Origin of the sequence: Paracoccus methylarcula, from assembly GCF_003007735.2 — a bacterium.
Classification (GTDB): Bacteria; Pseudomonadota; Alphaproteobacteria; order Rhodobacterales; family Rhodobacteraceae; genus Paracoccus; species Paracoccus methylarcula.
The window spans coordinates 223,354-281,024 of sequence record NZ_PXNQ02000004.1 but is presented as its reverse complement, the minus strand read 5'-3'; the positions used below and the strand labels follow the sequence as shown (position 1 = coordinate 281,024).

The following is a 57,671-nucleotide window of genomic DNA, read 5'->3' as shown; positions in this document are numbered from 1 at the left end:
GACTGGTCGGGCTGTCGCTGCTGCTGGGGGCGCTGCGCCATGGCGAGCAGAGTTATAATTTCGCCGGTGCCTCGGCCTTTCTGACCGTGCTGGTGCCACTGGCCGTGTTCGGGCTGGCGCTGCCCGCCTATACCATCTCCAACCCCGGTGACAGTTTCAGTACCGGGCAGGCGCTGTTCTTTTCGGTGGTGACGCTGGCGCTTTACGGCGTTTTCCTGTCGATCCAGACCGTTCGCCATCGCGGCTTTTTCACCGAGGCCGAAGAACCGCCCCTGCCCACCCCGCCCAGCCAAGCCCATTATGCCACCTGGGCGCATGCTTTCCTGCTTCTGGCGACGCTGTTGCCTATCGTGTTGCTGTCCAAGAAGATGGCGGGCTTCGTCGATCACGGCATCAACGCGATGAGCCTGCCCGGTGCCCTGGGCGGTGTCGTCATCGCGACCATCGTGCTGGCCTCGGAAGGGATGAGCGCGGTGCGCGCGGCCCTGGCCAATCGCCTGCAAAGGGCGGTCAACCTGTGCCTTGGCGCGGCCCTGTCCACGATCGGGCTGACCGTGCCCGCCGTTCTGCTGATCGCGGTGACCACCGGGCAGAATGTCGTGCTGGGGCTTGGGGCGCAAATGCAGGTGATGCTGGCGCTGACCCTGATCGTCTGCGTTCAGACATTCGGCACGAGGCGCACCAATGTGCTGCATGGCGCGGTGCATCTGGTGTTGTTCCTGGCCTATCTCATGCTGGTGCTGGAGCCATGACCGCGCGCGAACCCGTCAAGGTCCCGCTGACCATGCGCCCGATGGGTATTCTGGGCACGGTGGCGACCGCCCGCCGCAATGTGCTGGAACTGATCCCCGGCATCGCCTTGCGGCAGCCCATCGTCTCGGGCCGGACCGGGTTGCGCTGGCATATGGTGATGGATCCCGAATGCCTGCGCCATATCCTCAAGGACCGGGTCGAGGATTACCCGAAATCCGTCACCACCAAGCTGATCCTGAAACCTGCCATCGGCGACAGCCTGTTCGTGGCCGAGGGCGCGCATTGGCGCTGGCAACGCCGCGCCGCCGCCCCGGCCTTCGCCGCCCGGCATATTTCCGCGTTGGGTCCGGTGATGACCGCCGCAGCCGAGGCGTCATGCAGGCGGCTTGCAACGGCAACGGGACCGGCGGACATGTTCGCCGAGACCGTCGCCGCAACATTCGAGGTGATCTCGGACGTCACCTTCTCGGGCAGTGGTGGTTTCGACCGCGACGCGGTGCATCACGCCGTCGACGGCTATATCGCCCAGACCGCCAAGCTGTCGATCATGGACGTGCTGGGACTGCCCGCATGGATCCCGCGCCCGGGTCGACTGATGTCGGGCCAGGGGTTGAAGCGGATGAAACAGGTGGCCGATCGGGCCATCGCCGAGCGGGCGCAGGCCGCGGCCAAGGACGGCCCACCCGATCTTCTGGACCTGCTGCTGGACGCCGCCGATCCCGAGACCGGACGCAGCATGACCCGCGAGGAATTGCGCGACAACCTGTTGACCTTCATCGTCGCGGGGCACGAGACGACCGCACTGACACTGGCTTGGGCGCTTTATCTCTGCGCCTTCGACCCTTTGGTGCAGGAGCGCGCCGCCGACGAGGCCCGCTCGGTCCTGGGTGGTCGCGCCGCAACCGCCGATGATGTCGAGGCCCTGCCCTATATCGAGCGGGTGGTGAACGAGACCCTGCGCCTTTATCCCCCCGCCGCGTTCCTGTCGCGCACCGCGCAGGCGCCGGACCTGCTCTGCGGGCGGCAGGTGCGGCGCGGCGATACCATCGTGTTGCCGATCTATGCGCTGCACCGGCATCACCTGTTGTGGGAGCACCCCGACGCCTTCGATCCCGATCGGTTCGAGACCACGCCCGACCGCTTTGCCTTCCTGCCCTTCGGCGCTGGCCCACGGATCTGCATCGGCGCCAATTTCGCCATACAGGAAGCCGTGATCATCCTTGCCACATTGCTGAACAGGTTCCGCTTCGATCCTGTTCCCGGCCGGGAACCGCAGCCCCGGATGATCCTGACATTGCGCCCGCATGGAGGCGTCTGGCTACAGGTTTCAGCGCGGAGCGGGTCGGCGCGTGAATAAGCCAGCGCCGGTCACCTTTCCCCGGCGACCAAGGCTTTCCCATTGCCGCGACAAGTGCTAACCCAAGCCCCGACATGACGCCGAGGCTTTCCGATGGATGATCTGACCCCGCTTCGCCAGCAATGGCTTGACCGTATCAAAACCGCGGCCGATCCCGCCGCCATCGAGGAGGTGCGCCTTGCCGCCCTTGGCAAGAAGGGCGAGATCAGCCTCAAGATGCGCGAACTGGGCAGGATGACGCCGGAAGAGCGCCAGACCACGGGCCGCGCCCTGAACGAGTTGCGGGACGAGATCGACGCCGCCCTGCGCGCACGCAAACTGTCGCTGGAGGACGCGGCGCTGGAAAAACGGCTGGCCGGGGAATGGCTGGACGTGACCTTGCCGGGTCGGCCCCGTCCGCGCGGCACGATCCATCCGATCAGCCAGGTCACCGATGAGGTCACGGCGATCTTCGCCGATATGGGATTCGCCGTGGCCGAAGGGCCACAGGTCGAAACCGACTGGTACAATTTCGACGCGCTGAACATCGCGCCTGAACATCCCTCGCGACAAGAGATGGACACCTTCTACATGCACCGCGCCGAGGGCGACAACCGCCCGCCGCATGTGCTGCGCACCCATACCAGCCCGGTGCAGATCCGCTCCTTGCAGGAACAGGGCGCGCCCATCCGCGTAATCGCTCCGGGCCGGGTCTATCGCATGGACATGGACCAGACCCATACGCCGATGTTCCACCAGATCGAGGGATTGGCAATCGACCGCGATATTTCCATGGCGCAGTTGAAATGGGTTCTCGAGGAGTTCTTCTCGGCCTATTTCGGCACACGTGTCAAAACCCGTTTCCGCGCCAGCCACTTCCCCTTTACCGAGCCTTCGGCAGAGGTCGATATCCAATGCTCGTGGGAAGGCGGCACGCTGAAGGTCGGCGAAGGAGATGGCTGGCTCGAAGTGCTTGGCTCGGGCATGGTGCATCCGCATGTGCTGCGCTCTGCCGGAGTGGATCCAGACGAGTGGCAGGGCTTTGCTTTCGGCATGGGGATCGACCGCATCGCGATGTTGAAATACGGCATTCCCGACCTGCGCGCCTTCTTCGAATCCGATCTGCGCTGGCTGCGCCATTACGGCTTTGCCGCCGGCGACATGCCAAGCGTGAGCGGCGGGCTTTCGCGCTGACCGGCCGAGAGGGCGGCTGCCCGTCGCCTCGCGGCCCCTATTCCGCCTGTAACGCGGTGATCGCGCTCGCGGCGACGATATCGTCGACGGTGCAACCCCGTGACAGGTCATTGGCAGGCTTGTCGAGCCCCTGCAGGATCGGGCCGATGGCAATCAGCCCGCCAAGGCGCTGCGCGATCTTGTAGCCGATATTGCCAGAGGCAAGGTCTGGAAAGATGAAGATATTCGGCCTGCCCGAGAGGCTGCTACCGGGGGCTTTCGTCGCACGGATGGCATCGTCAAGCGCCGCATCGAATTGCAATTCGCCGTCGATTTCAAGATCGGGTTCCTCCGCGCGGATCCGGGCCAGTGCCTCGCGGATACGGCCAAGGCTCGGATGATCCGCCGAACCGGCGGTCGAAAAGCTCAGCATCGCCACGCGCGGGGTCTCGGTCAGCAGACGGCGACACGAGGCAGCAGCGGCGCGCGCTATGGCCGCGAGTTCCTCGGCGTCGGGTTCGATGACAAGACCGCAATCGGCAAAGATCATGCCGCCTTTCACCGGCGCCTCGGGACCGCAAGAGAGCATCAGAAAGAAGCTCGACACCACCCCGGCATCGGGGGCCCGCCCGATGATCTGCAGCGCGGCGCGGACCGTATCGGCCGTGGTCGCGACCGCACCGCCGACCGTTCCATCGGCCTGCCCAAGCCGCACCCGCATGGCCGCCTGCCGGATCGGGTCGCGCATCTCTTCCAGCGCCCGTTCCGGGGTCATGCCGCGCGAGGCACGCATCTGGTGCCAGTGATCGGCAAGTTCCGCAAGATCCGGCGCCTCGGCAGGGATCAGGCGAGTGACGCCGGACAGTTCCGGACCATCCATCAGGGTCACGCGCGCCAATCCCTGTTCGGTCAGCCGCATGGCTGCCTCGGCCACGCGCGGATCGCCCCCTTCCGACAGGATGATATGTCGCGGCCGGGCGCGGGCGGCTTCGAAGATGCGTTCGAGTGGTTTCATGATTTATCCCAGGAAATGCAGGCCGATGACGATGAAGGCGCCTAGGAAGACGGTTTCCGCCACCATCAGCCCGATCGCGCCCGCCCCGACCTCGACCATGCGGCCAAGCGAGGTCTTGATGCCCACCGCGGCGATGGCGATCAGCAATGCCCACCGGCTGAGGGCTCCGGCCCAATCCGCGATCATCGCCGGGATGAGACCGATCGAGTTCAGGATCGCCAGGACGAGGAAGCCAAGCACGAAACCCGGCAGGAGCGGCGGTTTCTCTCCGCCCTCGGTATCGGCCAACCCCCTCTGCCGGATGACCAGAGAAAAGCACAGCACCACCGGCGCCAGCATCGAGACCCGGATCAGCTTGACCAATGTGGCGGTCTCGCCGGTCTCCGGCCCGATCGAGAAACCGGCACCGACAACCTGCGCGACATCGTGGATGGTGCCGCCAAGGAAGACGCCGGAATCGCGCGCGTCGAACTGGAACAGCTGCGCCAGCATCGGGTAGAGCACCATGGCCACGGTCGACAGCACCGTGACCGAAAGCACTGTAAAGACCAGATCGCGCTCGGATTTCTCATGCCGCGGCAGGACGGCGGCGATGGCCATGGCGGCCGAGGCCCCGCAGATCGCGACCGAACCCCCGGTCAGCAAGGCAAAGCGCCAGCGGCGACCGACGAAGCGGGCCACCAGCAGCGCGAACAGGATGGTCAGGATCACCCCCGCGACGACCAGCGCAATGGCCGCCGCACCCAGTTCCGCCAGCATCTCGACGCTGATCCGCGCACCGAGAAGCGCGACCCCAAGACGCAACACCGTCCGGGCGGTGAACTCGATTCCCGGGGCGGTGCGGGTTCCCTCTTCGGCCAGGAAGTTCAGCGCCAGTCCCAGAAGCAGCGCCAGCAGCATGGCGGGTGCGCCGTAATGCTCCGACAGGAATTGCGCGGTGATCGCCACGAGAACGGCGACGGCGAAGCCCGGAAACATCGGCTTCAGCGCCGGAACACTGGACAGGCGCATGACAAGGCTGGGGGTCATTCGGAAACTCCTGCGGGACGGAAAGACCCGGCGGGGCAGTTGCCGCCGGGCCGGATTGCATGGATCGTTTTACGCGGCACCGCGCTGCGGGCGCATGTCGGCTGAATCGATACCCGCCACCTCGACCGGCTTCTTCATCGCATCGCGGCGGAACGGCTCGCCCAATTCCTGGTTCAGCAGCACCTCGATGAAAGTGGTCTCACCCTGTTTCATCTGACGTTCGACCGCCTCATGCAGCGCATGGGTAAGCCCCTCCTGCGAGTTGACCTGTATTCCGCGGACACCGCAAGCCTCGGCGATCTTCGCATAGGAGGTGCCGCGATCAAGCTCGGTGCCGACGAAATTGTTGTCATACCACAGCGTGGTGTTGCGCTTTTCCGCGCCCCATTGATAGTTGCGGAAGATCACCATGTGATCGCCGGCCAATCGTCACGCCCGCAAGCGGTCATCTCGTTCATCGATATGCCGAAGGCCCCATCACCGGCAAAGCCGATCACCGGGGTGTCCGGGTTGCCGATCTTGGCGCCAAGGATCGCCGGGAAGCCGTAACCGCAGGGGCCGAACAGGCCGGGTGCCAGGTATTTGCGGCCTGCCTCAAAGCTGGGATAGGCGTTACCGATGGCGCAGTTGTTGCCGATATCCGAGCTGACGATGGCGTCCCCGGGCACCGCCTGCATGATCGCCCGCCAAGCCTGACGGGGGCTCATCAGATCGGCATCGCGCTCGCGTGCGCCGGCGTTCCATTCGGTGCCGGGATCGTCGTCCTCATGATCGAGGCTCGACAGTTCCTGCGCCCAACGCGATTTCGTCTGCGCCACCAGATCGCGGCGCTCGGCCCGGCCCGCATCCCCGGCATTGGCTGACAATTGCGCCATGATGCCGCGCGCGACCTTGGCCGCATCGCCCTGGATGCCAACGGTGACCTTCTTGGTCAGCCCGATCCGGTCGGCATTGATATCGACCTGGATGATCCTTGCATCCTTCGGCCAGTAATCGATGCCATAGCCCGGAAGGGTCGAGAACGGGTTGAGCCGCGTCCCGAGCGCCAGCACCACGTCGGCCTTGGCGATAATCTCCATCCCCGCTTTCGATCCATTATAGCCCAGGGGACCCATGGCCAGCGGGTGCGAACCGGGGAAACTGTCATTATGCTGGTAGTTCGAGCAAACCGGGGCATCCAGCCGCTCGGCCAGCTTGACCAGATCGGGGATCGCGCCAGACAGCACCACGCCCGCGCCGGACAGGATCACCGGGAACTTGGCCTCGGAAAGCAGCTTCGCCGCCTCGGTCACGGCCTGTTCGCCACCCGCCGGGCGCTCGAAGGCGACGACCTGCGGCAGATCGACATCGATCACCTGTGTCCACATGTCGCGCGGGATGTTCATCTGCGCGGGGGCAGAGTTGCGCCATGCCTGCATGATCACCCGGTTCAGAACCTCGGGGATGCGGCTCGGGTCGCGGACCTCTTCCTGGTAGCAGACGCAATCGGCGAACAGCCGCATCTGCTCCATCTCCTGGAACCCACCCTGGCCGATGGTCTTGTTCGCCGCCTGCGGCGTGACCAGCAAAAGCGGGGTGTGGTTCCAATAGGCGGTCTTGACCGGGGTGACAAAGCCGGTCACGCCGGGGCCGTTTTGCGCGATCGCCATCGACATCTTGCCGGTCGAACGGGTGAACCCGTCCGCCATCAGCCCGGCATTGGTCTCATGCGCGCAGTCCCAGAATTTGATCCCCGCCTTGGGAAACAGGTCGCTGACCGGCATCATCGCTGAACCGATAATCCCGAACGCGTGCTCGATCCCATGCAGTTGCAAGACTTTGACGAAAGCTTCTTCGGTGGTCATTTTCATCGGCGTCGCTCCTTAATTACGCTCATCGCGGAAGTGATAGAGGTGATAGAGACCCCACTGGCCAAGCCGCCGGAACGGCGTCTTCCAGCCCTCGTGAGGCAATTCGCTGTTGAAGATCGGCAGGTTCGGGAGTTTCTCCCCCGCGACCAGTTGCGCCATCCGGCGGCCGGCCATGGCGGAATACATCACCCCGTTGCCGCCATAGCCAAGCGCGTAGTAAGCGCCCGGCAAGTCGGGAATGCCGGTGATCCGGGGCATCATGTCATGGCTGACATCGACCCAGCCCCACCAGCTGTAATCCAGCTCGATCCCGCGCAGGGCCGGGAATTTCCGTGCCAGCCCCTCGCACAAGGCGTTGAGATGTGCGGGGTTGGCCGCGTCCTTCCCGGTGATGGCTGCGCGCGAACCGATCTGCAGCCGGTTGTCGGGCAGCAGGCGATAGTAATGCCGCAACGTGCGGGTATCGGTCAGCGGCGACAGGCGGCGGATGCCCACCGCTTCCAGTTCGTCCCCGGTCAGTTCGCGGGTCACGACGCTGTTGGACATGATCGGCATCAGCCGGTCCTTCAGCCTCGGATGCAGGTTCCGGGGCGCATAGGCGGCCGTCGCCACCGCCACGCGCCGGGCGCGAACCGTGCCGCCGGGCGTGCGCAGATGATGCACGCCATCCCTGAATTCCCAGCCCTGCACCGGGCTGTCCGTATGCACCTTTGCGCCCAGTTCCCGCGCTACCCGCAGATAATCGAAAGCCAGCTTGGCCGCGTGGATGCCGACGCCGTCGGGTTCCCACATCGCGCCATGCGCCTCCATGTCGCGCGCGACGGTCTCGTGCAACTCGTCGCGGGTGAGCATCCGGGCGCCATAGCCGAAACTGTCGCGCAAGAGCGTGGCCTCGGCCTCCAGCGTGGGCATCACCGACGCCTTGTGAGCGATGTAGTAATGCCCGCCATCCTGCGGCTCGCAGGCAATGTCGTGATCGCGGATCAGGCCGCGAAACAGATCGAAGGCCTCGACGATCTCGGCATGCAGGCCCCGGGCGACATCCAGCCCCCAACGCTTGATCCACTGGCTTCGCTTGAGCCGGCCAGAGCTGATTTGCGCCTGCCCGCCATTGCGGGTCGAACAGCCATAGGCCACGCCATTGGCTTCCAGCACGACGGCCTTGATGCCGTGCATCTTGGCCAGGTGGATGGCGGTCGAAAGCCCGGTATAGCCCGAACCGATCACCGCGACATCCACATCCATGTCTGCCTTCACCGGCCCGTCATCCTCGGGCGCGGCACCGGCGGTCCCGATCCAGTAGGTCGGCGCGTAGTCGCTGCCCGGACCAAGCGCGCGCGCGGTCATCGGGTCGTAAAACGGATCGAAGGGCTTTGATCCCGGACGGTTATCGATCATCTGCATGACCGTCTCACTTCGCCGGAACTGCTGGGCGTTGCTTGCGGATCGCCTGTTTCTCGACGATCCGGCCGTCGCGGATGCGGAACAGGTCCGCTCCCTGCACCTCGGTCCGCGTGCCGTCGGGATTGGTCGCGCGGAAGGTCCATTGCGAAACGCCCCGCGTGCCGTCTTCGGACATGAAGTGGCTGTGTTCGGCCCATTGCACGTCCGGCATCGCGGTCCAGACACCCTCGAAGGCCTTGGCGATGGCCTCGCGCCCCTCGATCTTGTTGCCATATTCGTGGTCGCCCGCGACGGTGTAGAACACGCAATCATCGGCGAAATGGGTCATCACCCCGTCAATATCGTGGCGGTTGAAGGCGTCGAAAGTGGCCTTCAGATCCTCGGCGGTCAGTTTGGGGGACATGGCGATACTCCTTGCTTAATAGCCCAGCATCCGCGGCAGCCACAGGGCCAATGCCGGGAAGCTGGCGATGATGAAGATTGCGGTAACCGAAGCGATCGCGAAGGGGATCGCGCGCAGGCTGATCCTCTCTATCGAGACGCCCGAGATGCCCGAGGCGATGAACAGGTTCTCGCCAAGTGGCGGGGTCTGGAAGCCGACCGACAGGGTGCAGATCATCACGATCCCGAAATGGATCGGATCGATGCCGACCATATAGGCCACCGGCAGCATCACCGGCACCAGGATCATGATCGCGGCCAGCGTCTCCATGAACATGCCGATGATCAGCAGCATGCCTATGACCATCGCCCAGATCGCGTAGATATTGGTGGTCAAGCTCAGCACGCCGCCCGCAATGGTGCCGGGCACGTCGTTCTCGACCAGGATGCGGCCGAAGATCGTGGCGGTGAACAGCACCAGCAGCACGCGCCCCGACAACCAGGTGGTGGTGTCCAGCGCCTTGACCACCTCGCGCAGGTCCAGTTCGCGATAGATCGCCGCACCAACGAAGAGGGTGTAGAAGATGGCCACGATGGCGGCCTCGGTCGGGGTGAAGAAGCCGCTATAGATGCCGCCGAGGATCACCACCGGCGCCATCAACGCCCAGAAGCCTTTGTAGCATGCACAGGCGACCTTGTGCAGCGACAGCGGTTCGTCCGAGCCGTGGAAGCCGCGAATCCGGCAGCGGATATAGTTCATCACCAGCAGCCGCCCGCCATCACCACGCCGGGCAGGAATCCGGCGATGAAGAGCTTCGAGATCGAGACGGACTGAAAGGTGCCATGCGCCTCGATCGCCGCCGGGTCGGGCTGCATGCCCATCGCCGAGATGCCGTAGATGACCATCGGAATCGAGGGCGGGATGATGATGCCCAGCCCTCCGGCCGCAGCAGTGACGGAGGCGGCATAGCCGGGTCCGTAACCCTGACGCGACATGGCGGGGATCATCAGCATTCCCACGGCGGCGGTTGTGGCGGGACCGGATCCCGAGATGGCGCCGAAGAACAGGCAGGCGACGATGGTGGCCGCCGACAATCCACCGGTGAACGGTCCGGCAAGACTTTCGGCCACGGCGATCAGGCGGCGTGACAGGCCGGCGGCCTCCATCAGCGCACCGGCGAGGATGAAGGCGGGCAATGCCATCAGCGGGAACGATCCCACCGAGGACCATGCCATCTGAACCATCTTGATCGGGTTGTCGCCCAGGTAGATCATCGCGATCAGCGACGACACGCCAAGGGCCACGGTGATCGGGGCACCAAGGACCAGCAGCCCGAAGAACGCACCGAAAATGATTTCGATCAGCAGGTTATCCATCAGCGCTTCTCCCGGTCGAAGGCGCGCTGTTCGTCCTGCGACAGCTCGATCATGTCCTCGACCTCGACACGGTCGGGGTCGCGCGGATCGGTGCCGCGTATCAGCTTGAGGTAGTTCACCTGCAGGATGCGAAGCGTCATCAGCACGAAGGCGATGGGCAGCGCCAGGTAGACATAGCGCATCTCCCATCCCAGGGTCTGGGCCTTCACGAAGGGCTTCAGGCGGCTGATGAACTCGATCGAATACCAGATGAACACCGCGTTGAAGGCGATCCAGAACAGGTCTCCGACCGCCTCGACGATCCGCGCCTTGTGGCGCGACATCGCGTTCAGGTGGAAGGTAACCCGGTTATGGGCCGCGATGCGCGCGGCATAGGACGCACCGAAATAGGCGAACCAGACGAACAGGATGACCGAGAGCTCCTCGATCCAGGTAATCGAAAAGCCGAATAGCTGGCGGGCGACAATCTGCACGAAAAGCAGGCTCACGAAGACGGCCAGCAGGATACGGCAGACATGGCTTTCGAACTTGTCGAGAAACGACCAGAGCGCAGGCATGGCGGGCCTCCTGAAGGGGGCTGCGATTAAGGGTGGATTCCGGGGAAAGGGTGTTGGCGGCGACGTGCCGCCAGAGCCCTTTTATTCGACGGTCGGACGATCGAGCGCGGTCAGCACCTCGTTCAGGACTTCCTTGCCGCCGATCTGGTCATAGAATTTCGGCCAGACATTCGTGGTGGCCAGTTCCATGAATTCCTTTTCGTCATCCGCCGGATCGGTGATCTCCATCCCGCGCGAGACCAGTTCCTCGCGGATCTTGGCTTCTTCGCTCCGCAGAAACTCTGCAGAAGCCTGCGTCGCGGCCTCGCCGGCGGCCAGCACGTGCTGCTGTTCCTCTTCGCTCAGGCTTTCGAAAAGGGCCTCGCTGACGATGATCGGCTCGATCGAGAAAAGATAACGCAGATTGGTGATATATTTCTGCACCTCGTCGAACTTCATCGCGTAAACAGTCATGTAGGGGTTGTCCTGACCATCCACGACCTTCTGCTGAAGCGCGGCGAAGGTTTCCCCCCAGGCCATCGGCGTCGGGTTGATGCCCCAGCTTTTATAGGTTTCGATCATGATCTCGTTCTTGGGAACCCGTACCACCAGCCCCTGCAAATCCTCCACGGTCGAAACCGGCTTCTTGGAATTGGTCAGCACCCGGAAACCGGAATAGGCCCAACCGATGATGCGCACGCCCGCATCTTCGATGGTCTGGTCGATCATCTGCTGGCCGATCTCTCCCTGCGTGATCTTTTCGGCGTCATCCTGGCTGAGGATCACGTAAGGCAGTGTCAGCGTGCCGACCGAGGGCGAGAACGGGGTGATATTGTTGATGGCGAGGATCGAGAAATCCAGCGTGCCCGTCGCAGCGGCGGTCACGGTGTCCTGCTCATCGCCAAGCTGGCCGTTCAGAAACAGCTTGCCGGTCATCTCGCCGCCGGATTCCTCTTCCAGCGCCGCGATGAAGGCTTTGCCGAGCGCCTCTTGCGTGCCGCCCGCGCCATCGCCCACGGCGATACGGTATTCGGCCGCCGCGGCGGGCAAGGCCAGCGCGAGGCTTACTGCGGTTCCTGTCAGCAGGCGGGTCAGGTAGGTCATCGGAATTCTCCCTGTGCATGGATGCGCCACATTGGCTGTGGTCGGTTGACCCGGCGGAATGTTGCAGCAGATGCGATTCAAGGATATGTCCAGATTGAACAGAACATAGGTCCAGATGAGCAGCCGGATTCCCGTCGACATCATCTTTCTGCGCGAAGATGAAGCACCGACATTGCAGGGGCGCCTCATGGCGGCCATCGTGCGGGCGGTTCTGGAAAGCCGTGCCCGTCCGGGGACGCGCCTGCCCTCCAGCAGGATGCTGGCCGGATCGCTTGGCATATCGCGGATGACAGTGACGCTGGTCTATCAGGAACTGGTCAGCCAGGGCTACCTGGAAACCCTCCCACGCTCCGGTGTCGCGGTCGCCGCCACGGTCCCGCATCGTCGCCTTCGCGTGCCCGGCATCCGTCAGGTTGGAAAGCCGCCGGACTGGCAGGACTGGCTTTCCGATCACCGCCTGCCGCGCCGGGTTATCCGAAAGCCCGCAAACTGGCGCGATTTCCGCTATCGCTTCATCTATGGCCAGGCCGATCCGGACCTGTTCGATCACAGTGCCTGGCGCGACTGTGCCCGGCGTGCGCTTGGCACCCGCGATTTTGCCGCGCTGGCCGCGGATCAATACGGCGCCGATGATCCGCTGCTGGTGGATTACATCTGCTCGAACACCTTGCCCCGGCGCGGCATCCATGCCGAGCCCAAAGAGGTGCTGGTCACGATGGGTGCACAGAATGCGCTGTTCCTGGCGGTCGAGTTACTGGGCCGCGCCGACCGGCTGGCCGTGACCGAGGAACCCGGCTATCCCGATTTCGCGGAAACCCTGCGCCGCGCGCAAAGCCCGACGATCTTCCTGCCGGTCGACGAGATGGGGCTGAATCCCGCCGATCTGCCGGAAAACACCCGGCTGGTCATCGCGACACCCAGCCATCACATCCCGACCGGCGCAACCATGCCACTGGCCCGCCGCAAGGACCTGATCGCGCGGGCGGGCGAGCAGAACTTCGTCGTCATCGAGGATGATTACGATTTCGAGATGTCCTATCTCGCCCCTCCCGCCCCGGCGCTCAAATCGCTCGACGATACCGGGCGGGTGATCTATCTGGGCAGTTTCTCAAAATCGCTGTTTCCGGGGCTGCGCATCGGCTACATGGTCGCCCCGGCGGCGCTGATCACGCAGGCCCGCGCACTTCGCTCGATCATGTTGCGCCATCCTCCCAGCCATTTGCAGCGCATCACCGCCTATTTCCTCGCATTGGGCCATTACGACGCCCATATCGTCCGCCTGCGCCAGGCGCTGAAAAACCGGCGCGCGGTGCTGGAACAGGCGCTGCATCGAACCTCGCTGACGATTGCCGGTGCGCCCATTTCAGGCGGATCGAGCGTTTGGATCAAGGGACCGGACGGGGTGGACAGCGCCGTCCTGGCAGAGCGTTTGCGACCGGACGGAGTCCTGATCGAACCCGGCGCGGTGTTCTTCGAGTCTCCTCCGCCGGTCTGCCCCTATTTCCGCTTGGGTTATTCCTCGATTTCCGAAAAGGACATACCCGCAGGCATCGAACTGATCGCCCGGCGGGCAACCGAGCTCGCGGCTTGAAACACCCGGTTGCTAGCCCCTGCGACAATGGGAATGCCGGGCGTCAGACGGCGCGTGACTGGTTAACGCGCCTTGACAGCGCCTCGTGGCTTTCGACCCGTTCCGAATACCTGTCCACCAGATATTCGCGGATATCGCGGGTCAGCAGGGTGAAGCGGGTCAGTTCCTCCATCACATCCACGATCCGGTCGTAATAGGGCGATGGTTTCATGCGGCCGGAATCGTCGAACTCACCCCATGCCTTTGCGACCGAGGACTGGTTCGGGATGGTCAGCAACCGCATCCAGCGCCCGAGGATCCGCAACTGGTTGACGGTGTTGAAGCTCTGGCTGCCGCCGCAGACCTGCATGACCGCGAGCGTCTTGCCCTGCGTAGGCCGCACGCCGCCAAGCGACAGGGGGATCCAGTCGATCTGGGTCTTCATCACACCAGACATCGCGCCATGCCGCTCGGGCGAGGACCAGACCATGCCCTCGCACCAGCCGACCAGATCGCGCAGTTCGGCCACCTTGGGATGATCCGCCTCGACCGCATCGGCCAGGGGAAGATCATGGGGATCGAAGATCCGGGTCTCTGCGCCCAATCGTTCCAGTATACGCCCGGCCTCTTCCGCCACGAAGCGCGAGAAGCTGCGCTCTCTCAGCGAACCGTAAAGCAGCAGGATCCGCGGTGGATGGCTGCTGCGCTGCCGTGGAAACAGCGCATCGGGATCCACGGGATGAAAGCAGTCGGTCTTGATATTGGGCAGGCCGGTCAAGCTGTGAGTCCTCTACATCGGGATAACGATCAGGGATGCGTCGCCGGAAAGCGGCTACGGGTGCGATTGGCGAAAGCGACCAGCGACAACATGACCGGCACCTCGACCAGCACCCCCACCACGGTCGCCAGCGCCGCGCCAGAATTCAGGCCGAACAGACTGATGGCGACCGCGACGGCCAGTTCGAAGAAATTCGAGGTGCCGATCATCGCGCAGGGCGCGGCAATGCGATGCGGCACCTTCAGGGCGAACGCGGCCCCATAGGCAATGGCGAAGATCGCATAGCTCTGGATCAGGATCGGCACGGCGATCAGCAGGATGACAAAGGGCCGGTTCAGGATCACCTCGCCCTGAAGGCCGAACAGGATCGCGACCGTGGCAATCAGCCCGATGATGGACCACGGCTTGATCCGTGCCGAGAACGCCTCGATGGCCTCGGGGGAACCAAGCAGGCGCCGGGTCATCAGCCCCGCGATCAACGGCAGCACCACATAAAGCAGCGTTGCCAGCAAGAGCGTCTGCCAGGGCACGGCGATATCGGTGACGCCCAGCAGGAAGGCAACGATAGGGGCAAAGGCCGCGACCATGATCAGGTCATTCACCGAGACTTGCACCAGCGTATAGGTCGCGTCCCCCCGCGCAAGCTGGGACCAGACAAAGACCATCGCCGTGCAGGGCGCCGCGCCCAAAAGGATCAGCCCGGCAATATATTCCACGGCATCTTCCGGTGCGATCCATGGGGCGAAGACATGGTCGAAGAACAGCACCGCCAGCGCCGCCATAGTAAAGGGCTTGATCAGCCAGTTCACCGTCAGAGTGATCAGCAATCCGCGCGGCTGGCGTGCGACATCGGCGACGGCCCCGAAATCGACATTGACCATCATCGGATAGACCATCGCCCAGATCAGCACGGCCACGACCAGGTTGATCGAGGCGATCTCGGCCCCGGCCACGGCCTCGACCAGTCCCGGCGCGATGACACCGATGACCAGGCCCGCGATCATCGCCAGCGCAACCCAAACCGTCAGGTAACGTTCGAAGGCTCCAAGGCCGTTATCGTCGGAAGCGGTGATATCTGTCATCCTTGCCTCAGGTTTCCGCGGTGCAGCAAGGCAGGGAATCGCAGGCGATCAGTTCCAGCACAGGCTGGCAGAGTTCGGGCCGCCCGCCGCAGCAATCCTCCAGCAGAAAGCCCAGCAGGCTGCGCATGCCGTCCATCGCGGCGAAATAGCGGATCGAGCGCCCCTCCCGCAATCCACGGATCAGGCCGGCCTGCGTCAGGATCGTCAGGTTGTTGGACAATGTGCTGGCACGCAGGTCCAGCGCCTCCGCGATCTCGCCCGCTGCCAGACCATCCGGCCCGGCCCGGACAAGCAGGCGGAAGATATCGATGCGCATGTCATGCGCCAGGGCCGACAGGGATGCGATGGCATGATTCTTTTCCATATTTCATGTAATATCAAATTATAGAAAACATGCAAGCCCTGGCACCATTGTTGCCGCATCTATCCTCGGACACCGGAAAGGATTAAGCCCCCCGGCAATCGGCCAGCCTTGATTGTCCGTGCGCCTGTTCAAGGAACGAACGCGATGGCCGGCAAGCCGGTGACAGGCATCACGGCTGCCTGCAAATCCCCGACTTGACGCGCCGGATCGGGATCGAACTTTCGATGCTGGAAACGCAGGCCAGCCTTGTCAGGCGGCGGGTCAGGAAATCCTCGAAGCCCGCAAGCCCATCCGTGGCGACCCGCAACAGGTAATCGCGATTGCCGGTCATCAGCCAGCAATCCACCACCTCGGGAAAGGCCCGGATCGCCGTCTCGAACTGCGCCAGCGCCCGATCCACCTGCCGGTCCAGCTTGACCGAGACGAAGACCGAGACCGGGTAACCCAGTGCCGCCTCGTCGATCAGCGCGGCATAGCCGGTAATTACTCCCGCCGCTTCGAGATTACGGACCCGCCGCGCCACCGGTGTCGGGCTGAGACCGATACGCTCGCTGAGATCCTGCAGGGGCATCCGCCCGTGACCCCGCAGAATGCGCAGGATTCGGAGATCGAAATCATCAATCTTGGCGGATTCCACCATGATACCTCCCATACGGCATGAAATATCTCGTCATCACGGCATATCGGAGCCGAGAACGCAAGGACACCCCACCTCATTTTGCGGCATGATATGCTGGAGACAGCAAGGAGACCGCGCCATGCCCCAATCCGCTCACCTGAAAACCGTCGAGCAGCGCCTGCTGTGGCTGTCGCATTGGATGATCCATAATGCCAATCACCTGCGCCCCAGGCAGGACGGCATCAAGATCGGCGGGCACCAGGCCTCTTGCGCCTCGATGGTGTCGATCATGACGGCGCTGTATTTCACCGCGCTGCGGCCCGAGGACCGGGTGGCGGTGAAACCACATGCCGGGCCGCTGTTCCACGCGATGCAATACCTGATGGGCAATCTTGACCGCCAGAAGATGCTGGATTTTCGCGGCTATGGCGGGGTGCAAAGCTATCCGAGCCGGACCAAGGATGCCGATGACGTGGATTTCTCGACCGGTTCGGTGGGGCTGGGCGTCGCGGTGACCTCGTTCGCCTCGATCATCCAGGATTATATCGCCGGCAAGCCCTGGGGCGCGGATATGCGGATAGGCCGGATGATCGCGCTGATGGGCGATGCCGAGATGGACGAGGGCAATATCCACGAATGCCTGCAAGAGGGCTGGAAGCACGATCTGCGCAATGTCTGGTGGGTGATCGACTATAACCGGCAATCGCTGGATGGCGTCGTGCGCGAGGGGTTGTGGAACCGGATCGAGAAGCTGTTCGAGGCGTTCGGTTGGGATGTCGTGCGGATCAAGTATGGCGTGTTGCAGCGTGCCGCCTTTGCCGAGCCGGGGGGAGGGCATCTGCGCGAATGGATCGATGCCTGCCCGAACCAGCTTTATTCGGCGCTGACCTTCAGCGGCGGAGCCGAATGGCGCAAGCGGCTGATGGACGATCTGGGCGATCAGGGCGAGGTCTCTGCGCTGATCGAGCGGCGCAGCGATGCCGAACTGGCCGCGCTGATGGAGAACCTGGGCGGCAATTGCGTCGAGACGATGGCCGAACATTTTGCCGCCATCGAGCATGACCGGCCAGTCTGCTTTCTGGCCTATACGGTCAAGGGTTGGGGCACGCCCATCGCCGGGCATAAGGACAATCACGGCGGGCTGATGACCAAGGCGCAGATGCGGGACTGGCAGGCGCATATGGGCGTGCCAGAGGGCGAGGAATGGGAACCCTTCGCCGCTGTCCGCGATCCCGACGGCTTGCGCGATTTCCTGCGGCAGGTGCCGTTCTTCGCCGCCGGGCCGCGCCGTCATATCGCCGAACGGATCGCGCTGCCTGCCATGCCTACCCCCGGCGGGGCCGAGGGCTCGACACAGGCCGCCTTCGGCAAGCTGCTGGACGATCTGGCGCGCGGCGACAGCGAACTGGCCGAAAGGATCGTCACCGTCTCGCCCGATGTGACCGGCACGACCGGGCTGGGGCCATGGGTGAACCGCCGCAAGCTCTGGGCGCGGCATGCCCGCCCCGACCTGTTCCGCAGCCAGAAAATCCCTTCGACCGCCAAATGGGATTTCGCCCCCGAGGGCCAGCATATCGAGCTGGGCATCGCCGAGATGAACCTGTTCCTGCAACTGGCGGCGGCGGGGCTGTCGGGTCCGCTGTTTGGCAAGCGGCTGTTGCCGGTCGGCACGGTCTATGACCCCTTTGTCTGTCGTGGTCTCGATGCGCTGAACTATGCCTGCTACCAGGATGCCCGCTTCATGATCGCGGGGACGCCCTCGGGCGTGACGCTGGCACCCGAGGGTGGCGCGCATCAGTCGATCTCCACCCCGCTGATCGGCATGGCGCAGGACGGGCTGGCCAGTTTCGAGCCCGCCTTCGCCGCGGAACTGGCCGCGATCATGGAATGGTCCTTCGATTACATGCAGCGTGACGGCGGGGGTGCGCCCGATCCGCGCAGCTCGCTGGCCGATGACAGGGGCGGCGCGGTCTATCTGCGGCTGACCACCCGGCCGATCGAACAGGCCGCCCTGCCCGAAGATTTCCAGCAAGGCGCCATCGATGGCGGTTACTGGCTGCGCCCGCCGGGACCGAATTGCGAGGTGGTCATCGCCTATCAGGCGCGGTGGCCCCCGAGGCCATCGCCGCCGCCGGCTTCATCGCCGAAAACCGCCGCGACGTGGCGGTGCTGGCGGTGACATCGGCCGACCGGCTGCATGCAGGCTGGACCGCCGCGCAACGCGCCCGGCGCAGCGGAGCAGCCGCGAATTGCCATGCCGAAACCCTGCTGTCGCCCCTGCCCCGGCATTGCCATCTGGTCACGGTGATCGACGGTCATCCGGCGACGCTGTCATGGCTGGGCGGGGTTGCCGGGCACCGAACCATCGCGCTTGGCGTCGAGCAGTTTGGCCAGACCGGCACCATCGGCGATCTCTACCGCCATTACGGCATCGACACCGCCGGGATCGTCGGCGCCGTCTCGGCCATGACCGAAGGCGCAAGGCTGGCGCCGGTTACGGGCTGAGCAGGCAAGGGGGCTCTTTCGCCCCCTTACCCCTTCCGTGAATGCACCTATCGCCCGGAATTCCGGGCAAGGGGCCGGACTTCGAATCATTGCAATGTTCTTGTTTTGTTCATATCCTGACGATATGCAATACAGCCTGTCCCTTACGTCATTCAACCGGCTTGCAGCGGTTCATCAATGCCTGATCGAGGCATTCGGAACACCGCCGGAACATCTGCGGCTTGATCCGGTCAGCCAGATGGTGCTGGCGATCATCAGCGCTCTGACGCGCGACGAGGCCTCCGGACCTGCATTCTTGCGATTGGCGCAGCATTGCGGCCGGTGGGAGATGCTGGCCCGAATGTCTCCGGATGAGATCGAGCCCGTGCTTCATGGCGTCACCCATCCGGAGGACAAGGCGGACACCCTTCCCCGCGCAATCCGGGAAATCATCGCCCGGCGCGGCAGGCTGACACTTGATTTCCTGGCCGATTGGCCTGTCGGGGCCGCGATTGACTGGCTGGAAAAACTCTATGGTGTCGGACCCAAGACCAGTGCGGCCACGCTCAATCTCAGCACGCTGCAAAGGCGCGCGCTTGTCGTAGACAGGGCCCATTGCCGTGCCGCGCGCTGCCTGGGGCTGGTCCCTGGAAAGGCGGATCTGGGGCAAACCGTGCGGCGGCTCGATCATCTGCTGCCGGACGAATGGGACGCTGCGGACATGACACGGCATTACGCGCTGATGAAGCGGTTGGGAAAGACCTTCTGCGTGCAAGCATCCCCTTGTTCCTGCCCATTTTCTCCTGTCTGCGCATCCTCTGCTCAATCTGTCCCGTGGATGATGAGGGGAAAATGCCTCGAAGATTGGCTCAGGGCACGGGCATGCCGGAAAGACAACGATCCCCCCATAGCTTCCCGCCCCGGGCAAGACATCGCCTCCTGCGGTTTGTCATAGCGTCAAGGCCAGGTTCTGACCATGAGCAGCCCCCAAAACATAGACGCCCTGCGTCAGCGCATCGCCTCTCGGGAGTGCCTGTCGCCAATACGGCGCCCGGTGCTGTCCCTGGGCCCCGACAGGCTGGACGCCGCATTTGCCGATAATGGTCTTTCCACTGGCGCATTGCATGAGATCGTGCCGACGGCGTCCGGCGATCTCGCAGCCGGCATCGGCTTCGGCGCCTGCCTTCTGACACGGATTGCGTGCCTGCGGCCGGGCTTCGTCCTCTGGGCCCTGCCCGCGGATCGCGGGAGGCGTGGGGGGGCAGCTTACCCACTTGGCCTGACCGCGCTTGGCCTTGACCCTGCCCATCTGATCCAGGTCGAGGCATGCAAGGGAACCGACATCCTCTGGACGCTGGAAGAGGGGCTGGGCCATCCGGCGCTCAGCGCGGTGATCGGCGTGCTGCCGGAGCGTGACCGAAGCTATGATTTCACCGCCAGCCGCCGCCTTGCCATGCGTGCGGCCCGTCAGGGCGTAACTGCCCTGATCCTGCGCGGCAAGACGCATCCGGCCATGTCCACGGCCGCCGAAACGCGCTGGTCGGTCGGCGCCATGCCGAATGCCCCGGCGCAACATGCCGGGCCGGTCGGCGCGCCGCGATGGCGGATTGAACTGACCAAATGCAGGAAAGGAACCCCCGGACAATGGGAGGTCGAATGGGATCATGAAACGCTTTCTTTCCGTTTTCCTGCCCCACTGGCCGATCGAGCGCCGGCATGGGCGCATGGCACTTACGGCAGCGGATGGGCAAAGGCTTCGTGAAGACAAACCCCTGGTGCTGATCACGACATCAGAGACCGGCCAGCATATCACCGCCCTGAACACAGCCGCCCGAGGCATGGGATTCCGGCCCGGCATGACGCTTGCCGATGCCCGCGCCATCCATCCGGCGCTTCAGGTCGCGCATGCGGATCCGGCGGGCGATGAGCGGGCACTGATCAGGCTCGCCCTGTGGTGCCAATGCTATAGCCCCTTCACCCGCGCCGATCCCCCTGACGGCATCAGCCTTGATATCACCGGCTGCGCACATCTTTTCGGCGGTGAGGCCGGGATGATGGAGAATATCTCGAAGCGGCTGAGCGGTTTCGGCCTGTCCGCCCGGCTTGCCATCGCCCCCACTATCGGCACGGCATGGGGGCTGGCCCGCCATGCGCCGGATCCTTGCCATATCTCTCACCCCCGCAAACTGCGCGACGATCTCGCGCCGCTGCCCATTGCCGCGCTGCGCCTTTCGCCGGAAATCCGCCGGGCGCTCGAGAAACTCGGCCTGAAGAGGGTCGGCGATCTTGTGGACAAGCCCCGCGCCCCTCTTGCCGCCCGTTTCGGATCACAGCTTATGCGCCGTCTGGACACGGCGATGGGGTATGAAGAGGAAAGCTTCACTCCACTCAGCCCCCCGGTCTCGCATGTCGCGGAATGCCGCTTTGTCGAACCCATCATAACCCGGAAGGGTGTCGAGATCGCTGTCGAAAGACTGACCCGCGACCTCGCAGATATGCTGGAAAAGGCCGGCAAGGGCGCGCGGCGGGTGGAATTGCGGCTTTTCCGCATCGATGGCTGGTTCGAAACTGTGCCGCTTGCCACCAGCACCGCCACGCGCGATCCCCACCATCTCTGCCGCCTGCTTTGCGAACGGCTTGATCGGATCGAGCAGCGGGCGGGCTTCGGTTTCGAGGCGGCGCGGCTGAGCGCCATTCAGATCGAGGACAAGCCCGCGCAGCAAGAGGATATGGATGGCCCCGTGCATGACTCTGGCCGGAATGACATCTCCCCGCTACTCGACCGGCTCGTCAACCGCTTCGGTCCGGATCGCGTCACCCGCGCCCTGCCCTGCCCCAGCCATATCCCCGAGCGCGCCTTTCGCTTCGTTTCGGTCCTGGAGAAAACCGGCACCCCCGACTGGCCCGCGCATGCCCGGACCGTCCAGGATGGCGCGGATTTCGCGCGTCCGCTTCTGCTGCTCGCCCCGCCCGAACCCATTATCGCCATCGCAGAAGCGCCGGACAGCCCCCCGGCGCGTTTCGAATGGCGACGCGAACCGCATCGCGTCACCCGCGCCGAGGGGCCGGAACGCATCGCCCCCGAATGGTGGCGAACCCATGAAGATGCCAGCCGCACCACCCGCGACTATTACCGGGTCGAGGACGAGGCAGGCCACCGTTTCTGGCTTTTTCGCGACGGGCTGTATGAGCGTGCCGGGAATGCGCCGCGCTGGTTCATTCATGGGATCTTCGCATGACCTCGCCTCCTCCCTTTGCCGAACTTGCCGTCACCAGCAATTTCAGCTTCCTGCGTGGCGGTTCGCATCCGGAAGAGCTGGTGGCGACGGCTGCGCGGCTAGGCCATGCCGCCATCGGCATCGCCGATCGCAACTCGCTGGCCGGGGCCGTGAGAGCCCATGTAGAGGCGAAGGCGCGGGGTATCCGCCTTGTCGTCGGGGTGCGGCTGGTGCTGATGGAAGGGTTCGAGACGCTGTGCTTTCCGACCGACCGTGCCGCCTATGGCCGATTGACCAAACTTCTGACCACAGGCAATCGCCGCGCGCCCAAGGGGGAATGCCATCTTTTCCTCGATGATCTTCCCGCGCTTGAAACAGGTCACCGCTTCATCGCCATGCCGCCCTATGATTTCGGCGCAGATTTCGAGGCTCATCTGATCCGGCTGGCCGCGCTTTTCCCCGGTGCCGTCCATCTTGCGCTGACCCCGTATCGCCGTGCAAATGACCGCGCCCGGCAACAGCGGCTGGCGGCATTGGCGGATACCAGCGGCACCCCCCTTATCGCGAGCAATGACGTGCTTTACCACGCCCCCGCCCGCCGTCCATTGCAGGATCTGCTGACCTGTATCCGCGAGCATTGCACCATTGACGAGGCGGGCTTTCGGCTGGAACGCAATGCCGAGCGGCACCTGAAGGAACCGATGGAAATGGCACGGCTGCTGGACGGTCACGAGGCCGCCGTCGCGCGCTCGGTGGAGCTGGCCGAGGCCTGCCGGTTTTCGCTGGATGAGCTGGCACAGGACTATCCGGCGGAATCCGCGGGGCAAAGCGCCACCCCGCAAGAGGAACTGGAACGCCTGACCTGGCTTGGCGCGCGGAAACGCTTTCCCAAGGGACCCAGCGACGAACGGCGCGACCAGATCGCCAATGAATTGCGACTGATCGGGGAACTGAACTATGCCGCCTATTTCCTGACCGTGCATGACATCGTGCATTTCGCCCGCACGCAAGAGCCGCCCATTCTCTGCCAGGGGCGTGGATCGGCGGCCAATTCCATCGTCTGCTACTGCCTTGGCATCACCTCGGTGGATCCGGACGAGATCGACCTGCTGTTCGAACGGTTCATCTCTGCCGAACGTGGCGAGCCCCCGGATATCGATGTCGATTTCGAGCATGAGCGGCGTGAAGAGGTCATGCAGTATATCTATGGCAAATATACCCGCCGCCGCGCCGGGTTGGCCGCGACGGTCATCACCTATCGCAGCCGCAGCGCAATGCGAGAAACAGGCAAGGCCATGGGCCTGTCGCCGGATGTCGTCGCGGCCATGACCGGCCATGTCTGGGGACGGTCCTCTGACACCCCGGAGACAGGGCGGATACGCGAGGCCGGGCTGGATCCAACCGATCCCCGGCTGCGCCAGACGCTGATACTGGCCCGGCAGCTCATCGGCTTTCCACGGCACCTGTCGCAGCATGTCGGCGGCTTCGTGTTGACGGATTCGCCGCTGGACGAGATCGTGCCGATTGCCAATGCGGCCATGAAGGACCGCACCATGGTCGAATGGGACAAGAACGATCTCGACGCCCTCGATATCCTGAAGGTCGATGTCCTGTCCCTTGGCATGCTGACCTGCCTGCGCAAGGCCTTTGACCTGCTGCGGGACCATTACGGCGAGGACCGGACGCTTGCCACCGTGCCGCGTGATGACGACCCGACCTATGAAATGATCCAGCGGGCCGACACGATCGGTGTGTTCCAGATCGAGAGCCGGGCGCAAATGTCGATGCTGCCCCGCCTGCGCCCCAAGAATTTCTACGACCTGGTCATAGAAATCGCCATCGTCCGGCCCGGCCCTATCCAGGGCAATATGGTGCATCCCTATCTTCGCAGGCGTAACAAACTGGAGGCAATCGAATATCCCAAGCCCGAGTTGAAGGCGGTTCTCAGCAAGACCTGCGGTGTGCCGCTGTTCCAGGAACAGGCGATGAAGATGGCCATCGTCGCTGCCGGTTTTCCTCCTGCCAAGGCGGACAGGCTGCGCCGCGCCATGGCCTCTTTCCGGCATACGGGCACCATCGACCGGTTTCGCGAGGATTTCATAAACGGCATGATCGCGAACGGATATGAACTCGACTTCGCCGAGCGCTGCTTCGAGCAGATCAAGGGTTTCAGCGATTACGGCTTTCCCGAAAGCCATTCGGCCAGCTTCGCCCTGCTGGCCTATGCCTCTTCCTGGCTCAAATGCCGTTATCCGGATGTCTTTGCCTGCGCCCTGCTGAATTCGCAGCCCATGGGCTTTTACTCCGCATCCTCCATCATCCGCGATTTCCGTGACCATGGTGGCGAGGTGAGGCCCGCCGATATCAATCACGGTGAATGGGATCACAGCCTGGAGCCGGCGGAAAAGCCGGGCAATATCCGTTTCGCCCTTCGCCTTGGCCTGCGGCAGATCGAGGGAATGCGCGCGGATACCGCCAAGGCAATCGCGCAGGCGCGCGGCACGGGATTCACGAGCCTGCGCGATCTCTATTTCCGGGCCGGGATCGACATGTTCTCGCTGCGCCGTCTGGCCGAAGCCGATGCCTTCCGCTCTGTCGGGCTTGACCGGCGTGCCGCGCTTTGGGAGGTGCGGGGGCTGAGCGGACATCAGGGCGTGCGGGCGGCAGCCGAGGACCTGCCGCTCTTTGCTGCCGCGCAAGCGCCCGGCGGTGTCTCATTCCAGGCCGAGCAGAGCGTCGCCCTGCCCCGGCTTTCCCCGGGCGAGCATGTGATCGAGGATTACAGCACGCTCAAGCTGTCGCTCAAGGCGCATCCGGTATCCTTCCTGCGTCAGCGTCTGGTCAGGCAGCGCGTCCATCCAACCGGGGCATTGGCCGACATCCCGAACGGGCAGCCGGTGCGCATCGCGGGCCTTGTCCTTGTCCGGCAGCGGCCGGGCACGGCGAAAGGAACCATCTTCATGACGCTGGAGGATGAAACCGGCATCGCCAATGTCGTCATATGGGAAAATGTTTTCAAGAAATTCCGACGCATCGTTTTCGGCGCCCGGATGACCGGGGTGGAAGGAGTTCTGCAAAAAGAGCAGGAGGTCATCCACGTGATCGCCCACAGGCTTATCGACCTGACCCCCGAACTCATGGAGGCCATGGCCGATCCCGGAACGGGGTCACAGCCGATGCCTGCGCAAAATCTCTGGCGGCATCCCCGCAATATGCGGGTCTTGCCGAAGGGACGGAATTTCCATTGAATGGCCGCTGTTTCCCGAACCGATGACGCATGCCGGCCCCTTGCGGGATATGCGCAAGAGGGGCCGGGACCACATGCCCCATTCAGTTCGGGGCAAGCTGGCTGCCGGGGATCGCCGCGTTCCGCAGGATCAGGCCCAGGTAATCGGCGGTCGAACGAAAGCCGATCATGCGGAACCCGTTCTCGATCCGCCAGAAGGCGGCCGCCGTCTGTGCCGCGCGGGTACGGCGCAGGCCGTCGGGCGGCAGGGCGGCGGCATCGGCGGGGCAGAGCTTGGCGATCACGTCCCCGGCATGCGGACCGGTGATGTCGAAGACCGCCCGGGCATCCGAGACATCCGCGATCAGCGCATGTTCGCCGGTCAGCGCCTGTTCGAGCGCAGAGATAGCCTCGGAAATCTCGGGTCCGGGCAACACCAGCAACAACTCGTCCGGGGACATCCAGCCAAGGCTCCGGCTGCCATCGGTGGTGATCCGCGTCATCTCGGGAACAGCGAGGCCGGCGGCTTCGGCGATGGCATTGCCCGCGCGCGTCAGATCGGCGCGGATCATGACCATGCCCAGCCCTTCGACCGGGGTGACGGTAGCGATTGCGTCAGCCATTCAGACGGCTCCCTTCCTTGTCAAAGAAGACCGGATCGCAGATCCGCGCCTTCATCACTTCGCCCGAGGGCAGCGGAAATTCCAGCACCTGTCCCATCCGGTCCGGCCCATGCCGGACCAGCGCCATCGCGATCGGCCTGTTCAGGGTCGGCGAATGATAGCTGGAGGTCACGCGCCCCTGCGTCTTGAGCTGGCCATTGGAATTGCGGCCCTCGTCCACCGCATAAGCTCCGTCGGGCAGTACCCGGCCATCGAGGCTTTCCAGCCCGACAAGCTGCCAGCGCGAGCGGTCGGTCATATGGCTGCGGCTTTGTGCCCGCTTGCCGATATAATCGGTCTTCTTCTTCGAGATCGCCCAGTTCAGCCCCAGATCCTGCGGGATGATCGTGCCGTCGGTTTCATCGCCGATCATGATGAAGCCCTTTTCGGCGCGCATGACATGCATCGCCTCGGTGCCATAGGGGGTGATGTCGAGATCACTGCCCACTTCGTGCAGCTTTTCCCACAATTCCAGCCCACGGGAGGCGGGCACCGCGATCTCGTAGCTGAGCTCGCCCGAAAAGCTGATGCGATAGACACGGGCGAGAATACCGGCGATTTCGCCCTCTTTCCAGGTCATGAAGGAGAAGGCATCGGCGGAAAGGTCGATGCTGCCGGGCAGGCGTTCAAGCAGGTCGCGAGCCTTGGGGCCAGCAACGGCAATCTGGGCATATTGCTCGGTCAGGTTGGCGGTATAGGCCTGCCAGTCCCACCATTCGCATTGCAGCCAGTCTTCCATGTGACCATGGATGCGATCCGCCCCGCCGGTGGTGGTGTGGCACAGCCATGTGTCCTCGGACAGCCGCGCGACCACGCCGTCATCCATCAGGAAACCGTTCTCGCTGCACATCAGCCCATAGCGGCATTTGCCGATGGCGAGATTCGACATCATGTTGGTATAGAGCATGTCCATCAGCCGCCCGGCATCCGGCCCCTTGACGACGATCTTGCCAAGGGTCGAGGCGTCCAGCGTTCCCACGCCTCCACGCACTGCCTTGATCTCACGATTGACGGCGTCATGGCGATCCTCGCCCGCGCGGGGATAGCAATAGGGGCGGCGCCAATGGCCCACGGGTTCCCATGACGCGCCGTGCTTCTCGTGCCAGCCATGCATCGGGGTCTTCCGCAGCGGCTGGAACGCCTCGCCCCGCGCATCGGCGGCGATGGTGGCAAGCGTCAGCGGCGTATAGGGCGGGCGGAAAGTGGTGGTCCCGGTCGCCGGGATCGGTTGGTCCAATGCCTTGGACAGCACGGCGAGCCCGTTGATATTGCTGACCTTGCCCTGATCCGTAGCCATTCCGAGCGTGGTATAGCGCTTGGTATGCTCGACACTGGCATAGCCCTCGCGCGCGGCCAGTTCCACATCGCTCACTTTCACGTCGTTCTGGAAATCCAGCCACATCTTGGCGCGCAGCTTGTAGGGAGCATGTTGCGGCATCACCCAGACAGGCATTGTCGCGCCCTCGGGACGTTCCAGATCGCCAGCGCAGCGCAAATCGCCATTCGCGGCGCCAACGGCCAGCACATTGCCGCGCCCATCCGCCCCAAGGGGCGGGCGGGCGGGATCGGGACGGAACATGGCCTGCCCCTCGTCCCAGAGCAGCTTGCCGCCGCAATGGCTCCACAGATGGACGACCGGGGACCAGCCGCCGGACATGGCGACGACATCGCAATCCAGCCCGCCGCTGATCGTGCCATCGCCGGACTGGTCGCAAAGCGCCACGCCCTCGACATGACGGCTGCCCTTGACCTTGGCGATACCGGTGCCCAGAAGGATCGGGATATTGCGGGCCCGCGCCGCCTGCGGCAGATCGCCCGAGGCATCGGCGCGGGCATCGATGATCGCCACCACGTCGAGACCGGCATCCGAGGCGGTGAGCGCCGTGCGATAGGCATCGTCATTATTGGTGACGACGACGATCCGCTGGCCCGGCGCCACGCCGTAATCGCTGATGAAGTCCCGTACCGCCGAGGCCAGCATCACGCCCGGCACATCGTTGCAGGCAAAGCTGAGCGGCCTTTCCAGCGCACCGGTCGCGGTGACGATCTGTCCCGCCCGGATACGCCACAGCCGCTGGCGCGGGATTCCCCGGTCGGGATCGTGATCTGCCAGCGCCTCGCGCGCCAGAAGATAGCCGTGATCGTAAAGTCCCGTCGCCATGCAGTTGCGGCGCAGCGTGACATTGTCGCGCCCGCGCAGATCGGCCAGAAGCGCGTCGATGGTGGCCTCTCCGTCGCGGTGATCGACCGGGCTGCGACCGCCCCAGACCGGGTTCTGCTCCAGCACGATCACGCGCTGACCCTGCTCCGCCGCCTCGCGTGCGGCGGTCAGCCCCGCGATGCCGCCGCCGACCACGACCACATCGGCAAAGCCATAGGCCTGTTCATACATGTCGGGGTCGCGATCCTTCGGCGCGCGGCCAAGCCCGGCGCTGCGGCGGATGATCGGCTCGAACACATGTTTCCAGAACGGGCGCGGCTGCATGAAGGTCTTGTAATAGAACCCCGCCGGGAACATCGGCGACAGCCAGTTGTTGACCGCACCGATATCGGCATCCAGAGAGGGCCAGCAATTCTGGCTGCTCAATACCATGCCGGGAATCAGCGCGGTGGTGGTGGCGCGCTGGTTGGGCTCGAACCGACCGCCCTGGCCAAGGCCGAACAGGGCGTTGGGCTCTTCCGCGCCCGAGGCGAGCGGGCCGCGCGGGCGGTGATACTTGAAGGACCGGCCCAGCAGCATCTGGCCATTGGCCAGCATGGCCGAGGCCAGCGTATCGCCCCGCACCCCGCGCAGGTGACGCCCGTCAAAGCGGAAAGGAACCTGGAAGGCACGGTCGATGAGGCGGCCGCCATGGGCCAGACGGAAAGGAGGCGTGTAGGTCATCTTGCGTCAAGTCCAGTCGGGTTGCCAGTCGGGGCGGGATGCGCGGATCGCAGCGACGATCTCGGCGGGCGGATGCGGGGTCTGGGCGCTGTAGGTGCCAAAGACCTGCAATGTGGCGGTATCGCGGGCGGCAAGAAACCATTTGCCGCAACCATAGGCATGGCGCCAGCGTTCGAAATGCACGCCCTTGGGGTTCCTGCGGGCAAACAGGTAGCTCTCGAACTCGGCGTCATCGCCCTCGGGGCCGACGCGTTTCAGATGCGCCTCGCCACCCGGATGAAGCTCGGTTTCCTCGGCTTGAACGCCACAATAGGGACAGGTCAGTATCAGCATTCAGCGATCCTTGGGTGGAAATGTGGAAACATGGGCCAGCGCCATGCGGGCGAGACCCCGGCGGATCGTATCATCGGCAAGCGATGGGCCGGACAACCAGACGAAGCCGGGCTTGTCGCGCCCGGATTGCGACATGCGCTCGGTGCCGGGAAAGAGCAGCGCCTCGGGCTCGGCTTCCTTGCCGACACGGAACATCGCCCGCCCCTCACGCGCCGCGCAGAGCATATGACCGTTCAGCATATGGCAGAGCCCGCCGAACATCGGGCGGCTCTCGATGCCATCAGGATGGTCAAGATCGTCGAGAAGCTGGGATTCGAGGCCGGGATCGCGCGTCATGGCCCGCACCCCGCGCAAGCGGAAACCGGGAGCGGATGGCCCCCGGTCCCTCCGGGCAAGAGGCATCGGGAAAGCCTTGCCAGGCCTTGCCCGAAACCTGCCTCCTCCCGCGAATCTTCAGGTGAAGCAGAAAGGGATTTCCCCCCGTGCTCTACATCAGTTGGCCGGCTCTTCCGTAGCAGCGGGATCGGCCGGGGCCTCGGTCGCTGCGGGATCGGCCGGAGCCTCGGCTGCTGCGGGGTCTGCCGGAGCCTCGGCTGCTGCGGGATCCTCGACAGCACCTTCGGCAGCCGGATCACCGCCCTCACCGCCGCCCATGAAGAAGAACAGCAATGCCACGACGACCACGACGGCACCGATGATGTAATAGAGCCCGTTCTTATTGCCTTCAGCCATGATTGTCCCTTTCCTTGACATGGTTGACAACGAGTCAATTCATGTTTCGGCGCGAAGGTTCCTGCAAGATTTTCCATGCGCGGAACTCTGCCTAATGCGCCACGCCGGCGGCGACGGATTCGTCGATGAACCGCCCCTCGCGAAAGCGGTTCAGACCGAATTCCGCCGCCAGCGGTCCCGGGGTGCCGTTGGCGATCAGCTCGGCCATCGCCCAGCCCGAGCCGGGAATCGACTTGAACCCGCCTGTGCCCCAACCGCAATTGACGAAAATACCGCCCACCGGGGTCGCTGACAGGATCGGCGAGCGGTCTCCGGTCATGTCCACGATACCGCCCCATTGCCGCAGCATCTTGAGACGCGAGATCATCGGGAAGGTCTCGACCAATGCCCGCACCGTTTCCTCGGCATGGTGCCAGGAACCGCGTTGGGTGAAATTGTTGAACCCGTCGGTGCCGCCGCCGATCACCATCTCGCCCTTGTCGGATTGCGACAGGTAGCCATGCACGGTATTGGCCATCACCACGACATCCATGCAGGGCTTGATCGGTTCCGACACCAGCGCCTGCAGCGCCACGCTTTCGATTGGCAGACGGAAGCCCGCCATCTCGGCCAGTTGGCTGGAATGCCCGGCCACCACCATCGCCAGCTTCTCGCAACCGATCCGGCCCTTGGAGGTATTGACCGCGCGCACCTGCCCGCCCTCGGTCTCGACCCCCTGAACTTCGCAATTCTGGATGATATGCATGCCCATATCCGAGCAGGCACGCGCATAGCCCCAGGCAACCGCATCATGCCGGGCGGTGCCGCCGCGTGCCTGGTAAAGCCCGCCAAGGACCGGATAGCGCGGCCCCTCCAGGTTGATGATCGGCACCAGCTCCTTGACGCGGGCAGGCTCGATCCATTCGGTCGCCACACCCTGCAGGTGATTGGCGTAAGAGGTGCGCTTGTAGCCACGGACCTCGTGCTCGGTCTGCGCCAGCATGATTACGCCGCGCGGGCTGAACATGATATTGTAGTTCAGCTCCTGCGACAGCGTTTCATAAAGCTGCAATGCCTTGTTGTATATGGCCGCCGACGGATCCTGCAGATAGTTCGAGCGGATGATCGTGGTGTTGCGCCCGGTATTGCCACCGCCCAGCCAGCCCTTCTCGATCACAGCGACATCGGTGATGCCGAAATTCTTGCCGAGGTAATAAGCCGTCGCCAGCCCGTGCCCGCCCGCGCCGACGATCACCACCTTGTAGCGGTCACGCGGTTGCGGATTGGCCCAGGCACGCTGCCAGCCCTGATGCTGACGCAGCGCCTCCCGCGCGATGGCAAAGACGGAATAACGACCGGAACGCGATGCTGTAGCCATGGGAACCCCACCCTGAATCAGCGCCCACCATGGAGAGGGTGGACCAGTCTGACAACACATCTTGCGGCAGATCGCGGCGAAATGCGACACCGTGCCGGGAATGGCCATCATGCTAAGGTCTTCATCGCGGGCTTGTCATCGCGGTTTCGCTTTTCCATCGCCGGGAAACCGGTTAGTCCGGACCGGGAAAATCGAGGAGATCCGATGTTCTGGCTGTTAAGTGCGCTTCTGACGCTGGTGGTCGCGGCTGCGATCACCGTGCCGCTCAGGCGCGCGCGCGATGCCGAGGCACCATCGGCGGCCAGCTATGACCTGCGCGTCTATCGCGATCAGCTGCGCGAGGTCGAACGCGACCTGGAACGCGGCGTGATCGGCGAGGACGAGGCCGGACGCCTGCGCAACGAGATCGGCCGCAAGGTGCTGGAGACCGACCGCAGGCTGGCCGAGGCCACCCCCTCCCGGCATGGCGGCGGGATGGCCGGGGCGGCCGTCGCGCTGGCGGTGCTACTGGTGGGGGCAGTCGGGCTCTATCTTTACCAGGCGCCCCGGATGCCCCGGATTTGCCGCTGTCCAAGCGGATCGCGATGGCCGAACGCGCCTATGACAACCGTCCCCGCCAGGCCGAGGCCGAGGCGGCGGCCCCCGAGCCCGACAAACCCGATGTCGATCAGGAATATGTCGCCCTCGTCGAACAGTTGCGCGAGGCGGTCGCAAGGACCCCCGACGATCCGCAAGGGCTGACCTTGCTGGCCACCAACGAGATGCGCCTTGGCAACATGATCGCGGCGCGCGAAGCGCAACAGCGGCTGGTCGAGCTGCGCGGCGATCGGGCCAGTGCCCAGGAATTGCTGCGCCTGTCCGCCCTGATGATCGAGGCGGCCGGCGGAACCATCACGCCCGAGGCCGAACACGCGCTGGCGCGGGCCTTGCGAAAAGACCGGAGCCTGCCACAGGGCCGCTATCTCCTGGGGCTGCTGCAATTGCAGAATGGCCGCCCCGACCGCGCCTTTCCGATCTGGCGACGACTTCTCGAAGAGAGCCCGCACGACGCCCCGTGGAGCGCGCCGATCCGGGCCGGTATCCGCGATCTCGCCTGGCTGGCCGGCCAGCCGGATTATGTCCCGCCCGCGCCGGAAACCACCGGAATGCCTGGCCTGCCCGGCCCGGATGCCGATGCGATGGCCGCGGCCGAGGATATGACCGCCGAGGAACGGCGGGACATGATCGAGAACATGGTCGCCGGGCTGGAATCGCGGCTGGCGACACAGGGCGGCTCGCCCGAGGAATGGGCGCGGCTGATCGGATCGCTGGCGGTTCTGGAACAGACCGACCGTGCCCGCGTGATCTGGAACGAGGCGCTAGAGCGGTTCGGCGCCACGCCCGAGGCGATCGCGCCGATCAGGGCAGCGGCGGAAAAGGCGGGATTGACCGAATGATTCATGAAGATATCGCCGATCTGGCGGCCAGCTTGCCCCGAATGGGCGCCTTGGCCGGGCTTGATCTGGGGACCAAGACCATCGGGGTCGCGGTCAGCGACGGGATGCGGCAGGTCGCGTCCCCGCTCAAGGTGATTCGGCGGCGGAAATTCACGTTGGATGCTGCCGATCTCATGGCGATCCTGGACGAGAGGCGGATCGTGGGACTGATCCTCGGCCTGCCGCGCAACATGGACGGGACCGAGGGACCACGGGCGCAATCGACCCGCGCCTTTGCCCGGAACCTGTCGGGCCTGACCGATTTGCCCATCGGCTTCTGGGATGAGCGGCTTTCCACCGTCGCCGCCGAACGCGCACTGCTCGAGGCCGATACGTCGCGCAAGCGCCGTTCCGAGGTCATCGACCAGGTCGCGGCCGGCTATATCCTGCAAGGCGCTCTGGACCGGTTGCGCCACCTGGGATGAAAAAGGGTTGTATCCCCTGCCGTTATCCTTAGCTTCCCGCCTGAAACGGCAGAACGGGGGCAGTAATGAAACGCGTGAAACTTGGCGGCAGCGATGTCGAGGTCAGCGAGATCTGCCTAGGCACCATGACCTTCGGAAGCCAGACGAGCGAAGCGGATGCGCATGCCCAGCTGGACCGCGCATTGGAGATCGGCCTGACATTCATGGATTGCGCCGAGATGTATCCGGTCAACCCGGTACGGCGCGAAACCGTCGGTGGCTCGGAAGAAATCCTCGGCCGCTGGCTGTCGAAACCCGGCAATCGCGACCGGGTGGAAGTGGCCACCAAGGTCACCGGCCCCAGCCAGATGGTCCGCGACGGGCAAGGCTATGACGGCGCAATTATCCGGAAGACCATCGACGCCTCGCTGCGGCGGTTGCAGACCGACCGGATCGATCTTTATCAATTGCATTGGCCGGTTCGCGGCTCCTGGTCGTTCCGGCAGAACTGGACCTATGATTCATCCGGCCGTTCGAAACAGCAGGTGCTGGACCACATGGCCGATGTGCTGGAAGCCATGGCCGAAGCCGTCAAATCCGGCAAGCTGCGCGCTTTCGGCCTGTCGAACGAGACCGCGTGGGGACTGACCCGCTGGTGCGATGTGGCGGACCGGACGGGTGGGCCACGCGTCGCCGCGATCCAGAACGAATATTCGCTGCTCTATCGGCTCTATGACACCGATCTTGCCGAGACCGCGAATGCCGAGGGGGTGACGCTGCTCGCCTATTCACCTCTCGCAGCGGGGCTCCTGTCCGGCAAGTATCAGGACGGCGCGATGCCCGAAGGCAGCCGTGCCGCAGTGGACAAGACGCATGGTGGGCTCGGCAATCTGGGTGGCCGCAAGACCGCGCGGGCACAGGAGGCGGTGGCGGCCTATCACAGCCTCGCCGCCGAACATGGCTGGGATCCGGTCCATCTGTCTGTCGCATGGCAATTGACGCGGCCCTTCAGGAACGTCCCGATTATCGGCGCGACCACCGGGGCGCAGCTCGATCACCTGATCGAAGGTTTCGGCAAGACCCCGTCCGAAGAGCTTTGCAAGGCCATCGACCGGCTGCACAGGGAGCATGGCCTGCCTTATTGATGCGGGCTGAAAGGGCGGTCCAGTTTCCAGCGTTGGCCGGGGGCTGTCTGCCCCATCCGGCTGGCGCCGGATTCCCCCGAGGATATTTGCCTGAAGAAGAAGGGGTTGCGGTCTTACAACCGCGTCACCACCCGCCCGGCATAAAGCCGTTCGACATCATGTGCATGGCACAGATCGGTCGCGGGCGTCATGACCGCCGCCGAGGCCGCCGCCGCGCCAAGCGCCAGCGCCTCTTCGACCGGCTGCCCGCGAGAGATCGCCAGCACGAAGCCCGCGACAAAGCTGTCGCCCGCGCCGACGGCGCTGACCACCGGCACTTTCGCAGCCTCGGCATGCCATGCGCCATCCTCTCCGGCGATGACCGAGCCATCCGCCCCGCGTGCCACGATCACCGATTTCGCCGCCCCGTCCCGCACCAGCCCGGCGGCGAAAGCCGCGCTGTCGCTGCGCAGCGGCAGGGGGCGACCGGCAAGGCCTTCGGCCTCATGGCTGTCCATGCGCAGCACGTCCACCGGCGTTGACGACCCGGCCAGCGCCCGCAGCGCGTCGCCCGAGGTATCGACCAGCAGCCTGGCTCGCCCGTCCTTGAGCCCGACGGTCAGCATCTGCTCGAATCCCGGCGCGACCCCCGGCGGGTTCGAGCCGGAAACGACCACCCAGCCCCCGGCACGCGCTGCCTCGGCTATCGCCGCCATCATGTCCGAGACATGCGCCTTGTGCCATTCCGGGCCAGGCATGACGAAACGGTACTGGCTGCCCGAGGCCCGGTCGGTCACCGCCAGCGATTGCCGCGTCTCGCCTGGTGCGGTCAGCCGGATGATGGACAGCCCATCGGCCTTCAGCATCTCGGCGATGCGGGTTCCGGTTGCCCCGCCAAGCGCCACCATCGCCGTAGATTGCCCGCCCATGATCTTGATCGCCCGGCTGACATTGATCCCGCCACCGCCCGGATCGACCACCGGCTTGTCGCAGCGCAGTTTCTGATCGGGGCGCACCTCATCGGCGGCGGTGGACAGGTCCAGCGCCGGGTTCAGCGTAACCGTCAGGATCGGCAACTGGTTCATTCCCACCACCTGTCGATGCGGGCGATATCCTCGTCGGACCAGCCGAAATGATGCGCCAGCTCATGCGTCACCACATGCGCGATCAATTCGCCAAGGGTCACATTCCCCCGCGCCGCCCATTCATCCAGGATCGGACGGCGGAACAACCAGACGATATCCGGCCCCCCGGGTTGATCGGAAACCGATTTCTCGGTCAGCGGGATACCTTCGTAAAGCCCCGTCAGTTCGAATCCATCATCGATCTGCAACTCGTCCAGCATCTCTTCGGAGGCGAATTCCGCCACCCGGATCGCCACATCCTGCGCATGACCGGCAAACCGCGCCGGCAAGCCCGCCACCGCCTCCCGCGCCAATGCCTCGATCGCCGCCGCGTCGGGGGCGCGCATCCCGTCCCAGTCACTCATCTGCCGCTCCTGCTTGCCAACCCCGATATGGACAAAAAAGCCCGGCTGTGAAAGAGCAACGGGCAACAGGAGATGTTCCATGACCACCACCCGCTTCGCCCCCTCGCCCACCGGGCATATCCATGTCGGCAACCTGCGCACCGCGCTGTTCAACTACCTGATCGCCCGCAAGGCGGGCGGCACATTCATACTGCGCCTTGATGACACCGATCAGGAACGTTCGAAACAGGAATATGTCGATGGCATCCAGCGCGACCTGGAATGGCTGGGGCTGCAATGGGACCGGGTCGAACGCCAGTCGCTGCGGCTGGACCGCTACGCCGAGGTGGCGGATAACCTGCGCGCTTCCGGCCATCTTTACGAGGTGTTCGAAACCCCGACCGAGCTGGACCTGAAGCGCAAGAAGCAACTGAACATGGGCAAACCGCCGGTATATGACCGCACCGGGCTGAACCTGACGGATGCCGAGAAGGAGAAGCTGCGGGCCGAGGGGCGCGACGGGTATTGGCGCTTCAAGCTGGATCACGAGCGGATCGAATGGGTCGATGGCATCCTTGGCGATATCTCGATCGACGCGGCCTCGGTCAGCGACCCGGTCCTGATCCGCGCCGATGGGCAGGTTCTTTATACCTTTGCCAGCAGCGTGGACGACACCGATATGGGCGTGACGAATATCGTCCGCGGCTCGGACCACGTGACCAATACGGCCACCCAGATCCAGATCATCAAGGCAATCGGCGGCACGCCTCCTGCCTTCGCCCATCACAGCCTGCTGACCGGCGCAAAGGGCGAGGAACTCTCCAAGCGGATCGGCGCGCTCTCGCTGAAGGATCTGCGCGAGGCCGGGGTCGCGCCCGAGGCGCTGATCTCGCTGATGGCACGGATCGGTTCGGGCCAGCCGGTCGGGCTGGCCAGCCTGGACGAGCTGGCCGAGCAATTCGACCTGTCGCATTTCGGCGCCTCGCCCACCAAGTTCGACGCAGAGGATCTCTGGCCGCTGACGCGCGAGCACAACCAGTCGCGGCCATTCGAGACGGTCAGGGACCGTATCGCCGCGCTTGGCGTGCCGACGGATCAGGCCGAGCGTTTCTGGCGCGTCGCCTCGCAGAACATCACCACGCTGGAGGATCTGGCGGGCTGGTGGCGGATCTGCAGCGAAGGTGCCGAGCCGCTGGTCGATGCCGAGGATACGGATTTCATCACCGAAGCCATGAAGCTGCTGCCCCCGCCGCCCTATTCGGATTCAAGCTGGAGCGAATGGACGGCGCAGGTGAAGGAGGCCACCGGCCGTAAGGGCAAGGGGCTGTTCATGCCGCTGCGCAAGGCCGTGACGGGTCAGGCACATGGGCCGGACATGTCGGAACTGATGCCGCTTCTGCAGGTGATCAGGGCGCGGGGATAAGTCCGCGCCTGTCTCGCCCGGCGGCCTGATTTTCGTTCCGACCGAACGGGCCCTATCTGACGCGCACCGCGCCGCTTCCCCCCAAAGCAGCCCCCGCGACCGCCCCGATTGGCCCGGCAACAACGGCGCCGGTCGCGGCACCGGTGGTTGCCCGGGTGGCGGTGTTCGGACCGCAGGCGGCGGCCGTCAGCGTCAGGCCGCACAGCAATATGACGGTCAGTTTCTGCATGGGATTTCCTTTCCCTGGAAAGCTTTCACGTTGTCAAACAGCCATGTGCAGTCATTTGTTCCGCCTAGCCGGAGAGATTGTGGGCAAGTCTTCGGAGAATGACAGGCCAGGCACAAGGGAATCGGATCGCTGAATGAAAAGAACGGGGCATAAGCCCCGTCCGCCGTCTCGGGACACCTCCCGGCATGCGCAGTTACGCAGCGCGGGTTGCCATCAAGGAACCCCGCGCATCTCAGCCGGAAGCGGCAATCAGGTGACGGGTATATTCCTGCTCTCCCGCGCCCTTGCGCAGTGCCTCCACGGACATCACCTCGACGATCCGGCCATGTTGCATCACCGCCAGCCGGTCGCAGATATGCCCGACCACGGCCAGATCATGGCTGACCATGACATAGGTGAGCCCATGCTCGGCCCGCAGATCGGTGAGCAGGTTCAGGATTTCCGCCTGCACGCTGACATCCAGCGCGCTGGTCGGCTCGTCCAGCAGCAGCAGCCGGGGTTCGGCGGCAAGCGCCCGGGCGATGGCGACACGCTGCCGCTGCCCACCCGAAAGCTGATGCGGATAACGAAAGCGGAAACCGCGACCCAGCCCGACATCCTCGAGCAGCTTGGCGATCCGGCGGTCGATATCATCCATCCCCTGCAGGCTCAGCGCCTCGGACAGCACGGCATCGACCGAATGGCGCGGATGCAGGCTGGCATAGGGGTCCTGGAACACCATTTGCACGGTCTTGTAGAAGGCACGATCCCGGCGCCGGGCGTGCACCGGGTGGCCATCGACCTCGATCCGGCCGGACCAGCTATCGATGAGGCCAGCGACGGCGCGCAGGATGGTCGATTTCCCCGAACCGGACTCGCCGACGAGGCCGAAACTCTCGCCCTTGGCAACTGAAAACGCCGCGTTTCTCACCGCATCCACACGGTCCGGCGGATAGCCGAACCAAACGTCGAGATCGTCGATGGTCAGCATGGGAGGCACCGCCGGAGCGGGGGTTTCACACCCCCGCGCCCCCGTGGGATATTTGGATGAAGAAGAAGCATATATTACGCGCTTTCCGATGTTGTGGTCCCGACCCCCCCATCCCGCCAGCTGTCCTCGCGTTGCAGGACAGGGAGGCGCTTGACCGGCGCGTCGAGGCGGGGGAGGCTGCCGAGCAGCCCACGTGTATAGGGGTGGCGGGCGTTATGCAGCTCGCTGGCGGCCAATGTCTCGACGATGCGGCCAGCATACATGATCAGCACCCGGTCGCAGAATTTCGAGACGAGATTCAGGTCGTGGCTGATGAAGATCAGCCCCATGCCGCGGTCGCGCACCAGACCGTCCATGATGTTCAGCACCTCGCCCCTGACCGATACGTCAAGGGCCGAGGTGGGCTCGTCCGCGATCAGGATCTGCGGGTCGGGAGCCAGCATCATGGCGATCATGATCCGCTGACCCATACCGCCCGAGACTTCGTGCGGATAGGCCCCCATGACCCGTTCGGGATCGCGTATCTGGACCGCGTTCAGCATCTCCAGCGCCTTTTTGCGGGCAGCATCCCTGCCCCCTCCTGCGTGAAGGCGGTAAGCCTCCATGATCTGGTTACCGACGGTCATCACCGGGTTGAGGCTGAATTTCGGATCCTGCATGACCATGCTGATCCGGCTGCCGCGCAGCTTGCGCATCCGGCGCTCGGGCAGGTTCAGGATCGATTCTCCGTCCAGTTCGAGCCGGTCGGCGGTGACGCGACCCGGCGGGCGGATGAGGCCAAGGATCGCCCGGCCCGTCATGGACTTGCCCGAGCCGGATTCGCCCACCACGCCCAGCCTTTCGCGGCCAAGATCGAAGCTGACGCCCCGGACGGCGTGGAACTCTCCTTGACGGCTCGGGAAGGTGACGCGGAGGTTCCGGACCTGCAAAAGAGACTGGGTCATTCCTTGTCTCCCTTCGGGTCCAGCACGTCGCGCAGCCCGTCTCCGAGCAGGTTGAAGGCAAGGCTGACGATGAAGATCGCAAGGCCCGGCATCGCGGCCACCCACCAGTGATCGAGGATATAGACCCGCCCATCCGAGATCATCGCCCCCCATTCCGGCATCGGTGGTTGCGCGCCAAGGCCAAGGAAGCCAAGGCCAGCCGCCGACAGGATGATCCCGGCCATGTCCAATGCCACCCGCACGATCAGCGAAGAGATGCAGAGCGGCCAGATATGCCGGATCAGCAGCCGAAGCGGTCCCGCCCCCTGCAAGCGGGCGGCGGCGATATAGTCGGCGTGGCGGATGGTCAGGGTCTCGGCCCTCGCCAATCGTGCATAGGGAGGCCATGCGGTCAGCGCCAATGCAAGGACGGCGTTGCCGATGCTGGGGCCGAGTGCCGCGACGAAAGCCAATGCGAGGATCAGCTTGGGGAAGGCCAGGAAGATGTCGGTGATCCGCATCAGGACCTGATCGACCCAGCCTCCGGCAAAGCCGGCGACGGTGCCGATAAACAGCCCGATGATCGGCGCGATCAGGGCCACGGTGCCGACGATGAAAAGGGTAATTCGAGAGCCGTGGATCAGGCGCGACAGGATATCGCGGCCAAGCGCGTCGGTGCCCAGCCAGTGCTCTGCCGAGGGCGGTTGCAGACGGCCCGCGAGATTCTGGGCAAAGGGGCTTTGCGGCGACAGCCATGGCGCAAAGATCGCCATGAAGACCAGCAGGATCAGGATGACCAGCCCGAACATCGCCAGCTTGTTGGCGCGAAATGTGAGCCAGCCCTGATAGATCGCCCCCAAGCGCGCCTGACGGCGGGTCTGCGGCGCGTCGGACAACAGCCATTCGCGGCGGGATTGCGGGCGGGTGATTGATGTCTCGCTCATTTCGACCTCGGATCCAGCACGCGATACAGCAGGTCGCTGAGCAGGTTCAGCCCGATGAAACAGGTTCCGACGACGACCGTGCCGCCCAGAACCGCGTTCATGTCCCCGGCCAGAAGCGTCTTGGTGATATATTGCCCAAGGCCCGGCCAGCTGAAGATGATCTCGGTCAGTACCGAACCCTCGAGCAGCGAGCCGAAGCTGAGGGCGATCACCGTCACCAGCGGGATCGAAATATTGCGGAAGGCATGCCGCCAGATCACGGCGCGCTCGCTCAGCCCCTTGACGCGGGCGGTGGTGATATACTCGGCCGAAAGCTGTTCGAGCATGAAGCTGCGGGTCATGCGGCTGATATAGGCGAGGCTGAAATAGCCCAGCAGGCTGGCGGGCAGGATGATATGGCTGAACGCGTCCCGAAAGGCCGCCCAGTCCCCCGCGATCAGCGAATCGACAAGGATCATGCCGGTAACGTGCGGCACCATGCCGTCATAGATGATACCCTGCCGCCCCGGTCCTCCGACCCAGCCAAGGATCCCGTAGAACAGCAGGAGCCCCATCAGCCCCAGCCAGAAGATCGGCATCGAGTAACCGACCAAAGCCACCACGCGGGCGATCTGGTCGATGATACCGCCACGCCTTGCTGCGGCGATCACGCCCAGGGGCACCCCGATGCTGACCCCGATCAGCGTGCCGAGGGTCGCAAGCTCCAGCGTAGCGGGGAAGACATGCTTGATATCCTCGATCACCGGCTGCCCGGTCGAGATCGAGCGCCCGAAATCGCCGGTGACGACCTCGGTGAGATAGCGGAAGAACTGCACCACGAGCGGCTGGTCGAGGCCCATCGCCTGGTAGGCGGCATCATATTGCGCCTGCGTGGCCCGGTCGCCGACCACCTTCAGCACCGGGTCGATCGGCATGACCCGCCCGATGATGAAGGTGACCAGCAGCAGGCCCAGCAGCGTCAGTGCCAGCGACAGGAGCGTTCCGGCGATCCTGCGCAAGCGGCGGTTGCGCCCGGCCCGCCGGTCGGAAGCAGAGACGGGCGGGGTCGGCCCCTGCCCGCCTGTATTCGTATCGGTCATGCTCAAGGTTTATTCGCCCTTGGTGACGCTTCGATACATCGCGTTGGTCACGGTGCCGCCTGTCGTCCAGTTCTCGACATTCTCCTGAAGACCGGTATTCGCGACGCGGATGAACAACGGAATGATCGGCGCCTCTTCCTGATATTGACGCTGGATATCCTTGTACATTTCGGCCCGTTTCTCGCTGTCCTGTTCAAGCGTTGCGGCTTCGGTCGCCTCTCCCATCTCCGTGGGAACCGCGTAGGAATTCCGCCATGCCAGCAGTCCGGTCGCCTTGGCCTCGTCGCTATTGTCGGGGTTATAGGCGAAAGTCGCGGCATTGGTGTTCGGATCGGAATAATCCGGCCCCCATTCGCCAAGGAAGATCGGCACCTCCCGGGCGCGGTACGCGTCCAGCACCTGCGCCCCGGTCATCTGCTCGATCTCCAGCGTCAACCCTGCCTCGGCCATCGATGCCTGCAAGGCCTGCGCCACATCGATATATTCGCGCAGATCGCGGATCTTGGTGGTGACGGTTCCGCCTTCGATACCCGCATCAGCAAGTATCTGCTTTGCCTTCTCGACGTCATAGGTCCATGGATTTTCGTCAAGCGCACCGAGATATCCCTTCGGCAGGAAGGACTGGTGCGGCACGAAAATTCCCTTGAGGAAGCTGTTCGAGATGCCCTCGTAATCGACGAGGTATTTCATCGCCTCGATCACGGCGGGATTGGAGAGCAGCTCATTCTTCTGGCTCAGCCCCATGTAGAGGATGCGCCCCTTGGGTTCCTCGTCGATCTTTAGCCCCTCGACCTCCCGCACCGCGTCCACATCGGTCGGGGTCAGATCGCGAGCCACGTCGATATCGCCCTGCTCGAGCAGCAGCCGCTGCGCGCTCGATTCGGCGACATTGCGGACGATGACCCGTTTCATCTCGGGTGCGCCTTGCCAGTAATCCTCGTAAGCGGCAAGCTGGACGGCCTCGTTCGCACGCCAGTTGCCAAGCGTATATGCACCCGATCCCGCATCATTGGTGCCGAGCCACGCATTCCCCATATCCTCGCCTTCGGCATTCGCCATGACGGTTTCCTTGTCGACGATGCTCGCGACACCGGCGGTCAAGCAGTTCAGAACGAAGGACTGGGCATAGGGCTTGTCGAGGTTCAGGGTCAGCTTGTTGCCCTCGAAGGTGATCTTTTCCTCCACATTCTCGGGCGTGAAACCGAATTGCGTCAGGATGAAGGCCGGGGTCTTGTTCAGCTTGACGACGCGCTGGAACGACCACGCGGCATCCTCGGCGCGGACCGGGTTGCCGGAATGGAAGGTCGCGCCTTCGCGGATAGTGAAGGTGATGGACATCCCATCCTCCGACACCTCCCAGCTTTCGGCGAGCGATGGCTGGAAGCCGGCTTCGAGATCCGTCGGATCGAAATCGACCAGCCGGTCATACAGGTTGATCGTTACGTCGATGCCCGAGAATTCGAAGGCCTGGGCGGGATCAAGCGTGATGATATCGTCGATCGTGGCAGCTACAACCAGCGTATCGGCGGGTGTTTCGGCATATGCCGCAGGTGCGATGGCCAGCAGTGATGCCAGCAGGATCGCACGCGAAGTCAGCAGATGTTTCATGTAAGTCTCCCTGTCGGAATTCGTCCCGTCAACGCGGGATTCATGTCCTGCAAGGTGGCGCAAGCTCGATGCATAGGCAAGCCCTGTGGATACCGTTTCGCGCCATGATCCCCGCCGCGGCAAACCAGGCTCGGCAAGCGGATCGCATGCCCGGCAATTCAGCATGCCGTCCCTGACAGAAAAACGCTTGACGCCCCCGACGCCACCCCTTACATCGCCCCCACCCGTGGCGGAGTAGCTCAGTTGGTTAGAGCAGAGGAATCATAATCCTTGTGTCGGGGGTTCAAATCCCTCCTCCGCTACCATTTATTCCGTTGAAAGATCGCCAAGAGAATTCGAGCCCGATTTTGCGGGCTTAGAACGATCATGTTCAGGGCAACATCCGGGCTACTGTCGCGCGACATGTTTCTTCGGTGTTTGACAAGCACATTTGCGGCAGGCCAGGTTTCTGCCGATCAGGATTTCCGCGTCGAGCCACGCTCTTAACTGAATCTTTTGGCGATTGAGCCGCCCCCGACCCACCGTTCAAGCGCGGTTTCCGCAACGCGGCGGCAACCGCGCCCGGTCAGAACCTGAAGATGAAATCGGCACCGAGACCATAGGTTATCGAACCGCTCCCCAAACCATCGACCGAAGCCTTGAAGCTGCCGGTCAATCCATTGTCGCCGTCATAGCGCAGACCGCCCCCGATCCGCAGACGTCCACCCTCTCGTTGCAGATCGAGGGGAGCGGCGCCTGAGCCTTCATGCTTTGCCCATATCCCGGCGATACCGGCGCTGTGGATCCAGTTGTCATTGTCCGGCCAGACGGGGCTTTCGGCCCCCAAGTCCAGTTCGATCTCGGTCATCGAGACGGATCGGGCCGGCACGAGGTTCGACAGGCCATCAGCATAGGCGTGCTGGCTTTCGTGGACATGGCTGACCGAAAGACTTGGCCGAAGCGTCAGAACATCCACGGCATAATCGCCCTCGACGCCAAGCGAGACGAACTTGCGCTTCCCGGTGAACCTGTCGGTGAAGGTCCCGAGGGGCGTAACATGGTTCCAGGTTTTGCCGTACAGGATACTGCCCTGGTAATAGAGCCGATGATCGGCGAGCTTGCCGACGACATAAGACCCGACCAGCAAGCCGCCGCCACCGATAGCGACCCCGTCAGACGTCGTCATCCCGGAATTGTCCATCTGCAACATCACCCCGGCGAGCAAATCGTCATTCAGCACGATGTGGTTGCCGATCACGCTATGAACATAGCTCGTATTGGCTTTCTTGCCCTTCCTTGTCCGCCTTGCGCTCATCTTCATCCAGACCGCACGATCATTCTCGGCCACGAAGCTCAAATACTCCCTGTCATCGCGAAACAACGCATCCAGATCGAAGCGCCGCCTGCGCGAACGGTGCCGGCGCTGGCGCAACAATTCGACAAGATCGGGTTGCTGCTGGACGAGATCGCGTGCCCGGGCCGCCAGGAAACCGGTGATGGCCTTGCCCGTGATGATCTCGCTTTCGATCCGGGCCCACGCGATCGCGGCCATCGAGGCCTGACCGGTCTTGTCCCGGGCCGCCCCCTTAGCAAGCGCAACCGACAGATTGCCTTTTCCGTCCGCCATCACCGCGGCGCGATAACGTCGAGGCCCGCCGGTCAGCGCGGCGACCGTGCCATTCGCAACCATGACGTCACCGATGGTGAAACCAGAGACGGCTTCGCCGAAATCGAAAATGATATCAAAGCGGTCGCCCGGCAGGAAGGAAGCGGGCAAGCCGGTGAGCCGCGGTTTCGGTCCGCTGCCATCGGGACGGTTCGCAAACAGGTTCGAGGCCGTGTTGCCATTGCCGGCGGAATCCACGGCGGCGTTTTCACGCAACCGGATGGAATGGGCGAATGTCCGGGCGATAACCTGCAAGCTGTAATCCGCTCCGGTGCCCGACAGGCTAGAGATATCGGCGTTCACCACCTTGAAATCCGCGAGCGCCAGCTTGGTGACCGGCTCGGAAAAGGCGATGGCCAGCCTGTAGGGCGTTCCGGGGAAATCCGGAGTCCCGCTCAGGGTAACAGATGGTCGGGTGGTGTCGTAGGAATAGGTGAATTGCGACGCGGACAGGTTGCCGTTGCCGGCACGATCATGGGCCACGTCCTCGGCGATATCGACGGTGACAATCGATTCGCCCGAGGCAACGAGATCGAAATTGTATTCCGAACCGATCCCGGTGAATTGCTCCACGCTCGCCCCGGAAACCTGGAGGTCCGTCTGATCGAAACCCTCGACCTCCTCCGAAAAACTGACAAGAACCGGAATCCGGCCAAGGCTGTCCTGCGGCGATGCCGATGTAGTGATGGTGACGGTGGGTGCGGAGATATCGTAATCGATCGAGAACTCCGCCGCGTTTCGATTGCCGTTGCCAGCGTGATCGCTGACGGCACCTTCGGCGATCATCACACGGATGGAACCTTTTCTGTCGGCCTCTGGGATCAGATCGAAACTGTAACCTCTCCCCGAACCAGACAGGCCTTCCACCTGCGCGCCCGTTACCGACATATTGGCGGTTCCGAAAGTGACGACCTCTTCCGAGAATGTCACGGTCACCGGGATCCGGCCGATATTGGCCGGGCTCTGCACCTCCGAAGCGATGGTCACTGTCGGCGCAACGGCGTCATAGGTGATCGAAAGCCGCTTCGCGGCGATATTGCCGTTTCCAAACCTGTCCTTGGCCTGCCCGGCATCTATATCGACGGTGATGGTTCCAACCCGCGTTGGAACCAGGTCGAAGGCATAATCCGCCCCCTCGCCAGAAAAATTTTCCATCCTGCGCCGGTGAGCATGACATGATTACCCGTGAACTCGCTGACCGGCTTCGAGAATGTCACCGTGACGGGGATGCGGGCGGCGTTGCTCGGGCTGGTCACCTCAGCGGCTATCGTCACCGTCGGCACGATCCGGTCGTAAGCGATCGCGAAACTGGCACCCTCTTCGTTCATGAGGCCCGCGAGATTGGTGGCCGCACCCCTGGTGATACCGACACTCGCGCTGCCTGATTTACCTGCGGGCAAAACCAGGTTGAATGTGAAGACCGGGTTGGCAGAATCGTCGAAATTCGCAATCTCCGCTTCCTTGACCATCAGTTCTTCGGCATCGAACCCCGTTACCTTGTCCGAAAATGTCAACGTCACAGGAATACTGGCCGCAGCAGTCGGACCGACCTCGGTCGAGGTGATTTTAGGCACCGGCGCGCTGCGATCCGAGATGATCCGGAAAGTTTCCGATTGCCCATTGCCATTGCCGGCACCGTCCGTGACGCGAGTGGCGGGAATCCAGGCAGTGACCTCACCGTCTTTGGACGGCTTCAGCGTGAATATATAACTATTGTCGAGATTATCGGTGACGCCCTGTTTCGTCGCGTTGCTAACGGAAATAGCGTTGATATCGACCTCCGTCACGGCTTCGGAAAATGTCACCGTCACCGGGATAATGTCCGCAGCGGTCGGACCGGTCTCGGTTGAGGTGATTTCAGCCACCGGCGCGCTGCGATCCGAGATGATCCGGAAAGTTTCCGATTGCCCATTGTAATTGCCGGCACTGTCCGTGACGCCAGAGGCGGGAATCCAGGCAGTCACCTCACCGTCTTTGAACGGCTCCAGCGTGAATATATAGCTGTTATTGCCGATGTCGGTGACGCCCTGTCTCGTCGCGTTGCTAACGGAAATATCGGTGATATCGACTTCCGTCACGGCTTCGGAAAATGTCACCGTCACCGGGATAATGTCCGCAGCGGTCGGACCGGTCTCGGTCGAGGTGATTTCAGCCACCGGCGCGCTGTGGTCGAATACGAATTCAAGGATCCCGGATTGCATGTTGCCTTGGTCATAGGCATCGATGACAGCGTTCGCCTTGATACCGACGGTGAACCCCCCGTCTCCGGACGGCATCAGGTTGAAGCTGTAATCCCGTCCCGAGCCGCTGACAGGCCCCACCGTCGCATTAGTTGTAGAAATATCCCCGGAAACGAATCCTTCCACATCCTTGGAAAATTTCACATTGACTGGCAGCGATGAAAGATTCGTCAGCCCCGAGACGGTCGAGGTGATCTCCTCGACCTCCGGGGGCGGAGGGATAGGGGTGCCCAAAATGGTGATCTTCGATCCGTCGAGATATGTGTGTCCGCCAGGATCGGCCCAGCCAGGAACCTCGGTTGCGTCAAAGAATGAGAAATCCCACTTTCCGGCAGGATACTTGACCTGGGGTCGGTAAGAATAGGATGCGGTTTTTGTGATCGTCTTGTGCAATTCCACATCGTAGTTCCAGCCGAAATGCGTCCTGCCATTCAATATCACCCACTTCCCGCCCGGTGGCCGAACATACAGGCGAATACCTTCATCCAGGCTATACATCCTGTGGGCGAGCGTGATGTCGATCCTGACTTCAGAAAAAATGTAACCCTCTTCAACAAAAAGAGATTTATAGATCGCTCCGCCATCAATATTCACTTCTGTTCCGTTAAGATCCAATGTCGCCAGAGCGACCTTGGCATTTGCCGAACCGGTGGCCGCGATCAAGATAAGGCATGTCATCGCGAGTATTTGCCCGAAGCCTGACAGGCCGCGTCCGATCACGCTCCTACCTTGCAGTTGGCACGCATACCCACCATGACAAATCACTATCGACCTCCAGACAAAGCCTAGTCCGGGGCCGATAATCGCCCGAATCGCACAAGCAAGGCGTTAACAACACGTGAAAATATGCCGCGCATTTTATCCGTTCCGGCAGCAGGGAAGTCATTCGGGGTCATCGGGGTTCAGCATCTCGCAAGCCATCCCGCACCCGGCAATCGCCGCGGATCGCGTCCTCGACCATATTTGCGGCCTCCGCCCCCTTACCTGATGTCATGATCTGGTGGCCTCTCGGTAGAAGAACGGATAACGGCGAAGTGTCGGCTTGGGATAAACCGGACCTCCGCAACCACCTGTGTCCCCCTTGAGACTGGCCCGGACGGGTTTATCCGGCCCGCTCCCTGTGCCGGAAGGGCTCCGTGTCCAAGGTGCAGGCGTTATCTGGGCGCTACGGACAGCCTGCGCCGCTCGGCCGAGGCCAGGGTTTCGCGGCGCCAGATATAGATACCGGAACTCATGATGATCAGCGCGCCGATAATGGTCCAGATACCGGGATAGGCCGCAAAGACGACGATGCTTGCGATACTGGCAAAGACCATCTGCAGGTAAACCACCGGGGCCAGGACCGAGGCATCGGCAAAGCGATGCGCCACCGTGGCGAGGATATGCCCGATCCCGCCGAAGATGCCGATCAGGCCTAACACGACCATATTCAGGGTCGTGTCCGGCCAGACCCAGTTTCCGAGCGCGAAAGGCGCGATGCAGAGCGTCGCGAGCCCGCTCGACCAGATCTGCGAGGTCGCGGTCGTCTCCTGCCCCGCCAACATGCGGGTCAGCACGAAATACAGCGAGGCGCAACTCAGCGCACCAAGCGAAAGGAACATCGCCGGGCTAAACTCTGCCCCCCATGGCTGCACCACGACCAGCACGCCGGCAAAGCCGGTCAGCACCGCAAGCAGGCGGCGTAATCCGATCTTTTCGCCCAGCATCGGCATCGACAGCAGCGTCACCACGATGGGACCGGCGAACATGATCGAGGTGGTGACCGTCAGCGGCAGATAGCTGAGCGCCTGGAAATTCAGCATCGTGCTTCCCAGTAGCGCAAGCGACCGCAGCGCCTGAACCGGCCAGCGGACCGAACGAAAGACACCCGCCCCCTCACCCGGCAGGTAAAGAACCAGCGAGAGCAGGAAATGCGTCGCATATCGGCAGAACACCACCTGAAGCGCCGGCAGTCCCGCAAGGATCAGCCATTTTGCCGATGTGTCGATGCAGGTGAAAAAGCCCACTCCCAGGCACATGGTCAGCAGGCCGAAACCCGAGCGGTCCTCGCGCGGTGCGGCAATCGATGGCATTACCTTCAACCCCGTTCCATCACATGACCGCGCCGATCTGCCACGGAACGAATTCGAAATCTCCCAGCCCCTGCTTCTCGGACTTGGTCTGCTCGCCCGAGGCCATGCGCAACCACATCCCGTAGATCTCGCGCCCGACCTCTTCGACGCTGGCCTCGCCGGTCAGGATACGGCCCGCATTGATGTCCATATCGTCCACCATGCGGTTATACATCTCGGAATTGGTGGCAATCTTCATCGAGGGCGAAGGCTTTGCCCCGAAGGCCGAACCGCGTCCGGTGGTGAAGGACACCAGATTGCAGCCAGAGGCGATCTGCCCGGTCACCGAGGCAGGATCGTATCCGGGCGAATCCATGAACACGAAGCCGGTTTCGGTGATCGGCTCGGCGTAACGGTAGACGCCTTTCAGCGGCGTGGTCCCCCCTTTGGCAGCAGCGCCGAGCGATTTTTCCAGGATCGTCGTCAATCCACCCTTCTTGTTCCCCGGCGAGGGGTTGTTGTCCATCGAGCCCTTGTTGCGCGCCGTATAATCCTGCCACCAGTCGATCAGACCGATCAGCTTGCGGCCCACCTGTTCATCCGCCGCACGTGCGGTCAGCAGATGCTCGGCGCCGTAGATTTCCGGCGTTTCGGCCAGCACCCCGGTGCCGCCCTGAGCAACCAGCAAATCGCAGGCATGACCTAGCGCCGGATTGGCCGTAACCCCGGACCACGCGTCCGAGCCACCGCATTGCAGCGCCACCATCAGTTCCGAGGCCGGGCATGCCTGCCGCTGGATATCGTTGACGAGGGGCAGCATCGCCTCGATCTTTTTGATTCCCAGCTGAACGGTCTTTTGCAGGCCCCCGACATCCTGGATGTTCATGGCCTGGAACAGCGGTCCGGGCGTCAGGCCATAGGCCTCGATCAGCCAGTCGATCTGCATCATCTCGCAGCCCAGCCCCGCCATCAGCACCCCGCCGACATTGGGATTGCGCGCATAGCCCCACAATGTGCGTTGCAGCACCTCGAAACCGGTGCCGTCACCACCCATGGCGCAGCCGGTGCCGTGAACGAAGGCGACGACACCATCGACATTCGGATAATCGGCCAGCTTCTCGGCGGTAAAATTCTGCGCGATCAGCCGCGCCGCCGTGGCCGAGCAGTTCACCGAGGTCAGAACCGCGATATAGTTCCGGGTCCCGACGCGGCCCGTCGCACGCCGATAACCCTGAAACATGTCTTGCTGCGCAACCTCGGGGGCCGGGCGCAGATTGGTCGCGAACTGATGTTCGTGGTCCACATTGCGAAAATCGAGGTTATGCGTGTGTACATGAGAGCCCGTGGCAATATCCTCATGCGCATAGCCGATGATTTGCGCGTATTTGATCACCGCCTCGCCCTTGGCGATGTCGCGGGTTGCCATCTTGTGTCCGCGCGGGATCAGCATCGTCGCCCCCTCGGTTCCAACCTCCAACGGTCGAACGGCGGTCACGACATTGTCTTCGGGCGACAGGCGAACGGTAGCTGACATCTGGCTTCCTTCGGTATTATGCGCAGGCGGGGCTGTCGCTGCGCCAGCGGTGGATCGGAATATGAGCCTGTCCCGACAGGCGAGTGCGCGTGTCTTCCCACATCCGCCGCAATTCGCGCCAATCGGTCAGTTTCTGCGGCGGATCTCGGTGCGAACGCGCAGCGAATTCAGGAAAATGCGCCCGCCCCGTCGACTGGCCGGTGACATCATATCGCAGATCGAAGGACCTGCGAAAGCCGTCAGAGCGATTTGCCAGCGACGAATGCGGGGGCAACGGATGGAACACCACCGCCATAACCACCCCGTCCCGTTCGAACCGTGCGGCTTGTTCGGTCGTGAGCATTACCACCTCGCTTTACAGGAACACCGAAACCAGCGGCGGCCAGATCAGCAACAGCGACAGGGCCAGCAACTGGATGACGATGAATGGCAGGAAGCCGCGGAAGATATCGGTCAGCGAGATCTCCGGCGGTGCCACCGATTTGAGATAGAAGGCGGCAGGTCCGAATGGCGGCGACAGGAAACTGACCTGCATGTTCATGCAGAACACCACCCCGAACCAGATCGCGACATGGCTGGGCTCCAGCGAACCGAAGAAACCCAGTTCCTCGACCGGCAGTTTCAGCACGATGGGCAGGAAGACCGGGATGACCAGCAGCACGATCCCAACCCAGTCCATGAATGCGCCAAGCATCAGGAATATCAGCATCATGATCAGGATCACGCCCATGGTCGGCAACTCGCTGCCGACAATGGTCGAGGCGATGAAGGTCGGCCCCCCCGCAATTGTATAGGCCCCTGCAAGCGCGGTCGCCCCGATGGTCACCCAGATGATCGTTCCGGTCGCCTTAAGTGTGCGTTTCAGGGCCTCCCATAGCAGGTGAAAACTCATCTCGCCGCGTAGCGTGGCGATGACGCCGACGGCGATGACACCCATACCCGCAGCTTCGGTGATGCCGGTGATGCCGCCATAGATCGAGCCGAGCACGACCCCGATCACGACCAGCGGGCCAACCAGCCCCTTGCCCATGCGCCAGCCTTCGGCGAAACGCTGGCGGCCGAATACAAGGACCTGCAATGCAATGGCAACCACCACGACGACGCCGAATATCACCGCGTAATCCGGCGTGCCGAAAGCAACGGACTCGACGCCCTCGACCGCCGCATTCCGGCCTGTGAGGGTAAAGAAGAGTGCCCGCAGGAACAGCACGGCGCTGCCGCCCCCGACAAGGGTGACAAGGAATGACAGGAACAGGTTGCGCTTTTCGTTCCCCTCGGGTTCGCCCGGTTCGGGCTCCGGCAGCGGAGCGAGCGAAGGATTCAACTGCGTGCGGACGATAATGTAGATGATGATGAAGGTGGCCAGGATGAACCCCGGCAGGAAACTCGCGGTGAACAGCGCCTTGATCGATGTCTCGGTGATCAGGCCATAGATGATCAGCACGATCGAGGGCGGGATCATCGTCCCCAGAGATCCCGAGGCGCAGATCGTCCCGATGGCGAGGTTCCGGTCATAGCCGAGACGCAGCATTTGCGGCAGGGCGATCAGCCCCAGCAGCACGACCTCGCCGCCGATGATCCCCGACATCGCGGCCATGATGACCGCCATGATCGAGGTCACGATGGCAATGCCGCCCCTTTTGCGCGACAGCCAGACATTCAGCGAATTATACATCTCGGCAGCGATGCCCGAGCGTTCCAGCAAATTCGCCATGAATATGAACAACGGCACGGATATGAGGACGTAATCCGTCAATATCCCGTATATCCGCTGTGCCAGGATATTCAGCGGTCCGGTCCCGAAATTCGCGAACAGCATCTCGGGCCCGAAACGCATGACCAGGACCGCCACGGCCATGACCGCCGAAGCGAAGCCCAGCGGCATGCCGATCGCCAGCAACACGAGCAAGGCGACCAGCAGGATGAGAGAAAGGGTTCCTATATCGAACATCAGCCGGATTTCCCCTGGTTGCCCTGTGCCTGAGCGGTGTTGATCATGTCCTCGACCTCGGTCTCGTCTATGATGCCGTGATGCTGCGGCCCCTTGTTCCAATCGGTAATCAGATTGATCACCGCCTGAAGCGCCACAAGGATGATGACGACGAGGATGAGCATTTTCATTGTCGCCGGAATCGGTGGATCGAAGGCCGTCCCGAAGGTCTCCCAGCGAAGGAACTTGCTATAGGCTTCGTCGAAGCTGCCCCAGACCATCGCGATGGCGAATATCACGATCAGTGCAGTCGAGATGCTGTCGCAGATCTTCTGCAGCCACCGGGGGAGGACATCGTAGAGCAGGAAGATGCGGATATGGCTTCGCTGCTGCATGGCGTAGAGGCCGGAAAACAAAAAGACGAACCCCGCCAGCCAAAGCGATAGCTCGTTCGCCCACAGGGTCGGCGCTTCGAACACATAGCGCAAGACGACCTCGTAGAACATGACGCAGACCAGCACCGCGACAAGCAGCATCGTCACACGGCTGAGAAACAACGAAAGCTTGTCGAACGGGTTTTCCAGAACGCCCTCGCCTTCGGTCACCCCGGCGCTGCGAACTCCCGCCACCGCAGCGATGAGGGCGCCAAGCAGGAAAAGGAAGTCGATGGCGCCGGCAGCCTGATATTTCGAATTCAGATTATCATTGCCCGCCCCGAGCAGGATAATGAAGCGCGGCAGATACCAGATCACCCAGGCCATGCAGAGTGCAAAGATTGCGGGCCAGACATAAGTCAGCTTGGAAGCGGCTTTCTCGGGCAAGTTGACCTCCCCATCCGTGGTAAGGGATGCGGCACCCGGATCGAATGCCGCGCCACATATGCTTGTGATCAGCCTTCTTCGCCCAACAGGCCGAGTTGGGTCATGAAGTCGACATGGCTGTCAACCAGCGCCTTGGCTTCCGGGGTCTTGGCCGCCCATTCCTGCCACGCGCTCTGTGCTGCCTCGCGGAAGGCGGCGCGGTCCTCGGTCGACCAGTCATGCAAGGTCACCCCCTGCTTTTCCAGCTCTGCCGCGGCCTTCGCGTTCTCGACCTCGAAGGTCAGCGCAGTCTGGAAGGCCAGCTTCTGCATGGCCGTGTCGATGATCGCCTTATGCGCGTCGCTCAGGCTTTCCCACTTGTCCAGGCGGCAGGCCAGGTGATCCGACGGCATCGAGTGGAAACCCGGATAGGTGGCGTGCTTGACCAGATCGAAAAGACCGATGGACTTGTTGTTCGCCAGCCCCGAGTAATCGGTGGCGTCGATGATCCCGGTTTCCAGCGCGGTGAAGACCTCGGTGAAATCCATCACCACGGGCGAGGCGCCAAGTGCCGCGAAAATTTCTGTCTCCATCCCCGGAGGCGAGCGGAACTTGAAATTCTTCAGGTCGTCGATACTGGCAACGGGCGTCTTGGAGGCCAGCGATTCCTGACCGTAGATCCACCAGCCGACAAGCTTCATGTTGAACTGGCCATACAGCTCGTCCGCAGCCTCGAAGCCGCCATTATACAGCCAGGCATATTGCTGCCACGGCGTGTCATAACCGCCCATGATATCGCCGACGAACTGGAAGGCGGGGTTCTTGCCGGTCTGATAGGCGCCGCCGGTCATGTCGCAATCGATGATCCCGTTGGCCGCCGCATCGAATGTTTCAACGGTCTTCACGACAGAGGACGAGAAGAACAGCTCGATGTCGATCTCGCCATTAGACATTGTCTCGACGTCATCGACAAATTGCTGCGCCAGCTTGCCGGATGTCTGCTCGGGTGCATAATGGGACTGGATGCTCAGGGTTTCCTGAGCCATTGCCGGCACCGCAACAAGCATTGCCAATGTCGACACCTTGGCCAATACCTTGAATTTCATTATCTTCTCCTCCTGTTGGTCGCCTGTGAGGCGTTTCTGATCTTGCTCCCACACAATTCAGATGGTATACCATTTAAATTCCGCAACGTAACCCTTCCATTTGTAACAATCAACAGTTTTGAATATGCACGGACTACGCGGTTGCGCATAGGGGCCGGTGGCTTTAGCCATCGCCAGATAATCGTTTCCTTGAGTGGGCAGGAACCGTCATGGCAGGTGAAATCCTGGCGGAAGATATCGCCAACAAGCTGCGCCGCGATATACTTCGCGGTGTTCTCGCGCCCGGCGCACCCGTGAAGGAACGCGACGCCGCCGCCAAATACGGCGTCAGCCGCACTCCCATGCGTGAAGCAATTCGCATCCTGGCGAATGACGGCCTGGTCCTGCTCCGCACCGCTCGCAGCCCGGTCGTGGCCGATCCTTCACTTAAGGAGGTCAGCGACGATATCGCCGTCCTCAGCGCGCTGGAACTCCTGTCCGGACGACTGGCCTGCAAACACGCGACAGAGGAGGAGATCGCGGATATCAGCGCGATCCAGGATCGCTTCGCCGAGATGCACAATGCTCCCGGCACGGACAGGCTCGAACTGTTCGAAACCGACATGAGTTTTCACATCGCCATCGCGCGGGCTTCGCATAACCCTTCGCTTGCCGATACCTACAGCGCCTATCTCGCGCGGTTGTGGCGTGCCCGCTACCTGTCGGCCATCCAGCGGCGGTCCCGGGCGACCGTGCTGAGGCAGCACGGCAGGATCGTGGAGGGGCTGCGCGAGCGAGATATCGCAAAGACCCGCAAGGCGATGGAGAGCCATCTGGAGCGCCTGTCGGTCAATATGCTGGAATATTTCGAATCCCGCACGGCGAAGTCCGAGCCGGTCAATTGACCGGCGTCAGAAGTGCCTCGCCCTTCCGAAACGCCCGGAGATTGTCGCGCTGCAAGCTGGCCATGGCGGCACGAGTCTCGACCGTGTCCGAGCCCTGATGCGGCTGCAGCAGCACATTATCAAGCGCCAGGAAACGCGGATCGATATTCGGCTCGCTGGCAAAGACATCCAGACCGGCGCCGCGGATCCTGTTTTGCTCCAGCGCGTCCAGCAGCGCGGCCTCGTCGATCACCGAACCACGCGAGATATTGACGATGATCCCGTCCGGGCCAAGTGCGTCCAGCATCCCGGCAGTGACAAATCCCTCGGTAGCGGGACCCCCGACCAGCGAGACGATCAGGTAATCCACCGCACCGGCCAGTTCGACCGGATCGGAATGATAGGTCCAGCCCGGCGTATCCTTCGGTGATCGGGCGTAGTAATGCATCTCCATCTTGAAGGCCGCCAACCTGTCGGCGATCTCGCGCCCGATGCGGCCAAGCCCAAGAATGCCGGCCTTGCCTCCGGACACCTTGCGATTCATCGGCATCTCGCCCTTCTCGGCCCATTGGCCCGAACGGACCCAGTCCGAACCTTCGACCAGCTTGCGCGACTGACCGATCAGCAGGGCAACCGCAAGATCGGCAACATCGTCGTTCAGCACATCCGGCGTATTGGTAACCTTGATTCCACGCTCGCTGGCTGCCGCGATATCTATGGCATCGAAGCCTACCCCGAAATTCGCGATCAGCCCGAGATTCGGCAGCATGTCCATCACGCTGGCGTCAAAAGCCTTGTGCCCCTTGTAGGCAACCGCCCGCACCCGGCCCCGCTCTTCCTGCGACAGTTCGGCCAAAGCCTCTGGCCCCGAAAGTTGCCTTGCACCGAAATCCTCGATGAGCGCGTCGAGCGCCCAATCCGGATATGCTCCAATCGCCAGTATGTCCTTCATCAACTTGACCTCTCTTTATGAATAGGCGGGATTGATCGGCCCGATCAGGATGATCTGGCGGTTCCCGGCAGCGGGGAACGCGTCACGCCGCACCCCATGGACCCGGGGCCTTCGCCATGGCTTGCACGTCAGCCGCGCCCGATGAAGGGCATCTTGGTCGCCATCACCGTCATGAACTGCACATTCGCCTCCAGCGGCAGTTCGGCCATATGCAACACCGCATCCGCGATGATCGCCGCATTGATCACCGGCTCGACCGCAGTCGAGCCATCCGCCTGCGGCACCCCCCTGATCATCCTTTCCGCCATGTCGGTCAGGGCATTGCCGATATCGATCTGCCCACAGGCGATATCGAAGGGACGGCCATCGAGCGACAATGTCCGCGTCAGCCCCGTCACCGCGTGTTTCGACATGGTATAGGGGACCGAGCCCGGCCGCGGCACATGCGCGGAAATCGAGCCGTTATTGATGATCCGTCCGCCCATGGGATCCTGCCTGCGCATCTGCCCAAAGGCGGCCCGCGCGGCGAGGAACATGCCGGTGATGTTGATGTCGCAGACCTGCCGCCATTCCTCGACCGAGATCTCGTCGATGGGTTTGCCCGGCACATTGGTGCCGGCATTGTTGAACAGCGCGTCCACCCGGCCCCACTCCCCCGCCGCTTTCGCGAAGGCGGCACCGACAGCCTGCGCATCGGTCACATCGCAGGGCAGCACCAGCGCGGCGCCATATCCTTGCGCCGTTTCCTCCAGCGGTGCCGGGCGGCGCCCGATCAGCCCGACGCGCCATCCCCTGTCCAGAAACAGCCGCGCCGCCGCCCGGCCGATGCCGCTGCCCGCCCCGGTTACCAGGATTGATTTCCCGCTCATTCGGTCTCCCCCTATCCAGATCGATCAGGCTACGCGCCTGTCAGTGATTGTCGCGCGGCAGGCTTCCGGCAACCTTCTGGTAAGCCGTCGCCAGTTCGAGACAGCCGCCATCGGCAAGCTGGCCGACATGACGGCGGTAGATCTCCTGCCAAGGGGTCTGGCTGACGATTTCGGGCGGCGACCATGCCGCGCGGCGCGCCTCCCATTCCCCGTCATCGACAAGCGCGTCCATGGTGCTGGCATTCAGATCCAGCCGCACCCGGTCCCCGGTCCTGAGCAGCGCCAGCCCGCCGCCGACCACGGCCTCGGGCGAGGCGTTCAGGATCGAGGGTGACTCGGAAGTTCCCGATTGCCGCCCGTCCCCGACCGTCGGCAGATGCTGCACACCCTGGCGCAGGACCGCATCGGGGGGCTGCATGTTCACCACCTCGGCAGAGCCGGGATAACCCACGCAGCCGACATTGCGGATGAACAGGATCGACCTGTCGTCGATCCCCAGCGAGGGATCGTTGATCCGGTCGTGATAATCCTCCGGGCCTTCGAACACCACGCGCGCGCTCGTATATCCCCTCATGCCCCGGCTCGGACAGGTAGCGCTTGCGAAAGTCATCCGAGATGACGCTGGTCTTCATCAGGGCCGAATCGAAGAGATTGCCCGACAGGACCAGGAAACCCGCATTCTCGCGCATCGGATCGGCGACCGTACGGATGACATCGCGATCCACGCTTTCCGCATTGGCAAGGTTCTCGCCCATCGTTCGGCCATT

47 protein-coding genes, 1 tRNA gene and 4 pseudogenes (2 of these 52 only partly in view) are annotated in these 57,671 nt (G+C 63.3%); 15 read left to right on the top strand and 37 right to left on the bottom strand.

Annotation, left to right across the window (positions count from 1 at the left end; genetic code table 11):
- The 3 genes from A7A09_RS08800 to pheS form a co-directional block, all read left to right on the top strand.
- A protein-coding gene (locus A7A09_RS08800) for a calcium:cation antiporter (RefSeq protein WP_106691026.1) crosses the window boundary here: on the top strand, positions 1 to 752 show its 3' portion. It extends 268 nt beyond the left edge of the window; 752 of the gene's 1,020 nt are visible here — the last part of the coding sequence; its start codon lies off the left edge, out of view; its stop codon occupies positions 750 to 752.
- Positions 749 to 2,110: a cytochrome P450 gene (locus A7A09_RS08795; protein ID WP_106691025.1), complete on the top strand. Its 1,362-nt coding sequence runs from the start codon at positions 749 to 751 to the stop codon at positions 2,108 to 2,110. The genes A7A09_RS08800 and A7A09_RS08795 overlap by 4 nt, the downstream gene beginning before the upstream one ends.
- A gap of 93 nt (positions 2,111 to 2,203) precedes the next feature.
- Positions 2,204 to 3,283 (top strand): phenylalanine--tRNA ligase subunit alpha, encoded by a 1,080-nt coding sequence (pheS, locus tag A7A09_RS08790; RefSeq protein WP_106691024.1) that lies wholly within the window; start codon positions 2,204 to 2,206, stop codon positions 3,281 to 3,283.
- Positions 3,284 to 3,320: 37 nt separating this feature from the next.
- Here pheS and A7A09_RS08785 read toward each other — a convergent pair whose 3' ends face one another.
- The 8 genes and pseudogenes from A7A09_RS08785 to A7A09_RS08750 all read right to left on the bottom strand — a co-directional run bounded on the left by A7A09_RS08785 (position 3,321) and on the right by A7A09_RS08750 (position 11,958).
- Positions 3,321 to 4,277 carry a phosphate acetyltransferase gene (locus tag A7A09_RS08785; RefSeq protein WP_106691023.1) on the bottom strand — a complete coding sequence of 319 codons (957 nt, stop codon included), beginning with the start codon at positions 4,275 to 4,277 and terminating at the stop codon, positions 3,321 to 3,323.
- Between the two features lie 3 nt (positions 4,278 to 4,280).
- Entirely contained in the window at positions 4,281 to 5,306 is a 1,026-nt protein-coding gene (locus A7A09_RS08780; RefSeq protein ID WP_436277792.1) for a YeiH family protein, read from the bottom strand.
- 69 nt (positions 5,307 to 5,375) lie between these two features.
- Positions 5,376 to 7,156 (bottom strand): annotated as a pseudogene (gene xsc, locus A7A09_RS08775) (sulfoacetaldehyde acetyltransferase).
- 12 nt (positions 7,157 to 7,168) lie between these two features.
- On the bottom strand, positions 7,169 to 8,560 hold the full coding sequence (locus A7A09_RS08770) for an NAD(P)/FAD-dependent oxidoreductase (protein ID WP_106691022.1): 1,392 nt from the start codon (positions 8,558 to 8,560) through the stop codon (positions 7,169 to 7,171).
- Between the two features lie 7 nt (positions 8,561 to 8,567).
- Positions 8,568 to 8,963, bottom strand: coding sequence for a nuclear transport factor 2 family protein (locus A7A09_RS08765; RefSeq protein ID WP_106691021.1), 396 nt, complete (start codon positions 8,961 to 8,963; stop codon positions 8,568 to 8,570).
- 15 nt (positions 8,964 to 8,978) lie between these two features.
- Positions 8,979 to 10,318 (bottom strand): annotated as a pseudogene (locus A7A09_RS08760) (TRAP transporter large permease).
- Positions 10,318 to 10,875: a TRAP transporter small permease gene (locus tag A7A09_RS08755; protein WP_106691020.1), complete on the bottom strand. Its 558-nt coding sequence runs from the start codon at positions 10,873 to 10,875 to the stop codon at positions 10,318 to 10,320. Before A7A09_RS08755 ends, A7A09_RS08760 begins: the two are co-directional and overlap by 1 nt.
- Before the next feature lie 81 nt (positions 10,876 to 10,956).
- Positions 10,957 to 11,958 (bottom strand): TRAP transporter substrate-binding protein, encoded by a 1,002-nt coding sequence (locus tag A7A09_RS08750; RefSeq protein WP_106691083.1) that lies wholly within the window; start codon positions 11,956 to 11,958, stop codon positions 10,957 to 10,959.
- Positions 11,959 to 12,073: 115 nt separating this feature from the next.
- On the opposite strand from A7A09_RS08750, the gene pdxR reads away from it, so the two are divergent.
- Positions 12,074 to 13,549 (top strand): MocR-like pyridoxine biosynthesis transcription factor PdxR, encoded by a 1,476-nt coding sequence (gene pdxR, locus A7A09_RS08745; RefSeq protein WP_106691019.1) that lies wholly within the window; start codon positions 12,074 to 12,076, stop codon positions 13,547 to 13,549.
- Between the two features lie 43 nt (positions 13,550 to 13,592).
- On the opposite strand, the gene arsH is transcribed toward pdxR, so the two are convergent.
- The 4 genes from arsH to A7A09_RS08725 all read right to left on the bottom strand — a co-directional run bounded on the left by arsH (position 13,593) and on the right by A7A09_RS08725 (position 16,392).
- Positions 13,593 to 14,306, bottom strand: a complete 714-nt coding sequence (gene arsH, locus A7A09_RS08740; protein ID WP_106691018.1) for an arsenical resistance protein ArsH — start codon at positions 14,304 to 14,306, stop codon at positions 13,593 to 13,595.
- 29 nt (positions 14,307 to 14,335) lie between these two features.
- Positions 14,336 to 15,388: an ACR3 family arsenite efflux transporter gene (gene arsB, locus A7A09_RS08735; protein ID WP_106691017.1), complete on the bottom strand. Its 1,053-nt coding sequence runs from the start codon at positions 15,386 to 15,388 to the stop codon at positions 14,336 to 14,338.
- Positions 15,389 to 15,395: 7 nt separating this feature from the next.
- Positions 15,396 to 15,752 (bottom strand): ArsR/SmtB family transcription factor, encoded by a 357-nt coding sequence (locus tag A7A09_RS08730; protein WP_106691016.1) that lies wholly within the window; start codon positions 15,750 to 15,752, stop codon positions 15,396 to 15,398.
- 169 nt (positions 15,753 to 15,921) lie between these two features.
- Complete coding sequence (locus A7A09_RS08725) at positions 15,922 to 16,392, bottom strand: Lrp/AsnC family transcriptional regulator (RefSeq protein ID WP_106691082.1); 471 nt, start codon at positions 16,390 to 16,392, stop codon at positions 15,922 to 15,924.
- A 118-nt stretch (positions 16,393 to 16,510) separates the two neighbouring features.
- On the opposite strand from A7A09_RS08725, the pseudogene A7A09_RS08720 reads away from it, so the two are divergent.
- The 5 genes and pseudogenes from A7A09_RS08720 to A7A09_RS08700 all read left to right on the top strand — a co-directional run bounded on the left by A7A09_RS08720 (position 16,511) and on the right by A7A09_RS08700 (position 25,321).
- Positions 16,511 to 18,876, top strand: a pseudogene (locus A7A09_RS08720) (thiamine pyrophosphate-binding protein).
- A 124-nt stretch (positions 18,877 to 19,000) separates the two neighbouring features.
- Complete coding sequence (locus A7A09_RS08715; RefSeq protein WP_148043632.1) at positions 19,001 to 19,810, top strand: endonuclease III domain-containing protein; 810 nt, start codon at positions 19,001 to 19,003, stop codon at positions 19,808 to 19,810.
- 21 nt (positions 19,811 to 19,831) lie between these two features.
- Entirely contained in the window at positions 19,832 to 20,617 is a 786-nt protein-coding gene (locus A7A09_RS08710) for an ImuA family protein (protein ID WP_106691014.1), read from the top strand.
- On the top strand, positions 20,580 to 22,094 hold the full coding sequence (locus A7A09_RS08705) for a Y-family DNA polymerase (protein WP_106691013.1): 1,515 nt from the start codon (positions 20,580 to 20,582) through the stop codon (positions 22,092 to 22,094). The genes A7A09_RS08710 and A7A09_RS08705 overlap by 38 nt, the downstream gene beginning before the upstream one ends.
- The gene (locus A7A09_RS08700; protein ID WP_106691012.1) at positions 22,091 to 25,321 is read left to right on the top strand and encodes an error-prone DNA polymerase; all 3,231 of its coding nucleotides are present in this window, start codon (positions 22,091 to 22,093) and stop codon (positions 25,319 to 25,321) included. Before A7A09_RS08705 ends, A7A09_RS08700 begins: the two co-directional genes overlap by 4 nt.
- An 82-nt stretch (positions 25,322 to 25,403) precedes the next feature.
- Here A7A09_RS08700 and A7A09_RS08695 read toward each other — a convergent pair whose 3' ends face one another.
- The 6 genes from A7A09_RS08695 to A7A09_RS08670 all read right to left on the bottom strand — a co-directional run bounded on the left by A7A09_RS08695 (position 25,404) and on the right by A7A09_RS08670 (position 31,267).
- A complete protein-coding gene (locus A7A09_RS08695) occupies positions 25,404 to 25,922 on the bottom strand; it encodes a sarcosine oxidase subunit gamma (RefSeq protein WP_106691011.1) in 519 nt (172 codons plus the stop codon).
- Positions 25,915 to 28,845 carry a sarcosine oxidase subunit alpha family protein gene (locus A7A09_RS08690; RefSeq protein WP_106691010.1) on the bottom strand — a complete coding sequence of 977 codons (2,931 nt, stop codon included), beginning with the start codon at positions 28,843 to 28,845 and terminating at the stop codon, positions 25,915 to 25,917. The genes A7A09_RS08695 and A7A09_RS08690 overlap by 8 nt, the downstream gene beginning before the upstream one ends.
- Positions 28,846 to 28,851: 6 nt before the next feature.
- Positions 28,852 to 29,178, bottom strand: a complete 327-nt coding sequence (locus tag A7A09_RS08685; protein ID WP_106691009.1) for a sarcosine oxidase subunit delta — start codon at positions 29,176 to 29,178, stop codon at positions 28,852 to 28,854.
- Entirely contained in the window at positions 29,179 to 29,514 is a 336-nt protein-coding gene (locus A7A09_RS08680) for a TfoX/Sxy family protein (protein ID WP_170167053.1), read from the bottom strand.
- A 156-nt stretch (positions 29,515 to 29,670) separates the two neighbouring features.
- Complete coding sequence (locus A7A09_RS08675) at positions 29,671 to 29,910, bottom strand: hypothetical protein (RefSeq protein ID WP_106691007.1); 240 nt, start codon at positions 29,908 to 29,910, stop codon at positions 29,671 to 29,673.
- A gap of 91 nt (positions 29,911 to 30,001) precedes the next feature.
- Positions 30,002 to 31,267, bottom strand: coding sequence for a sarcosine oxidase subunit beta family protein (locus A7A09_RS08670; RefSeq protein WP_106691006.1), 1,266 nt, complete (start codon positions 31,265 to 31,267; stop codon positions 30,002 to 30,004).
- 204 nt (positions 31,268 to 31,471) lie between these two features.
- Here A7A09_RS08670 and ccmI point away from each other — a divergent pair, with 204 nt between their 5' ends.
- The 3 genes from ccmI (at position 31,472) to A7A09_RS08655 (ending at position 34,291) form a co-directional block, all read left to right on the top strand.
- Positions 31,472 to 32,008 carry a c-type cytochrome biogenesis protein CcmI gene (gene ccmI / locus A7A09_RS21395; RefSeq protein ID WP_245999234.1) on the top strand — a complete coding sequence of 179 codons (537 nt, stop codon included), beginning with the start codon at positions 31,472 to 31,474 and terminating at the stop codon, positions 32,006 to 32,008.
- Between the two features lie 691 nt (positions 32,009 to 32,699).
- Positions 32,700 to 33,167 (top strand): Holliday junction resolvase RuvX, encoded by a 468-nt coding sequence (ruvX, locus tag A7A09_RS08660; RefSeq protein ID WP_106691005.1) that lies wholly within the window; start codon positions 32,700 to 32,702, stop codon positions 33,165 to 33,167.
- A 65-nt stretch (positions 33,168 to 33,232) separates the two neighbouring features.
- Positions 33,233 to 34,291 (top strand): aldo/keto reductase, encoded by a 1,059-nt coding sequence (locus A7A09_RS08655; RefSeq protein ID WP_106691004.1) that lies wholly within the window; start codon positions 33,233 to 33,235, stop codon positions 34,289 to 34,291.
- Between the two features lie 113 nt (positions 34,292 to 34,404).
- Here the strand turns inward: A7A09_RS08655 and A7A09_RS08650 are convergent, their stop codons facing one another.
- Complete coding sequence (locus tag A7A09_RS08650; protein WP_106691003.1) at positions 34,405 to 35,355, bottom strand: 1-phosphofructokinase family hexose kinase; 951 nt, start codon at positions 35,353 to 35,355, stop codon at positions 34,405 to 34,407.
- Complete coding sequence (locus tag A7A09_RS08645; protein ID WP_106691081.1) at positions 35,352 to 35,759, bottom strand: metallopeptidase family protein; 408 nt, start codon at positions 35,757 to 35,759, stop codon at positions 35,352 to 35,354. Before A7A09_RS08645 ends, A7A09_RS08650 begins: the two co-directional genes overlap by 4 nt.
- A gap of 79 nt (positions 35,760 to 35,838) precedes the next feature.
- Between A7A09_RS08645 and gltX the strand changes: the two genes are divergently transcribed.
- Positions 35,839 to 37,161 (top strand): glutamate--tRNA ligase, encoded by a 1,323-nt coding sequence (gltX, locus tag A7A09_RS08640; protein WP_106691002.1) that lies wholly within the window; start codon positions 35,839 to 35,841, stop codon positions 37,159 to 37,161.
- A 52-nt stretch (positions 37,162 to 37,213) separates the two neighbouring features.
- On the opposite strand, the gene A7A09_RS20775 is transcribed toward gltX, so the two are convergent.
- The 6 genes from A7A09_RS20775 to A7A09_RS08615 all read right to left on the bottom strand — a co-directional run bounded on the left by A7A09_RS20775 (position 37,214) and on the right by A7A09_RS08615 (position 42,914).
- The gene (locus tag A7A09_RS20775) at positions 37,214 to 37,390 is read right to left on the bottom strand and encodes a hypothetical protein (RefSeq protein ID WP_170167052.1); all 177 of its coding nucleotides are present in this window, start codon (positions 37,388 to 37,390) and stop codon (positions 37,214 to 37,216) included.
- Between the two features lie 232 nt (positions 37,391 to 37,622).
- Complete coding sequence (locus A7A09_RS08635) at positions 37,623 to 38,360, bottom strand: ABC transporter ATP-binding protein (RefSeq protein WP_106691001.1); 738 nt, start codon at positions 38,358 to 38,360, stop codon at positions 37,623 to 37,625.
- Positions 38,361 to 38,434: 74 nt separating this feature from the next.
- Positions 38,435 to 39,304: an ABC transporter ATP-binding protein gene (locus A7A09_RS08630; RefSeq protein ID WP_106691000.1), complete on the bottom strand. Its 870-nt coding sequence runs from the start codon at positions 39,302 to 39,304 to the stop codon at positions 38,435 to 38,437.
- Entirely contained in the window at positions 39,301 to 40,227 is a 927-nt protein-coding gene (gene nikC / locus A7A09_RS08625; protein WP_106690999.1) for a nickel transporter permease, read from the bottom strand. The genes A7A09_RS08630 and nikC overlap by 4 nt, the downstream gene beginning before the upstream one ends.
- On the bottom strand, positions 40,224 to 41,306 hold the full coding sequence (locus tag A7A09_RS08620; protein WP_106690998.1) for an ABC transporter permease: 1,083 nt from the start codon (positions 41,304 to 41,306) through the stop codon (positions 40,224 to 40,226). The genes nikC and A7A09_RS08620 overlap by 4 nt, the downstream gene beginning before the upstream one ends.
- Before the next feature lie 9 nt (positions 41,307 to 41,315).
- Positions 41,316 to 42,914, bottom strand: coding sequence for an ABC transporter substrate-binding protein (locus A7A09_RS08615; protein ID WP_106690997.1), 1,599 nt, complete (start codon positions 42,912 to 42,914; stop codon positions 41,316 to 41,318).
- A 228-nt stretch (positions 42,915 to 43,142) separates the two neighbouring features.
- Here A7A09_RS08615 and A7A09_RS08610 point away from each other — a divergent pair.
- Positions 43,143 to 43,219, top strand: a tRNA-Met gene (locus A7A09_RS08610).
- Between the two features lie 260 nt (positions 43,220 to 43,479).
- Here the strand turns inward: A7A09_RS08610 and A7A09_RS08605 are convergent.
- The 8 genes from A7A09_RS08605 to A7A09_RS08570 all read right to left on the bottom strand — a co-directional run bounded on the left by A7A09_RS08605 (position 43,480) and on the right by A7A09_RS08570 (position 54,220).
- Positions 43,480 to 45,714, bottom strand: coding sequence for an Ig-like domain-containing protein (locus tag A7A09_RS08605; protein WP_106690996.1), 2,235 nt, complete (start codon positions 45,712 to 45,714; stop codon positions 43,480 to 43,482).
- Entirely contained in the window at positions 45,633 to 47,519 is a 1,887-nt protein-coding gene (locus A7A09_RS08600) for an Ig-like domain-containing protein (RefSeq protein ID WP_148043631.1), read from the bottom strand. The genes A7A09_RS08605 and A7A09_RS08600 overlap by 82 nt, the downstream gene beginning before the upstream one ends.
- Before the next feature lie 434 nt (positions 47,520 to 47,953).
- Entirely contained in the window at positions 47,954 to 48,871 is a 918-nt protein-coding gene (locus A7A09_RS08595; protein WP_106690994.1) for a DMT family transporter, read from the bottom strand.
- 19 nt (positions 48,872 to 48,890) lie between these two features.
- Positions 48,891 to 50,384, bottom strand: coding sequence for a UxaA family hydrolase (locus A7A09_RS08590; protein WP_106690993.1), 1,494 nt, complete (start codon positions 50,382 to 50,384; stop codon positions 48,891 to 48,893).
- Positions 50,385 to 50,400: 16 nt separating this feature from the next.
- A complete protein-coding gene (locus tag A7A09_RS08585) occupies positions 50,401 to 50,727 on the bottom strand; it encodes a hypothetical protein (RefSeq protein WP_211341080.1) in 327 nt (108 codons plus the stop codon).
- A gap of 12 nt (positions 50,728 to 50,739) precedes the next feature.
- Positions 50,740 to 52,335 carry a TRAP transporter large permease gene (locus A7A09_RS08580; protein WP_106690992.1) on the bottom strand — a complete coding sequence of 532 codons (1,596 nt, stop codon included), beginning with the start codon at positions 52,333 to 52,335 and terminating at the stop codon, positions 50,740 to 50,742.
- Positions 52,335 to 53,135 carry a TRAP transporter small permease subunit gene (locus tag A7A09_RS08575; protein WP_245999233.1) on the bottom strand — a complete coding sequence of 267 codons (801 nt, stop codon included), beginning with the start codon at positions 53,133 to 53,135 and terminating at the stop codon, positions 52,335 to 52,337. The genes A7A09_RS08580 and A7A09_RS08575 overlap by 1 nt, the downstream gene beginning before the upstream one ends.
- Before the next feature lie 68 nt (positions 53,136 to 53,203).
- Complete coding sequence (locus A7A09_RS08570; protein WP_106691080.1) at positions 53,204 to 54,220, bottom strand: TRAP transporter substrate-binding protein; 1,017 nt, start codon at positions 54,218 to 54,220, stop codon at positions 53,204 to 53,206.
- A 209-nt stretch (positions 54,221 to 54,429) separates the two neighbouring features.
- Between A7A09_RS08570 and A7A09_RS08565 the strand changes: the two genes are divergently transcribed.
- Positions 54,430 to 55,104 carry a GntR family transcriptional regulator gene (locus tag A7A09_RS08565; protein WP_106690990.1) on the top strand — a complete coding sequence of 225 codons (675 nt, stop codon included), beginning with the start codon at positions 54,430 to 54,432 and terminating at the stop codon, positions 55,102 to 55,104.
- Here the strand turns inward: A7A09_RS08565 and A7A09_RS08560 are convergent.
- From A7A09_RS08560 to A7A09_RS08550, 3 genes and pseudogenes are all read right to left on the bottom strand, one after another.
- Complete coding sequence (locus tag A7A09_RS08560) at positions 55,097 to 56,035, bottom strand: 2-hydroxyacid dehydrogenase (RefSeq protein WP_106690989.1); 939 nt, start codon at positions 56,033 to 56,035, stop codon at positions 55,097 to 55,099. The two genes, A7A09_RS08565 and A7A09_RS08560, sit on opposite strands and share 8 nt — an antisense overlap.
- 128 nt (positions 56,036 to 56,163) lie before the next feature.
- Complete coding sequence (locus A7A09_RS08555) at positions 56,164 to 56,904, bottom strand: SDR family oxidoreductase (protein WP_106690988.1); 741 nt, start codon at positions 56,902 to 56,904, stop codon at positions 56,164 to 56,166.
- A gap of 40 nt (positions 56,905 to 56,944) precedes the next feature.
- Positions 56,945 to 57,671: pseudogene (locus A7A09_RS08550) on the bottom strand (IlvD/Edd family dehydratase) (it continues 1,053 nt past the right edge of the window).

Coding starts and splice junctions, on each gene's coding strand:
- A7A09_RS08795 (WP_106691025.1), top strand. CDS start 749: ATGACCGCGCGCGAACCCGTCAAGGTCCCGCTGACCATGCGCCCGATG.
- pheS (WP_106691024.1), top strand. CDS start 2,204: ATGGATGATCTGACCCCGCTTCGCCAGCAATGGCTTGACCGTATCAAA.
- A7A09_RS08785 (WP_106691023.1), bottom strand. CDS start 4,277: ATGAAACCACTCGAACGCATCTTCGAAGCCGCCCGCGCCCGGCCGCGA.
- A7A09_RS08780 (WP_436277792.1), bottom strand. CDS start 5,306: ATGACCCCCAGCCTTGTCATGCGCCTGTCCAGTGTTCCGGCGCTGAAG.
- A7A09_RS08770 (WP_106691022.1), bottom strand. CDS start 8,560: ATGCAGATGATCGATAACCGTCCGGGATCAAAGCCCTTCGATCCGTTT.
- A7A09_RS08765 (WP_106691021.1), bottom strand. CDS start 8,963: ATGTCCCCCAAACTGACCGCCGAGGATCTGAAGGCCACTTTCGACGCC.
- A7A09_RS08755 (WP_106691020.1), bottom strand. CDS start 10,875: ATGCCTGCGCTCTGGTCGTTTCTCGACAAGTTCGAAAGCCATGTCTGC.
- A7A09_RS08750 (WP_106691083.1), bottom strand. CDS start 11,958: ATGACCTACCTGACCCGCCTGCTGACAGGAACCGCAGTAAGCCTCGCG.
- pdxR (WP_106691019.1), top strand. CDS start 12,074: ATGAGCAGCCGGATTCCCGTCGACATCATCTTTCTGCGCGAAGATGAA.
- arsB (WP_106691017.1), bottom strand. CDS start 15,388: ATGACAGATATCACCGCTTCCGACGATAACGGCCTTGGAGCCTTCGAA.
- A7A09_RS08730 (WP_106691016.1), bottom strand. CDS start 15,752: ATGGAAAAGAATCATGCCATCGCATCCCTGTCGGCCCTGGCGCATGAC.
- A7A09_RS08725 (WP_106691082.1), bottom strand. CDS start 16,392: ATGGTGGAATCCGCCAAGATTGATGATTTCGATCTCCGAATCCTGCGC.
- A7A09_RS08715 (WP_148043632.1), top strand. CDS start 19,001: ATGCAATACAGCCTGTCCCTTACGTCATTCAACCGGCTTGCAGCGGTT.
- A7A09_RS08710 (WP_106691014.1), top strand. CDS start 19,832: ATGAGCAGCCCCCAAAACATAGACGCCCTGCGTCAGCGCATCGCCTCT.
- A7A09_RS08705 (WP_106691013.1), top strand. CDS start 20,580: ATGGCACTTACGGCAGCGGATGGGCAAAGGCTTCGTGAAGACAAACCC.
- A7A09_RS08700 (WP_106691012.1), top strand. CDS start 22,091: ATGACCTCGCCTCCTCCCTTTGCCGAACTTGCCGTCACCAGCAATTTC.
- A7A09_RS08695 (WP_106691011.1), bottom strand. CDS start 25,922: ATGGCTGACGCAATCGCTACCGTCACCCCGGTCGAAGGGCTGGGCATG.
- A7A09_RS08690 (WP_106691010.1), bottom strand. CDS start 28,845: ATGACCTACACGCCTCCTTTCCGTCTGGCCCATGGCGGCCGCCTCATC.
- A7A09_RS08685 (WP_106691009.1), bottom strand. CDS start 29,178: ATGCTGATACTGACCTGTCCCTATTGTGGCGTTCAAGCCGAGGAAACC.
- A7A09_RS08680 (WP_170167053.1), bottom strand. CDS start 29,514: ATGACGCGCGATCCCGGCCTCGAATCCCAGCTTCTCGACGATCTTGAC.
- A7A09_RS08675 (WP_106691007.1), bottom strand. CDS start 29,910: ATGGCTGAAGGCAATAAGAACGGGCTCTATTACATCATCGGTGCCGTC.
- A7A09_RS08670 (WP_106691006.1), bottom strand. CDS start 31,267: ATGGCTACAGCATCGCGTTCCGGTCGTTATTCCGTCTTTGCCATCGCG.
- ccmI (WP_245999234.1), top strand. CDS start 31,472: ATGTTCTGGCTGTTAAGTGCGCTTCTGACGCTGGTGGTCGCGGCTGCG.
- ruvX (WP_106691005.1), top strand. CDS start 32,700: ATGATTCATGAAGATATCGCCGATCTGGCGGCCAGCTTGCCCCGAATG.
- A7A09_RS08655 (WP_106691004.1), top strand. CDS start 33,233: ATGAAACGCGTGAAACTTGGCGGCAGCGATGTCGAGGTCAGCGAGATC.
- A7A09_RS08650 (WP_106691003.1), bottom strand. CDS start 35,355: ATGAACCAGTTGCCGATCCTGACGGTTACGCTGAACCCGGCGCTGGAC.
- A7A09_RS08645 (WP_106691081.1), bottom strand. CDS start 35,759: ATGAGTGACTGGGACGGGATGCGCGCCCCCGACGCGGCGGCGATCGAG.
- gltX (WP_106691002.1), top strand. CDS start 35,839: ATGACCACCACCCGCTTCGCCCCCTCGCCCACCGGGCATATCCATGTC.
- A7A09_RS20775 (WP_170167052.1), bottom strand. CDS start 37,390: ATGCAGAAACTGACCGTCATATTGCTGTGCGGCCTGACGCTGACGGCC.
- A7A09_RS08635 (WP_106691001.1), bottom strand. CDS start 38,360: ATGCTGACCATCGACGATCTCGACGTTTGGTTCGGCTATCCGCCGGAC.
- A7A09_RS08630 (WP_106691000.1), bottom strand. CDS start 39,304: ATGACCCAGTCTCTTTTGCAGGTCCGGAACCTCCGCGTCACCTTCCCG.
- nikC (WP_106690999.1), bottom strand. CDS start 40,227: ATGAGCGAGACATCAATCACCCGCCCGCAATCCCGCCGCGAATGGCTG.
- A7A09_RS08620 (WP_106690998.1), bottom strand. CDS start 41,306: ATGACCGATACGAATACAGGCGGGCAGGGGCCGACCCCGCCCGTCTCT.
- A7A09_RS08615 (WP_106690997.1), bottom strand. CDS start 42,914: ATGAAACATCTGCTGACTTCGCGTGCGATCCTGCTGGCATCACTGCTG.
- A7A09_RS08605 (WP_106690996.1), bottom strand. CDS start 45,714: ATGGAAAATTTTTCTGGCGAGGGGGCGGATTATGCCTTCGACCTGGTT.
- A7A09_RS08595 (WP_106690994.1), bottom strand. CDS start 48,871: ATGCCATCGATTGCCGCACCGCGCGAGGACCGCTCGGGTTTCGGCCTG.
- A7A09_RS08590 (WP_106690993.1), bottom strand. CDS start 50,384: ATGTCAGCTACCGTTCGCCTGTCGCCCGAAGACAATGTCGTGACCGCC.
- A7A09_RS08585 (WP_211341080.1), bottom strand. CDS start 50,727: ATGCTCACGACCGAACAAGCCGCACGGTTCGAACGGGACGGGGTGGTT.
- A7A09_RS08580 (WP_106690992.1), bottom strand. CDS start 52,335: ATGTTCGATATAGGAACCCTTTCTCTCATCCTGCTGGTCGCCTTGCTC.
- A7A09_RS08570 (WP_106691080.1), bottom strand. CDS start 54,220: ATGAAATTCAAGGTATTGGCCAAGGTGTCGACATTGGCAATGCTTGTT.
- A7A09_RS08565 (WP_106690990.1), top strand. CDS start 54,430: ATGGCAGGTGAAATCCTGGCGGAAGATATCGCCAACAAGCTGCGCCGC.
- A7A09_RS08560 (WP_106690989.1), bottom strand. CDS start 56,035: ATGAAGGACATACTGGCGATTGGAGCATATCCGGATTGGGCGCTCGAC.
- A7A09_RS08555 (WP_106690988.1), bottom strand. CDS start 56,904: ATGAGCGGGAAATCAATCCTGGTAACCGGGGCGGGCAGCGGCATCGGC.